This window comes from Labrenzia sp. 011, from assembly GCF_003075075.1.
In the GTDB taxonomy this organism is placed as follows: Bacteria; Pseudomonadota; Alphaproteobacteria; order Rhizobiales; family Stappiaceae; genus Roseibium.
Genome location: NZ_QCYM01000003.1, coordinates 229,909 through 287,579, shown reverse-complemented (window position 1 = coordinate 287,579; position 57,671 = coordinate 229,909). Strand labels below are relative to the sequence as shown.

General features: G+C 59.8%; 50 protein-coding genes, 1 tRNA gene and 1 pseudogene (2 of these 52 only partly in view). 32 read left to right on the top strand and 20 right to left on the bottom strand.

Going from position 1 to position 57,671, the window contains the following annotated elements:
• On the top strand, positions 1–347 hold the final stretch of the coding sequence (gene kdsA / locus DCO57_RS06150) for a 3-deoxy-8-phosphooctulonate synthase (protein ID WP_116697974.1). 502 nt of this gene lie to the left of the window's left edge; only the last 347 of its 849 coding nucleotides appear in the window; its start codon lies beyond the left edge, outside the window; its stop codon occupies positions 345–347.
• Between the two features lie 127 nt (positions 348–474).
• Positions 475–1,749 carry a phosphopyruvate hydratase gene (eno, locus tag DCO57_RS06145; protein ID WP_116697973.1) on the top strand — a complete coding sequence of 425 codons (1,275 nt, stop codon included), beginning with the start codon at positions 475–477 and terminating at the stop codon, positions 1,747–1,749.
• Positions 1,750–1,828: 79 nt separating this feature from the next.
• On the opposite strand, the gene DCO57_RS06140 is transcribed toward eno, so the two are convergent.
• From DCO57_RS06140 to DCO57_RS06125, 4 genes are all read right to left on the bottom strand, one after another.
• Positions 1,829–2,503 carry a DsbA family oxidoreductase gene (locus DCO57_RS06140; protein WP_116697972.1) on the bottom strand — a complete coding sequence of 225 codons (675 nt, stop codon included), beginning with the start codon at positions 2,501–2,503 and terminating at the stop codon, positions 1,829–1,831.
• Between the two features lie 157 nt (positions 2,504–2,660).
• Positions 2,661–3,842, bottom strand: coding sequence for a hypothetical protein (locus DCO57_RS06135; RefSeq protein WP_208977823.1), 1,182 nt, complete (start codon positions 3,840–3,842; stop codon positions 2,661–2,663).
• Between the two features lie 13 nt (positions 3,843–3,855).
• Positions 3,856–5,487: a class I adenylate-forming enzyme family protein gene (locus DCO57_RS06130; protein ID WP_116697971.1), complete on the bottom strand. Its 1,632-nt coding sequence runs from the start codon at positions 5,485–5,487 to the stop codon at positions 3,856–3,858.
• Positions 5,488–5,511: 24 nt separating this feature from the next.
• Entirely contained in the window at positions 5,512–7,284 is a 1,773-nt protein-coding gene (locus DCO57_RS06125) for an extracellular solute-binding protein (protein WP_116697970.1), read from the bottom strand.
• 198 nt (positions 7,285–7,482) lie between these two features.
• Between DCO57_RS06125 and DCO57_RS06120 the strand changes: the two genes are divergently transcribed.
• Positions 7,483–8,259, top strand: a complete 777-nt coding sequence (locus tag DCO57_RS06120) for an invasion associated locus B family protein (RefSeq protein ID WP_208977822.1) — start codon at positions 7,483–7,485, stop codon at positions 8,257–8,259.
• A gap of 460 nt (positions 8,260–8,719) precedes the next feature.
• A complete protein-coding gene (locus DCO57_RS06115) occupies positions 8,720–9,658 on the top strand; it encodes an MliC family protein (RefSeq protein ID WP_116697968.1) in 939 nt (312 codons plus the stop codon).
• Positions 9,659–10,079: 421 nt separating this feature from the next.
• Here DCO57_RS06115 and hspQ read toward each other — a convergent pair whose 3' ends face one another.
• The 3 genes from hspQ to DCO57_RS06100 form a co-directional block, all read right to left on the bottom strand.
• Positions 10,080–10,403: a heat shock protein HspQ gene (hspQ, locus tag DCO57_RS06110; RefSeq protein WP_068411706.1), complete on the bottom strand. Its 324-nt coding sequence runs from the start codon at positions 10,401–10,403 to the stop codon at positions 10,080–10,082.
• Positions 10,404–10,505: 102 nt separating this feature from the next.
• The gene (locus DCO57_RS06105; protein WP_116697967.1) at positions 10,506–11,546 is read right to left on the bottom strand and encodes a CoA ester lyase; all 1,041 of its coding nucleotides are present in this window, start codon (positions 11,544–11,546) and stop codon (positions 10,506–10,508) included.
• Between the two features lie 104 nt (positions 11,547–11,650).
• A complete protein-coding gene (locus DCO57_RS06100) occupies positions 11,651–12,580 on the bottom strand; it encodes a hypothetical protein (RefSeq protein WP_208977821.1) in 930 nt (309 codons plus the stop codon).
• 430 nt (positions 12,581–13,010) lie between these two features.
• Between DCO57_RS06100 and DCO57_RS06090 the strand changes: the two genes are divergently transcribed.
• Positions 13,011–13,964 (top strand): AEC family transporter, encoded by a 954-nt coding sequence (locus DCO57_RS06090; RefSeq protein ID WP_116697964.1) that lies wholly within the window; start codon positions 13,011–13,013, stop codon positions 13,962–13,964.
• 48 nt (positions 13,965–14,012) lie between these two features.
• A complete protein-coding gene (locus DCO57_RS06085; RefSeq protein ID WP_165814654.1) occupies positions 14,013–14,444 on the top strand; it encodes a DUF1801 domain-containing protein in 432 nt (143 codons plus the stop codon).
• Between the two features lie 25 nt (positions 14,445–14,469).
• On the opposite strand, the gene DCO57_RS06080 is transcribed toward DCO57_RS06085, so the two are convergent.
• Positions 14,470–15,687 (bottom strand): UbiH/UbiF family hydroxylase, encoded by a 1,218-nt coding sequence (locus tag DCO57_RS06080; RefSeq protein WP_116697962.1) that lies wholly within the window; start codon positions 15,685–15,687, stop codon positions 14,470–14,472.
• A gap of 201 nt (positions 15,688–15,888) precedes the next feature.
• Here DCO57_RS06080 and DCO57_RS06075 point away from each other — a divergent pair, with 201 nt between their 5' ends.
• The 18 genes from DCO57_RS06075 to DCO57_RS05990 all read left to right on the top strand — a co-directional run bounded on the left by DCO57_RS06075 (position 15,889) and on the right by DCO57_RS05990 (position 37,435).
• Entirely contained in the window at positions 15,889–16,821 is a 933-nt protein-coding gene (locus tag DCO57_RS06075) for a DUF2182 domain-containing protein (RefSeq protein ID WP_116698004.1), read from the top strand.
• 195 nt (positions 16,822–17,016) lie between these two features.
• The gene (locus tag DCO57_RS06070; protein ID WP_116697961.1) at positions 17,017–17,733 is read left to right on the top strand and encodes a CDP-alcohol phosphatidyltransferase family protein; all 717 of its coding nucleotides are present in this window, start codon (positions 17,017–17,019) and stop codon (positions 17,731–17,733) included.
• 96 nt (positions 17,734–17,829) lie between these two features.
• Positions 17,830–18,558, top strand: a complete 729-nt coding sequence (locus DCO57_RS06065; protein WP_116697960.1) for a TerC family protein — start codon at positions 17,830–17,832, stop codon at positions 18,556–18,558.
• 26 nt (positions 18,559–18,584) lie between these two features.
• Complete coding sequence (locus DCO57_RS06060; protein WP_116697959.1) at positions 18,585–19,562, top strand: quinone oxidoreductase; 978 nt, start codon at positions 18,585–18,587, stop codon at positions 19,560–19,562.
• A gap of 15 nt (positions 19,563–19,577) precedes the next feature.
• The gene (locus tag DCO57_RS06055) at positions 19,578–20,528 is read left to right on the top strand and encodes a LysR family transcriptional regulator (RefSeq protein WP_116697958.1); all 951 of its coding nucleotides are present in this window, start codon (positions 19,578–19,580) and stop codon (positions 20,526–20,528) included.
• Between the two features lie 204 nt (positions 20,529–20,732).
• On the top strand, positions 20,733–21,083 hold the full coding sequence (uraH, locus tag DCO57_RS06050) for a hydroxyisourate hydrolase (RefSeq protein WP_116697957.1): 351 nt from the start codon (positions 20,733–20,735) through the stop codon (positions 21,081–21,083).
• A 3-nt stretch (positions 21,084–21,086) separates the two neighbouring features.
• The gene (gene xdhA, locus DCO57_RS06045; protein ID WP_116697956.1) at positions 21,087–22,568 is read left to right on the top strand and encodes a xanthine dehydrogenase small subunit; all 1,482 of its coding nucleotides are present in this window, start codon (positions 21,087–21,089) and stop codon (positions 22,566–22,568) included.
• The gene (gene xdhB / locus DCO57_RS06040; protein ID WP_116697955.1) at positions 22,552–24,891 is read left to right on the top strand and encodes a xanthine dehydrogenase molybdopterin binding subunit; all 2,340 of its coding nucleotides are present in this window, start codon (positions 22,552–22,554) and stop codon (positions 24,889–24,891) included. Before xdhA ends, xdhB begins: the two co-directional genes overlap by 17 nt.
• Complete coding sequence (gene xdhC, locus DCO57_RS06035; RefSeq protein WP_116697954.1) at positions 24,888–25,898, top strand: xanthine dehydrogenase accessory protein XdhC; 1,011 nt, start codon at positions 24,888–24,890, stop codon at positions 25,896–25,898. The genes xdhB and xdhC overlap by 4 nt, the downstream gene beginning before the upstream one ends.
• A 60-nt stretch (positions 25,899–25,958) precedes the next feature.
• Positions 25,959–27,506 (top strand): ABC transporter ATP-binding protein, encoded by a 1,548-nt coding sequence (locus DCO57_RS06030; protein ID WP_116697953.1) that lies wholly within the window; start codon positions 25,959–25,961, stop codon positions 27,504–27,506.
• Positions 27,506–28,594: an ABC transporter permease gene (locus DCO57_RS06025; RefSeq protein ID WP_116697952.1), complete on the top strand. Its 1,089-nt coding sequence runs from the start codon at positions 27,506–27,508 to the stop codon at positions 28,592–28,594. The genes DCO57_RS06030 and DCO57_RS06025 overlap by 1 nt, the downstream gene beginning before the upstream one ends.
• Positions 28,587–29,504: an ABC transporter permease gene (locus DCO57_RS06020; protein WP_116697951.1), complete on the top strand. Its 918-nt coding sequence runs from the start codon at positions 28,587–28,589 to the stop codon at positions 29,502–29,504. Before DCO57_RS06025 ends, DCO57_RS06020 begins: the two co-directional genes overlap by 8 nt.
• 101 nt (positions 29,505–29,605) lie before the next feature.
• Complete coding sequence (locus tag DCO57_RS06015) at positions 29,606–30,670, top strand: BMP family ABC transporter substrate-binding protein (protein WP_116697950.1); 1,065 nt, start codon at positions 29,606–29,608, stop codon at positions 30,668–30,670.
• A 74-nt stretch (positions 30,671–30,744) separates the two neighbouring features.
• Complete coding sequence (locus DCO57_RS06010) at positions 30,745–31,926, top strand: urate hydroxylase PuuD (RefSeq protein WP_116697949.1); 1,182 nt, start codon at positions 30,745–30,747, stop codon at positions 31,924–31,926.
• A gap of 9 nt (positions 31,927–31,935) precedes the next feature.
• Positions 31,936–32,448 (top strand): 2-oxo-4-hydroxy-4-carboxy-5-ureidoimidazoline decarboxylase, encoded by a 513-nt coding sequence (gene uraD, locus DCO57_RS06005; RefSeq protein WP_347876549.1) that lies wholly within the window; start codon positions 31,936–31,938, stop codon positions 32,446–32,448.
• Positions 32,449–32,640: 192 nt separating this feature from the next.
• Positions 32,641–33,081, top strand: coding sequence for a molybdopterin-dependent oxidoreductase (locus tag DCO57_RS06000; RefSeq protein WP_205756092.1), 441 nt, complete (start codon positions 32,641–32,643; stop codon positions 33,079–33,081).
• A 9-nt stretch (positions 33,082–33,090) separates the two neighbouring features.
• A complete protein-coding gene (locus tag DCO57_RS05995) occupies positions 33,091–35,043 on the top strand; it encodes an EAL domain-containing protein (protein ID WP_116697947.1) in 1,953 nt (650 codons plus the stop codon).
• A 472-nt stretch (positions 35,044–35,515) separates the two neighbouring features.
• On the top strand, positions 35,516–37,435 hold the full coding sequence (locus DCO57_RS05990) for a GGDEF domain-containing phosphodiesterase (RefSeq protein ID WP_165814653.1): 1,920 nt from the start codon (positions 35,516–35,518) through the stop codon (positions 37,433–37,435).
• Between the two features lie 87 nt (positions 37,436–37,522).
• On the opposite strand, the gene DCO57_RS05985 is transcribed toward DCO57_RS05990, so the two are convergent.
• The 9 genes from DCO57_RS05985 to DCO57_RS05945 all read right to left on the bottom strand — a co-directional run bounded on the left by DCO57_RS05985 (position 37,523) and on the right by DCO57_RS05945 (position 47,572).
• Entirely contained in the window at positions 37,523–37,708 is a 186-nt protein-coding gene (locus DCO57_RS05985; protein ID WP_133192633.1) for a hypothetical protein, read from the bottom strand.
• Positions 37,709–37,802: 94 nt separating this feature from the next.
• A complete protein-coding gene (locus DCO57_RS05980; protein WP_208977820.1) occupies positions 37,803–38,693 on the bottom strand; it encodes an XdhC/CoxI family protein in 891 nt (296 codons plus the stop codon).
• Between the two features lie 18 nt (positions 38,694–38,711).
• Positions 38,712–39,911, bottom strand: coding sequence for a VWA domain-containing protein (locus DCO57_RS05975; protein ID WP_116697943.1), 1,200 nt, complete (start codon positions 39,909–39,911; stop codon positions 38,712–38,714).
• 4 nt (positions 39,912–39,915) lie between these two features.
• The gene (locus DCO57_RS05970) at positions 39,916–40,797 is read right to left on the bottom strand and encodes a MoxR family ATPase (RefSeq protein ID WP_116698002.1); all 882 of its coding nucleotides are present in this window, start codon (positions 40,795–40,797) and stop codon (positions 39,916–39,918) included.
• Positions 40,798–40,952: 155 nt separating this feature from the next.
• On the bottom strand, positions 40,953–43,373 hold the full coding sequence (locus DCO57_RS05965) for an aerobic carbon-monoxide dehydrogenase large subunit (RefSeq protein WP_116697942.1): 2,421 nt from the start codon (positions 43,371–43,373) through the stop codon (positions 40,953–40,955).
• Entirely contained in the window at positions 43,370–43,879 is a 510-nt protein-coding gene (locus DCO57_RS05960) for a (2Fe-2S)-binding protein (protein WP_116697941.1), read from the bottom strand. Before DCO57_RS05960 ends, DCO57_RS05965 begins: the two co-directional genes overlap by 4 nt.
• 22 nt (positions 43,880–43,901) lie before the next feature.
• Positions 43,902–44,768 (bottom strand): xanthine dehydrogenase family protein subunit M, encoded by an 867-nt coding sequence (locus tag DCO57_RS05955; protein WP_116697940.1) that lies wholly within the window; start codon positions 44,766–44,768, stop codon positions 43,902–43,904.
• 421 nt (positions 44,769–45,189) lie between these two features.
• On the bottom strand, positions 45,190–46,446 hold the full coding sequence (locus DCO57_RS05950) for an MHYT domain-containing protein (protein WP_116697939.1): 1,257 nt from the start codon (positions 46,444–46,446) through the stop codon (positions 45,190–45,192).
• A 259-nt stretch (positions 46,447–46,705) separates the two neighbouring features.
• Positions 46,706–47,572, bottom strand: a complete 867-nt coding sequence (locus DCO57_RS05945) for a universal stress protein (RefSeq protein ID WP_116697938.1) — start codon at positions 47,570–47,572, stop codon at positions 46,706–46,708.
• A 125-nt stretch (positions 47,573–47,697) separates the two neighbouring features.
• Between DCO57_RS05945 and DCO57_RS05940 the strand changes: the two genes are divergently transcribed.
• Entirely contained in the window at positions 47,698–47,853 is a 156-nt protein-coding gene (locus DCO57_RS05940; RefSeq protein WP_208977819.1) for a helix-turn-helix domain-containing protein, read from the top strand.
• Between the two features lie 93 nt (positions 47,854–47,946).
• Complete coding sequence (locus DCO57_RS05935; RefSeq protein WP_244287886.1) at positions 47,947–49,680, top strand: cation:proton antiporter; 1,734 nt, start codon at positions 47,947–47,949, stop codon at positions 49,678–49,680.
• A 204-nt stretch (positions 49,681–49,884) separates the two neighbouring features.
• Here DCO57_RS05935 and DCO57_RS05930 read toward each other — a convergent pair whose 3' ends face one another.
• Together DCO57_RS05930 and DCO57_RS05925 are read right to left on the bottom strand one after the other, a co-directional pair.
• Positions 49,885–51,075 (bottom strand): linear amide C-N hydrolase, encoded by a 1,191-nt coding sequence (locus DCO57_RS05930; RefSeq protein WP_205756091.1) that lies wholly within the window; start codon positions 51,073–51,075, stop codon positions 49,885–49,887.
• Between the two features lie 168 nt (positions 51,076–51,243).
• On the bottom strand, positions 51,244–51,420 hold the full coding sequence (locus DCO57_RS05925) for a transposase (RefSeq protein WP_279629128.1): 177 nt from the start codon (positions 51,418–51,420) through the stop codon (positions 51,244–51,246).
• Positions 51,421–51,481: 61 nt separating this feature from the next.
• Between DCO57_RS05925 and DCO57_RS24130 the strand changes: the two are divergent.
• Positions 51,482–51,679 (top strand): annotated as a pseudogene (locus DCO57_RS24130) (recombinase family protein); the annotation flags it as partial.
• Between the two features lie 703 nt (positions 51,680–52,382).
• Here the strand turns inward: DCO57_RS24130 and DCO57_RS05920 are convergent.
• Positions 52,383–52,472 (bottom strand) — tRNA-Ser (locus tag DCO57_RS05920).
• 745 nt (positions 52,473–53,217) lie between these two features.
• Between DCO57_RS05920 and DCO57_RS05915 the strand changes: the two genes are divergently transcribed.
• The 5 genes from DCO57_RS05915 to DCO57_RS05895 form a co-directional block, all read left to right on the top strand.
• Entirely contained in the window at positions 53,218–54,369 is a 1,152-nt protein-coding gene (locus tag DCO57_RS05915) for a septal ring lytic transglycosylase RlpA family protein (RefSeq protein ID WP_116697937.1), read from the top strand.
• A gap of 181 nt (positions 54,370–54,550) precedes the next feature.
• Entirely contained in the window at positions 54,551–55,696 is a 1,146-nt protein-coding gene (locus tag DCO57_RS05910; protein WP_208977818.1) for a D-alanyl-D-alanine carboxypeptidase family protein, read from the top strand.
• 75 nt (positions 55,697–55,771) lie between these two features.
• A complete protein-coding gene (gene tmk / locus DCO57_RS05905) occupies positions 55,772–56,458 on the top strand; it encodes a dTMP kinase (RefSeq protein ID WP_205756089.1) in 687 nt (228 codons plus the stop codon).
• Positions 56,458–57,519 (top strand): DNA polymerase III subunit delta', encoded by a 1,062-nt coding sequence (locus DCO57_RS05900; RefSeq protein ID WP_116697934.1) that lies wholly within the window; start codon positions 56,458–56,460, stop codon positions 57,517–57,519. Before tmk ends, DCO57_RS05900 begins: the two co-directional genes overlap by 1 nt.
• A gap of 139 nt (positions 57,520–57,658) precedes the next feature.
• Positions 57,659–57,671, top strand: partial view of a TatD family hydrolase gene (locus DCO57_RS05895; protein ID WP_116697933.1) — the 5' portion only. Its footprint extends 794 nt past the window's final position; only the first 13 of its 807 coding nucleotides appear in the window; it begins with the start codon at positions 57,659–57,661; its stop codon lies beyond the right edge, outside the window.

Below are 57,671 nucleotides of genomic sequence, written 5' to 3'. Positions count from 1 at the left end.
CGGAGCGTGGCGCCAGTTTCGGTTACAACACGCTTGTCAGCGACATGCGATCCCTGCCGATCCTGGCTGCGACCGGAGCGCCGGTGGTCTTCGATGCGACTCACTCGGTTCAGCAGCCCGGCGGGCAGGGCGGCTCCACCGGGGGCGACCGGTCCATGGTTCCCGTTCTTGCCCGCGCGGCCGTGGCCGTCGGGGTGGCCGGTCTGTTTATCGAGACCCATCCGGATCCGGACAAGGCACCGTCGGACGGCCCCAACATGGTTCCCCTGAAAGATCTCGAAGCGCTCCTCAGGCGGCTGAAAGCTCTGGATGAGGTCGCGAAGGCTCCGGCCTTTGCCGCCGAATAGTTGACTGAAAGCCGCGCAACGGCGTGGCTTTCTCACGTAGTGCAGCCGTTCCGTCGGCTACCGGAAGCGCCGGACATTCGTCCGGCAAAGTGTCAGTTCAGGTACATGCGACAAGGGAGTTCTTTCCATGACCGCCATAGTTGATGTTGTCGGCCGTCAGATTTTTGACAGCCGTGGTAACCCGACTGTCGAAGTCGACGTCTTCCTCGAGGACGGCTCCTTCGGACGGGCCGCGGTTCCCTCCGGCGCGTCCACCGGTGCGCATGAAGCCGTAGAGCTGCGTGACGGCGGCAGTCGTTTCATGGGCAAGGGCGTGCAGAAAGCCGTCGACGCGGTGAATGGAGAGATCTTCGAGACAATCGGCGGCCTGGAAGCTGAAGACCAGCTGCAGATCGACCGGGCGATGGTCGATCTCGACGGCACCCACAACAAGGCACGCCTTGGCGCCAACGCCATTCTCGGCGTGTCCCTGGCCGTTGCCCGGGCCGCGGCACAAGCCAGCGGCCTGCCGCTGTACCGCTATGTCGGTGGAACCTCCGCCCGCACCCTGCCGGTACCGATGATGAATATCATCAATGGCGGTGCACATGCCGACAACCCGATCGATTTCCAGGAATTCATGATCATGCCGGTCGGCGCAGATACGCTCAGCGAAGCGGTGCGCATGGGAACGGAGATCTTCCACACGCTGAAAAAGGCCCTGAACGCGGCCGGCCACAACACCAACGTCGGCGACGAAGGCGGCTTTGCGCCCAATCTGGACTCCACCGACACTGCCATCGGCTTCGTCATGAAGGCGATCGAGACCGCCGGCTACAAGCCGGGTGAAGACGTCTTCCTTGCGCTTGATGCCGCATCGACGGAATTCTTCAAGGACGGAAAATATGTGCTGGAAGGCGAGGGCAAGTCGCTGGCTCCGGACGAAATGGCCCGCTATCTGGACGACCTTGTCTCCCGCTATCCCATCATCTCAGTCGAGGATGGGCTTGCCGAGGATGACTGGGAAGGCTGGAAAGCCACCACGGACCTGATCGGCAGCAAATGCCAGCTCGTGGGCGACGATCTCTTTGTCACCAACTCCGAGCGCCTGCGCAAGGGTATCGATATGGGCGTTGCCAATTCGATCCTCATCAAGGTCAACCAGATCGGCACGCTGTCCGAAACCCTTGATGCGGTGGAAACCGCCCACAAGGCGGCCTATAGCGCGGTCATGTCTCATCGGTCCGGAGAAACGGAAGATTCCACCATCGCCGACCTTGCCGTGGCGACCAATTGCGGACAGATCAAGACCGGTTCTCTTGCCCGCTCCGACAGACTGGCGAAGTACAATCAGCTGATCCGGATCGAGGAAGAGCTTGGCCCGCAGGCCGTTTATGCTGGAAGGTCCATCCTGAGAGGCTGACGCGCCCGCCAGGACCTAGAACGACAGAAAGCCCGGGGCAGCGTCCCGGGCTTTTTTCTTGGTGTGGCCTTTCGGCAAATCAGTGCGGGGATTGCACTTCCTGGTCGGTACGGGTTTCCTCCGCGTGCAGCAGAGCGGCTACGATCGTCTCGGACTTTTCCGCCCCCGCCAGGACAAAGCGTCCGTCGATGATGAAACAGGGAACACCGGTAATGCCCGCCGCCTGGGCGTTGGCAATCTCTGCCTCTATCTTGTGGAGGTCCGTGTCGGTTTCAAGCAGCTGTTCCACAAGGTCCGACTGCATGCCCGCCTCATCGGAAATCCGGACCAGAGTCTCCGCTCTGGTAAGATCCTCGCCCTTGAGAAAATACGCCTTGAACAACCGCTCGACGACTTCATCCTGTAGATCGTCGGCACGTGACCAGAGGATCAACCGGTGGCAATCAAGCGTGTTCGGTGACAGCTTTATGTCCTCGAAGGCAAAATCGATTCCTTCTTCCAGTCCCGCCGCCTTGATCTGACTGTAGAAACTGTTCGCCTGCTCGATGCCGCCGAACTTGTCGCTGAGATATTGTTTGCGGTCCTTACCGGTCTTCGGCAGGGTGGCATCCAGCTGAAACGGATGCCAGCGGACGGTGACCGCCAATTGCGGAACCGAACGCAGGGCGGTTTCCAGCCGTCTTTTGCCGATGAAACACCACGGGCACATGACGTCCGAGACAATGTCAACAGTCAGAGGAGGAAAATCGGTCATTCATAATCCCGTGTTAGAGCTGGCACCTGACGGCTCGCCCCCGCGACCGGGGACATCCTGTTTCTAACAGAAATACAGGAAAAAACGATCCAACCCAAATTTCGGGGCAAAATCGGGGTGTCGCAGCCTGCCGTTCCAGAGGCTTTGAGGACGGGACCTAAAGTGCCGTATGGGTAAGGATCGCATTGATCCTTTTCTGCAAACGGGCAATTCCTGCCTCGTTCTTGAGAACCGCCACCGGTCCGTAGTCGCGCACCAGACACACAAGGTCCTCATCTCGGCTTGTCGCATCGGCAATGGACAGCAAGGTCGCGTTGATTTCCTCGAGATTCTGCTCGGGATTGATGGTGAGGCCAAAATACTCCGGTTCGAGTCGCATTTCCCAGAGATCCTTCCCGCGGACGGCGAGGGCGTTGCTGCAAGCTTCCAGATAGGCGGTGTAATCCGCAACCCCGAGGCCGCCCTCGTTGATGCGCTGGCGCAGCCACACATGACTTTCCGCCAGTATCCTGTCAGCCAGGCGGCGACGTTTTCCGAAACGGGTGGCGGAGGCCAGGCGGCGAGAAAGGGTTTCCTTGCGGTTTTCGCCGACGAGCACATCCGAAGCGCCGTTGCGGAAGAGCTGCACTAGGTCCTCCTCGCGTTCGCAGACAGCCAGCACCGGCAGTCCGGCAAAGCGCGCATCCCGGCGGATTTGCTGCATGTAGTCGATCGCATCGTCGAACGCGGCATCGACCACAACCGCGTCAAAGGCTCGTTTCGACATGAACTCGACAGCCATGTTGCCGTCAAAAGCTCCGAAAACCTCGACCTTCTGATCGCTCGCATCCTGCCATTCAAGAAACCGGCCGCTCAAGCCGACAACCAGGAGACTGCTGGAGCCCGAATGATGCGGCGCCGTGCCGAAACCGGGAATCCGGCCGAAGATCCTGCGGCGAAGCAGCGCTTCTTCCGAACGCAGCAGGGCGCGCTGGTGAATGCAGATCAGCATCACAAGGATCTCGTCGGGAACGATCCGATCGATAATCGCGGTGGCCTGCAGTCCATCGGGCAGTGTGCTGTCACTGCCGGTGAGCACATAAAAGGGAACGTCGCAGGCCAGATCCCGTATCTGGGTCTGGAGCCAGTCGAAAAAGTCGCCTTCCTGCCCGTCCTGCAGACAGGTCACATCGACGACAATCGCGGCCGGCAGAGCAGTCGGCAGCGGGCTGCGCCGCTCGAACATGCTCAACAGGGCGACATCCAGATCCTCCGGTTCGTCGCCGCGGCTGATCCGCCTGGGTCTCCGCCCCGCATACCAATATGGTCCGCGCCATGAAAGCGAGGTTTCAACATCCATTCCAGATCCCCACCTAGGCCACGGCGGCGGGAAGCCGCTGAGTGCGCATGGTCAATCGCTCACGACAAACGGTTCCATCCTCATTTCGTGGCAAAGATTGTAAAATCAGAACGCGATGAGGGATCCTGGCAAGATCCACGCCTTCCGCATCCAGATAGGCAAAGAAGGCACCGGCATCCGGCACTTGGCCGGGTTCGGGCACCAAGGCCGCATACATTCTTGCGCCGAGGACCGGATCTTCCACGACAAAGGCCGCAGCCTCCTTCACACCCTGATAATCCGCGTAAATGAGGTCGACCGTCTCGAGGTTGCCGGTTCCCAGGGCATATTGTCCGGGAATGCCAAATCCGGAAATTCCGCCGTCAACCAGTTCGACATTGATCCTGGTGTTCAGAAAGCCGGTGCTTTCCCATTGCACCTTTCTCTGGTCGCTGTTGATCGTGTGCCAGCCGACTTCCGGAACCATCGGTCCCTTGACAAGAAGAGTCGGCGTATGACCGTCTGTTTCGTCGGTCACCGCAATTTCCAGAAGGGCTGGCCCGCTTTCACACCCGTTCGGCCCGCTATGCTTTCCCAGCGCCGTCGCTTTCATCCTGGCGGACGGTCCGCGTGCCCTGGCCACCAGGGCGAATTCATCGGCGATATGCAGGTCGACCAGTCTGCGCCGCGCAACGAAAGCCGACGGATGGGGAGCCGCGATGTTCCACGCAGCAAGGATCGTGGTTTTGTTGTCCGTCAGTTTCCTGTCCAGCGTCTGGGCAAGCGGCCCTGGCGTCATGACCACATCGGCACTCACATCATTGGCATGGGCAGCCAGATTGGCCAGAGACGTCGGATGATGCAGATGCAGTGTACCGCCGGTCCGTAGCCAGGGAACGAGTCCGCCCCCCAGGCCGGTCAGACCGCTGAGGGAATAGGGCACCAGAAGGCTGCTTGCCTGGGCAATATGGGCCTCTTCGATGATCATCTGCGAGGCGGCGCTCCAGTGATTGTGGCATCGGCTCACCGGGACATTGTCATCACCGCTCCGGCTCCAGCAAATGGTCGCCGTGTGATCGGCCGGATCCGGACGGTCACTCGGAGAAAATTCCAGATCACCGGCCATTTCCGCCAGCATCGGTCCCAGTTCGATCAAACCGTCCGGAATATCCTTGCCGAGCCCGAAGACGAAACGAAGCGAAAACAGATCTGCAGCCACGTCCCGTGCGGCGATGCCAACCTCCCGGGTCTCAACCCGGTCGGCGGCGATGAACCCCTTCGCGCCGATGGAATTCAGCGCTTCAAGCACATTCTTCTGGCGCCAGTGCAGCGGCAGCGGCGAGATGATCAGATCCGCGCGCAGGGCCGCCAGGATCGCGATCACGGTATCTACCGTGTTGGGCGCCTGAACGCCGATCACATGGTCGGCTGCAAGCCCCACGGTCCTGTAAAAAGCCGCCAGGCGATCAATTTCACGATCCGCTTCGGCATAGGTCAACCGGCGGGGCGCTCCCCCGGTCCAGGCTTCCCTGTCCGGAGCATCCGCCATGGCGAGACGGGACGGGTGTTCCGCCGCTGTCTGCCGGAAGAGTTCGTCGAGCGGCAAATCGGACCAGGCTCCGCTCTCGTGATACTCGTTGGAACGGCTTTCTTCGGTGACTTTCATGTTCTCTTTCGTCCATAGGTCCGATTATTGCGCTGCGGCAGACCACCACGTGTCGTATTCATGTCCGTAGAGGGAGTGCTTGTCGGGCGGCACGACCTTGGTCCAGTGTGCGACCCAGTCGTCGGAAACGTGATACAGCGGCACCGCATAGGCCCCTGAAATGAGCACGCGGTCGAACGCACGGACTGCATCCACGAATTCCTCACGGCTGCGGGCGCCGACGATTGCATCGATGAGTGCGTCGATCGCAGGTTCCTTCGCGCCGACGAAATTGAACGAGCCTTCGGCATCCGCCGCCTTTGACGACCAGCGTCCATATTGCTCCGCCCCGGGCGACAGTGACGCCGTCCATGTGTTGAACACCATGTCGAAATCGCGCTTCGTTCGCCGATCTTCAAACTGCGAGGGGTCGACGCTGCGCACGCGCGCATCGATCCCAAGGAGTTCCAGTGTGCGGATATAGGCAAGGGCGAGTTTTTCCTCATCCTCGTTCTTGGACAGAATTTCAAAGGCCAACGCTTGCCCGGTTTCCTCGTGAACCAGCTTGCGGTCCTTGAGGCTGTATCCGGCCTGTGCAAATGCGGCGAGCGCAGCCCGCAACACCTTCCTGTCCCGTCCGGAACCGTCTGCATCCGCCGGACGCCAGGTGCCCGCCATCACGTCCGGATCCACTGCATCGGGAAACGGCGCCAGAAGCTCCTTCTCGCGTGCACTGGCGGGCCGGCCGATCGAGGAAAGTTCGGAATTGTCCCAGTAACCGGCCGTACGGGTGAACAGGCCGTGGTAGAGGTTACGGTTGACCCATTCGAAATCGAACAGCATTCGCAAGGCCTTGCGCACTTGCCGGTCCTTGAACTGGTCTCTGCGGGTGTTGAAGGCGATGCCCTGCATGGCGGCGGGAACGCCAAGCGGCACTTCCAGTTTCACGACGTTACCGTTCTCGACCGCGGGAAAATCGAACCCGGTCGCCCAACGGGCGGGATCGCGGAATTGCAGCGCCTCGACGAGACCCTTCTTGAAGGCTTCCTGCAACGAGGTTTCGTCGCGGAAATAGTCGATGCGGATTTCATCGAAATTATCGAAGCCGGCCTTCACCGGCAGGTCCCGGGCCCAATAGTCTGGGTTTTTCTCGTAAACGACCGTCCGGCCAGGTTCGATGGTCTTGAACGTATAGGGACCGGACCCGACCGGCGGGTTCAGGGACGACTTGTCGAAGGTCTCCGCATCCGTGTGCTTGCTGGAATAGATCGGCGCCAGAGCAATCAGCAACGGCAGCTCCCTGTTGTCGCCGTTTTCAAACACCAGCTTCAGCCGGTTCGGTCCGGTAACCTGCTTTTCCTTGATTGACGCATACCAGTTGCGATAGGGCGGGCGGCCCTTGTCGCGGATGACATCGAGGGAAAAGATCACGTCCTCGATGGTTACCGGTGATCCATCCGAAAACCGCGCATCCGGATTGAGCTCGAACTCGATCCATTCGCGGCTTTCCGGCATGCGCACCCGTTGCGCCAGCAGACCGTAGAGCGAAAAGGCTTCCGCGTAGGAGCGCACCATCAGGCTCTCAAGGACATTGTTGCCCATTTCCCGTTCGCGCATACCGCGCGCCGAGGTCCATCCCCCCTGGACAATGAAGGAATTCAGGCTGTCAAAGGTTCCCTGCACACCAAGCGTGATCGATCCGCCCTTGGGCGCGGCCGGGTTGACATAGGGAAACGGCTCGTCGGGGCCAAGTGCAGGCGAACCATGCATGGAAATGGCATGGGTCCAGGGAACGTCCTCGTCTGCCGAAGAGGCCATTGCCGGTCCGCAAATCGCCCATGCGCATGCCGCCACCACCGCGAAACCACGGAGGTAACTATTACGAAACAGACGTACGGGAACTGTGAAGAAACGCATGGCCACCGTCCGAGATTCGGTTGATTCTCACCTTTTAGACTATCACAGGGTTCAAAAAGACGCGCCAGCCGCAAGGGACAAACAGCAAGATATTCAGATTTGAATCGCGGATTTCACCTGCGTTGCAAATCGGTCACCCTCTTGCCCAAATTGGATGCGTTACCATGTTTTCACGGTTTCAATGATCCAACGGGCCTTGCGGTTGCTCCCGGAATGCCTCAGAACAACGCGAAGTTTCGCACACGCACGATTGAGGACGTTTCGATGAAGAGTGTTTTAAAAAGAGGATTGTTCGGGTGTGCTGCCGGTGCATTCGTTGCCTTGTCTTCTTTTGCAGGTGCTCCCGCAATCGCCCAGGAAGAAAAGAGCCCTTGGACGAAGGCGTGTAACACCAATCCGAATACGCAGAAGGAAATCTGCTTCATATCGATTGAACTGCGCACCAATACCGGTCAGTTCCTGAGCAACATTGCCATTCAGGAAACCGAAGGCGAAGCGCGCAAGAAGCTTCTGGTGGCTGTTCCGACAGGGGTATTGCTCCAGCCCGGACTGCGCATCCAGATCGATGACGGCAAGCCTGTCCAGGCGAAATACAGCATTTGCGCTCCCAATGCCTGTTATGCCGAACTCGCCATCGACGACAGTTTCATCGCTTCGATGAAGCAGGGCGGCGAAATGCGGGTCGCGCCATTCAACCAGCAGGCCAAGGAGATCGTCTTCAAGATGACCCTGATCGGCTTCACCAGCGTCTATGACGGTGAACCGATGAACCTTGCTGATCTGCAGAAGCGTCAGGAAGAACTTCAGAGCGAGCTGCAGAAGCGCGCGGACGAAGCCCGCCAGAAGCTGATCGACGCTCAGAAGCAGAGCCAGTAACCCCTGAATTGCAGGACGACCCGCGTGTGTTCGTAAAGAACGACGCGGGTCTCCTGACCCATTTTTTCAGAAATTTAAACTGGCCGTCGGGCCCTCTGCAACAAAGGCCGGAACGCAAGTTCCGGCCTTTGTTGCAGAGGGCGTAAAGCCGAATGGCAGGCACCATCCCGCCTTCCGGTCACGTTGCGTCCTTTCCATGACTGCCTCGGGTGAGGGAACGGCTCCCTGATATAGGCGTGTCGATGGCCGAATACCTGCCGACGAACGCCAGCATGACACCCCGGTCCGGACAGGTTTCGATTGAGAATCCGCAATCCGCCAGGTCACACAGGACCTGCCTGTGTATCCGAAACTCAGGAAAAAATTCAACTGAATTGAAAAACAGGCGGTTTAATCTTGGCGCGTGGTGTTCTAACATTTTTTTCTCAAATCCAATAAAACATTACCTGTAGGAAATTTGATGAAACTTCTTTCTGTGTTTTTCGTATTGGCAACTTTCTTTTTGCCGATATATCCGGCCCTTGCTTCCCCGGATGTCGATTTTCCGCAGCCGGGACAGTCCTTCGGTGGCAAGGTCCGAAGCGGTCCCGGCATGCAATACCAGCAGGTTGGCAGCCTTCACGAGCGGGATGACATCCTCATTCTGAACGGCACCGGCGTCATGATGAACGGTTATGAATGGTTCCAGATTCGCTATGGCCGCGGGCAGACCGGCTATCAATGGGGCGGTCTGATCTGCTCTCAGAAGCCCTATCAGACTATTTACAAGGTATGCGCTCACCGGCAGTCCACTTCCAGCAACCAGCAGAAGAAACCCGATCCGGTGCAGCCGAATGCGCAGAGGCAGGTCAACGGATACAATGTCTCCCAGGTCTTTCATTCCGGCGGCAGCTTCTCGCAGTCGGGCGGAAACCAATGGGAGGAACTGAATGACCGCGGCCGGGTTGCCTTCCGTTTTCAGGAACAAAACAGAGACGAATGGTCGGTCTATCTTTTTGATGCCTCCCGTAACGTGTCATTACAGCTGGACCTTCATCGAAGGCAGATCCTCTACGGGGTTGGCAATCAGGCAAAGACACCTTTGTATGCCATTACCAATGCAATCGCAGACGTCTCGTCACAGCAGCGGCAAGGCGGAAGTGCCACGCCCCAGCCGGCCGCGAATGTCATCCATGTGCGCTACACCTGTCCGGAAGGACTTCCGCTTGACGTCATGTATTACAACGAGGGCAACGGTTATCTTCTGTTCGGTTATGACGGACCGGTCGCGACCCGGCTTGACCAGGTTCGTTCAGGCTCCGGAGCACTCTATACCGATGGCCGGTTCAGTATTCATTCCAAAGGCAATACAGTCGCGATCACGACTCCCGGCGGTACAGACGTATGTCATGAGCGGTAAGGGCGATCTGTCCGGGCAAACCGCAAGGATATGCCGTGACACGGGTACGGAAAACATGCCTGGAGAAATGCGGGGCAGGTGACCCATCCTGTACCGACAGGGTGTCGGTCTTTCTGGAAATAGCGAGTTGCGTTCAAGCGAGTCCTCGGTCTTGATTCAGCGCAACACGCCCCGCGGAACCGGCGTGGACACTTGATATCCATTGCCTTCCAGAACTGCGGTCAAACGGGATCGTTCGAAACGAATGCTGGTCCTGATGTTTCAAGGCTCGATTCCGGATGACAGGATTTAGGCGACAGAAAAGACTGCAACGCAGACAGAGCAATAGAGGCAGTCGCGTTGAACTGAAGTCAGGAAATCGCCGCCCCGTGGCTCCGCTTGAACACGACATGCTGTAGCGCAGCGCTCACGCCCGTTTTCTTTAATGAATCTCGACGCTGCGCGGCAGATACGATCCATCGGTCTGTTCTTCAAAGATCTCTTCGACCTGAGGATGGCGCACCGGTTCACCGGTTATGTCCGGCTCCAGATTCTGCTCGCTGACATAGGCGACATATTCTGTCTCCTCGTTTTCGGCGAGGAGATGATAGAAAGGCTGGTCACGGAGAGGGCGCACATCTTCAGGGATCGCGTTCCACCATTCTTCCGTGTTGCTGAAAGTCGGATCGACATCGAAAATCACACCCCGGAAAGGGTAAATCCGGTGCCGGACGACCTGGCCGATTCTGAATTTTGCCGTTCGCATGGTTACTCGTCCGCCTACTGCATGCATTGCCGGGATACCGTGTCAACGGCCTGCTGGCAAGCGTTGCAACATTAAACTTTACACACGGAGCCTTGCGAATTTCTAAAGACCGTAGACCGAGGCAAGCTCGGAGTCCTTGGAAGCAACGAGTTTAGCCAGATCAACAATCACCTTGGCCTGTTTCCACGTGGCATCATCCTGCATCTTCCCGTCGATCATCACCGCACCCGTGCCGTCCGGCATGGCATCCAGTATCTTCGCGGCAAAAGCGACTTCAGCCGGATCCGGAGAAAAGACTTTCTTGGCAATGTCGATCTGGGTCGGATGAAGAGACCAGGCTCCGACGCAGCCCATCAGGAAGGCATTGCGGAACTGGCTTTCGCAGGCGTCCGGATCGGAAAAATCGCCGAAGGGGCCGTAAAAGGGTTTCAAGCCGCAGGACAGACAGGCATCGACCATCTTGCCGACCGTGTAATGCCAGAGATCCTGCTGATATGCCGCGCGCGCGCCGGACCCGTTCACGTCCGACAGCACCGCGTAATCGGGATGCCCGCCGCCGACGCGGGTGGTTTTCATGCCTCGCGAGGCAGCAAGGTCCGCAGGACCCAGGCTCATCCCGTGCATACGGGGACTGGCCATGGCGATCTGCTCGACATTCTTGACCCCCTCGGCGGTCTCGAGAATGGCATGGATCATGATCGGCGTGGAAAGGCCCGCCCTGGCTTCCAGCTGCGCCAGCAACTGATCGAGATAGTGAATGTCCCAGGGGCCCTCAACCTTCGGCAGCATGATGACATCCAGCTTGTCCCCGACGGCCGGCACGATTTCCATCAGGTCATCGAGGAACCACGGACTGTTGAGACAGTTCACCCGGGTCCACAGTCCGGTTTCGCCGAAATCGTTTTCCCTGGCCATCTGAATGAACCCGTCGCGGGCATCGGTCTTGGCGTCGGCGGGGATGGCATCCTCGAGATTGCCGAGAACCACGTCGACCTTGCGGATGAGATCGGGAACCTTCGCGCGCATCTTTTCCACATGCGGCGGGACGAAATGGATCATGCGTTCCAGGGAAACGGGCAGTTCCCGGAACGGGGAGGGCGCTCCGATGGCGAGCGGCTTGTAAAACGCACCTGGTGTTTTCATGAATCCGCGATCCTTCACTAAAGAAAAAACAGGTATAGCGCTTATGCTGCGCCGCAACCATGCGCCGAAAGGCGAAAAGGCCGTCGTTCGCCGGCCCGGTCCCGCTAGCGGCTCACGCTGCCGTTGCCGTTAACGACCGCGGCCCGTCGGGCCTGTTTTTCGGCGGACGTCTTGCCGGGCGGCGCCCACTTCTTGTGGATCCACATCCACTGTTCCGGATATTCCCGGATCCAGCCTTCGAATATGGCATGGATCTGCGTCGTCGTTGCTTCGATATCCGCCTGCCTGTCCTGCGTGACAGGGAAGGATATGGCACGGCCCTCGAGGCGGAAGTGCACGCCCTTCTTGCGAACGACGCGTCCCAGAATGATCGGAACGTTGCAGGCCCTGGCCAGCGAGGCGGGCACCGGCGTGGCATAGGCCATCCGTCCGAAAAACGGCACCCGGATCCCCCTGGTTTCCCTGAGATCCCCCATCATGGCCACGACCCCGCCGCCCTTGAGCGTTCCGAGGATCTTTCGCGCCGTCCGGTGTCCCTTCGACAGCAGTCCGCCCTTGTAGAGATGCAGCCTGAGGTCGCGAAGCGCCTTGTCGGCTTCCGGATTGCGCAGCGCCTGATACACGCCGGTAATGGCAATCCCCTTGCGGACTGCCGGCTGAACCAGCAGTTCCCAGTTGCCGCTGTGCAGGGAAACGAACAGGCAGGGGCGCTCGCCATTGAGGACCTGCGCGGTGACTTCGTCGACATCCACCTCGAACCGCCCGGGCTGATTCAGCAACCGGTCGATGTGAAAGGTTTCGGCGGTCACACGGCCGAGATTCTCCCACATGCCGCGCACGATTGCCTCCCGTTCTCCGGCAGTAAGGGAGGGCATGGCCTCTTCCAGATGACTCAACGCTCTTTTGTGCCGCGCGTTGAATGGCGCCAGCACCCGCCAGAATGCCCCCATCAGGTAGGAGGCGACATCAACGGGAATAAGACGGAACAGCCAGATCGCGACCTTCAGGGCGAGTCCTTCGATCCGATTCTGCAACGCTGTCAGCTTCGGAGCCTTATGGTGTCTTTTTTTCCGGGACATCGGGAACAGGGGCTCTCGTCTTTTCGGCCATTCTACGAAGAAGAAGCTATGTCCAAACAGGACGGCGGTGACGAATGATCGCATGGATCCGCCGGATGCGGGACCACATCCGAACACGGGACAAGTCAGGGAAAGCGCGGCTCATCTTCGAGCATTTCCGAACCTTCCGCTTCCTGGCGGACAACTCTCCGCCGCAGGGGGTTTCATTATCATTTGTGGGTCCGGGACCCGGTCAGGCCGAAACCGCACTTGCGATGCGGCCGCAGACCTGATTGGAATGCGGATCATGCCGATCCGCAGGTTACGCGTCCCTTAGCCAAGCATGGAACAAGAAGCAAGCGTCACAGATCCTCCCACACGGTTACATTTCATCCCTGGAACTTGAATGCTGAACGTCGTCACACTTGCCTTACCTTTTTTCGGGTTGATCCTCCTGGGATTCGGGGCGGGAAAACTCCGGAATCTGCCGGAGTCCGGTCTGGCCTGGATGAATTTCTTTGTGGTTTATCTCGCCCTTCCGGCATTGTTCTTCCGGCTGCTGTCCGAAACGCCCTTCGAGGAACTGGCCAACCTGTCCTTCGTCGGCGCGACGACGTTCACAACCTATATCGTCTTCGCGATTTCCTTCTGCATCGGCGTCGTGGCAACACGGGGCAACATAGGGGAATCCACCATCCTGGGGATCGCCGGTGCCTATTCCAATGTGGGATACATGGGCCCCGGCCTGACGCTTGCGGTTCTCGGAGAACAGGCGACCGTCCCCACAGCGCTGATTCTGGCATTCGACAATGCCCTGATGTTCATTCTCGCTCCCTTGCTCATGGCGCTCGCCGGCACGGAAAACGAAACCTTTGCGGGAACCCTCAAAAAGATCGTCTTCAGGATCTTCACACATCCCTTCATTCTTGCAACCATTGCCGGCGTTCTTGCCGCCGCCATGAAGTTTCAACCGCCGACCGCGATAGATACCATGCTGAGATATCTCAGCAACGCCGCGGCCCCCTGTGCGCTGTTCGCGATGGGCGTGAGCATAGCGCTTCGACCGGTCGGGCGCATTCCGCTCGAACTGCCGCTTGTCCTGTCAATCAAGCTGATCCTGCACCCCATCCTGGTCTTCCTGCTGCTCATGTGGCTTGGCGGCTTCGACCCCAACTGGGTCGCCACCGCGGTCCTCATGGCCTGCCTGCCTCCGGCAACGAACGTCTTCATCATCGCGCAGCAATACGGAACCTATGTCCACCGGGCGTCGAGTTTCGTGCTCATCGGCACGGCGGTTTCCATCGTTACCGTCACGGGCTTCATCTGGGCAATCACGAGCGGTTTCCTGCCGCTCCGGTGAGGACTATGCTCACACGATCGCCGACAGAACGCTTCAGGACGAACGCACATGACTTCCACCAAAGATGTCCTGTCAGTCCTCGACAGCTACCCTGTAGCCTTGAGACAGGCCTTGCTGGACCTGCGGCGGCTGATCCACGACACGGCACGGGAAAACGACGGGATCGGCGTCCTTGAGGAAACCCTGAAATGGGGCCAGCCGAGTTTCCTGACCGTCCGGCCGAAGACCGGAACCACAATCCGCATCGACCGGGACACGTCCCCAAGAGGCGACTATTCACTCTTCGTGTCCTGCCGGTCCTCGCTGGTATCGCAATGGCGGGGGCTCTTTCCTCATCTGACATTCGGCGGAGACCGCAGCGTTCATTTCAGGCTGGAAGATCCCATGCCTGTAAATGAACTGCGCCAGATGATCACGATGGCGCTCACCTACCACTCAGGAAAACGGAAACCGGTGGGACAGGCGCGATTGCCCGAATGACCGGCTGAAGTCACCGGCCGCGCCGTCAGTGTCGGATTGACGACCTGTGGAGCTGCAGTCCGCTTCCCGGCGCCAGACCTTCCCGCATGAGCAATCTGCGAAGCGGGCCGACTTTTCCGGCAAGATACATGCCGGCGCCGCGCACGAGCTGTACGGGCAGGAAACCGGTGAGGAGGGACCGGTTCAGCAGATCCACTGCCTGTGTCCGCGAGCGTATATCGCTCTTGCGGCCTGACTCGTAGGAACGCAGGATTTCGGGACCGCCGATATCCTGCTGTTTCAGGAAGGCCGCCGACAGCACCTTGTCCAGATCGGCAATATCGCGGAGCGAGAGGTTCAGTCCCTGGGCCCCAATGGGCGGAAAGACATGCGCGGCTTCTCCGATCAAAGCCACCCGCTCGGCAATCAGCCGGGTTGCCGAGAGACCCGAAAGCGGAAAGCTCTGCACTTCGGAAGCAAGCTTGAAGCGACCCAGAATGGAATGGGCGCGCCGTTCCAGTTCCGCTTCCAGAAGAGCCTCCTTCATTTCTTTCAGACGTTTGGCTTCATCTTCGGTCTCAACGCAGACCAGCGAGGATTGACGGCCGGGCAGGGGAACGAGCGTGAAGGGACCGCTCGGCGTGTGGAATTCGGTGGATATATTCTGGTGCGGCAGACTGTGATCCAGGTTGAGCACAACGGCTGACTGCGGATAGGACCAATGCTTCACATCGATGCCCGCCGCCTTGCGGATGAATGAATTGCGGCCGTCCGCCGCAACGACAAGCCGCGCCTCCACGCTCCGGCCGTCCGAGATCTGAAGGACCGCGTTTCCTGCAGGATATTCAAGACCCGTCACGGTACCGTCGATGACGGACAGGTTCTCCGCCGACGCGCAGGCTTCTTCAAGAACTGCATTAAGATCCCGGTTCAGGATATTGAAACCGAACTCTTCCAGTCCGATTTCCGAACTGTCGAAAACAACCTCCGGGGCACGGATCAGACGGCCGGTGTCGTCAATCATCCGCATTTTCCGCAGTTGCGCGGCGTTTTCCCGGATCCGGGACCAGACGCCGATGTCCTCAAGCAGCGAGATGGATTTTTGCCACAGCGCGGTGGTTCGCCCGTCCTTCGCTGACGCGGCCGGTGCGACGAGAACGGTGGAAAAGCCGCTTCTTGCAAGCCTCAGGGCAGCGATACGGCCTGAAGGGCCGCCACCGACCACCGCAATATCGAACTTTTTCGTCTGTTTTGTCTTTGCCATGGTTCCAACCGGATCAACGGGTCTTTAGAAACTGAGTGATTGTCTTTTTACAGAGCATTTGCAACGGGACCAAAGCACGCATCTCAAAATGTGTGCCCTCGACGCTCCTCATGGTAATGATGACGAATATCAAACCCTGAATGCGCAAATCAGGCTACCCGATCAACAGTGTTCATCAGGCAAAGCGAAACTTCCACCGACATGACACCTGTATCCGGCCCGCAAAATATCGACCATCCGGCCCGCGGAGACAGCAGTGGCCGCGCCTGGCCGCTGGTTCTTGCGTTTGTTGCCGCCCTGTCGCTCGGTGGATGGGCCTATCTGATCGCGATGATTGCCGACATGGTTCCGGTCATGGATATGACACAGGCCGGACCGGGCATGGGCGTTCTCAACCGGTTCAACCTTTTCAGGGGCCTGCCGGCGGAAACCCGCGCGGCACTCGCTGTCCTCTGCCTTCCCGCGGGAGCCACATTCGGCATGCCGGGGCCGGAAATGACCCTTGCCGACCTCGGCAAGGTTTTCCTGATGTGGGCCATGATGGCCATGGCCATGATGCTGCCGACGGCAGTTCCCATGCTGAAGTCCTATTCGGCCGGCACCTCGGCACGCAGGGGCCTGGGGCTCAGGTCGGCCCTGCCGGTCGTTTTCGCCGCCACGGGATACCTGTCCGTCTGGCTTGCCTATGCCCTCGTGGCGACTCTGGTCCAATGGCTGCTTTTCTCCCTGGGCGCCCTGTCCGAAATGATGGCACCCATAAGCCTGGCCCTGACCACCTCGGTGCTCTTCGTCGCCGGGCTTTACCAGTTCACCCCCGCGAAAAAGGCCTGTCTGCTGCGGTGCTGGTATCCTCACTGGGTTTCCGGCGGCGATCCCGCTGGCGGAACCGTGCTGTCCGGATTCCGGGAAGGAATCTACCAGGGGCGGGCGTGCCTTGGCTGCTGCTGGGCCGTGATGACGGTGATGTTTGCCGTCGGATTGATGAATATCGTCTGGATCGCCCTTCTGGGCGGCGTGATGGCCCTTGAGAAGACCTTTCCCAGCCGGATCTTTCCGGCCGCAATCGGCGTTGCGCTGATCCTTTGGGCAGGCTTCCTTGCCTCAACTGTTCTGCTGGCATCCGCACCCGCATAAGTCAGACCCGCCCGGTTTTTACACGCATTCTCGCCGGAAAATGGGTCGGGACTGTTTTTTCGGTTCACACTGTCATACCATTGCAATAAATAATCATCCCAGCGCCTGTTAGATTGTTGGGCGGGGAAATAAGCAATTCAATCCAGACGCTGTTGAAAGTTGAGCCGCGTCCCGGTTTATAAATAGGGAAACCCCGTGACAGATATTACGCCAGGCAAAGAGGCGCCGGAGCCTGTCCTCTTCCTGATCCATATCCTGACCGCCTCCGGTGCGCCGATAGCACTCGTCGCCCTTCTTGCGGGCGCGCAGGGCAGGTGGTCGGAGATGTTTGCCTGGCTCGGTCTGGCCTTTTTTGTCGACGGGATCGATGGACCGCTCGCCCGCCGGTACAATATCGCCGAACGACTGCCCCGCTGGTCGGGAGCGTCCCTCGATTTTGTCATCGACTACGCGACCTACGTGTTCCTGCCGGCCTTTGCCCTGTCCTGGAGCCTGATGCTTTCCCAGCCGTGGAACTGGATCTGCGGCGGGCTCGTCGTCTTCACCGGCGCGCTCTATTTCGCCGACAACGGCATGAAGACGCCGGACGGGTCCTTCAAGGGATTTCCGGCGGGTTGGAACATGGCGGTTTTCGGCCTGATGGTGCTGTCACCCTCGGAAGGTTTCACGATTGCCTTCGTGCTCCTGTGCTGCGCGCTGACCTTTGCGCCCGTGCGTTTTGTCCACCCGGTCCGCGTCCGACGCTGGCGGGTCGTGACCCTGCCGGTCACGCTGCTGTGGATGGGCCTTGCCGCTTTCGCGATCCTGAACGACATGTCATTGAACGGTCTTTCCGCGCTGATATTTACTGTAGCCAGCCTGTATTTGTTCTCGGTTTCAGCGGTTCAGCAACTGCTCGACCGCGTTGACTGACGCCTTGCCGATCAAGCCGTTTTCACACGCCAGGTCCGGTGAAAGCGGACCAGCGATCGCATTTGACATGCACCAGCACACACATCAGAGGTAGCCATGCTGGCCTGGGTAACGGATCCGCAGATCTGGGCAAGTCTCGTGACCCTGACGGTCATGGAGATCGTGCTCGGAATCGACAATATCGTCTTCATTTCGGTCATCGTCTCGCGTCTTCCGGCAGAAATCGCCCACCGGGCGCGGCGCATCGGGCTGGCGCTGGCGCTGGTGTTCCGCATTGCGCTGCTGTCGGTGCTAACCTGGCTTGTCGGATTGACGGCGCCACTGTTCACCGTCGCCGACCACGCCTTCTCCTGGCGCGATGCGATCCTGATCGCAGGCGGCCTGTTCCTGCTCTTCAAGGCCACCCATGAAATCCACAACGGGATCGAAGGGGCCGGCGACGACGATGCGCCGCGTGACGTCAAGATGAGTTTCGCGGCGGTCATCGCGCAGATCATCGTCATTGATCTCGTCTTTTCCGTCGATTCCATCATCACCGCGATCGGCATGGCCGAGCATATTCAGGTGATGGTCGCCGCCGTCGTTCTCGCCATGATCGTGATGTATGTCGCCTCCGGCCCGGTCGCGACCTTCATCCAGCGGCATCCGACCACCAAGATGCTGGCCCTGTCCTTCCTGCTTCTGATCGGCGTGGCGCTGATCGCCGACGGTCTGGGATTTCACATCCCGCGCGGATATATCTATTTCGCCATGGCCTTTTCGGCGGGCGTTGAAATCATTAATGTTCTTGCCAAACGCAACCACAGCAAGGCAGACAAGAACTAAAGGCAGTCCATGCCGCGGAGGATCAAATGGTTCAGGCAATCCAAGTACACGAAACCGGTGGCCCCGAAGCCATGCGCTGGGAACAGATCGAAGTCGGCGAGCCCGGTCCCGGCGAGGTCCGCATACACCAGACCGCCATCGGCCTGAATTTCATCGACACCTATTTCCGCTCAGGCCTCTATCCCGCTCCGAACGGAATGCCCTTCAGCCCCGGCAATGAAGGCGCCGGTGTGGTGCAGACCGTGGGCGAAGGCGTGACCAGTCTGAAACCGGGCGACAGGGTGGCCTATGCCGGTCCGCTCGGCGCCTATGCGCAGGAGCGCGTCATCGCCGCCGACCGGCTCGTTCTGATCCCGGATGCAATCGACGACAAGACCGCTGCCGGCATGATGCTCAAGGGCATGACCGCCCAGTATCTTCTCAGGCAGACCTTCAAGGTGGGACCGCAGACGACGCTTCTGTTTCACGCCGCTGCCGGCGGCGTGGGCCTGATTGCCGGACAATGGGCGGCCCATCTGGGGGCAACCGTTATCGGGACGGCTGGTTCGGACGAGAAGATCGAACTCGCAAAGGCCCATGGTTACCGGCACATGATCAACTACCGGACGGAAAACTTCGTCGAACGCGTGAAGGAGATCACCGGCGGCAAAGGCTGTGACGTCGTCTATGATTCCGTGGGGAAAGACACCTATCCCGGGTCTCTGGATTGCCTGAAGCCGCGCGGCATGTGGGTCAGTTTCGGCCAGTCTTCCGGTCCGATCACCGATTTCAACCTGGCCATGCTGGCGCAGAAGGGCTCGCTTTACGCGACCCGGCCGACACTCTTTTCCTATATCGCCACCCGCGAAGAGCTGGAGTATACCGCCGGGGAACTGTTCGACGTGGTCGAAAAGGGAATCGTCAAGATCGACGTCAATCAGGAGTACCGGCTTGCGGATGCCAGGCAGGCTCACATGGATCTCGAGGGCCGCAAGACCACCGGCACGACGGTCATGATCCCCTAGGGAAGAGACCAAGCCATGCGTTCCGCCCGGGCCCAGGACCTGTCCCGCAATCTCTACACCCCGGCGATGCGCTATTTCCAGGCCGTCGCCGAGGCCGGTTCCATCCGGGCCGCCTCCCGGGCGCTGAATGTCGCTTCGTCGGCCGTCAACAGGCAGATCCTGTGGCTTGAGGAGGCTCTTGGGCTGCAGCTTTTCGACAGGGTAGGGCGCGGGGTGCGGCTGTCGCAGGCAGGCGAATTGCTGCTTGCCCATATTCGACGCTCCTACTCCGATTTCGAGGGGACTGTGGCCGAACTCGATGCCCTGAAGGGCCTGCGCCGGGGCACGGTTTCAATTGCCTCGGTCGAAAGCGTGGCGGAAAAGCTGCTGCCATCGATCATAGGGAGTTTCCGCAAGAGCTATCCGGGCATTCATGTAAATGTGGCCGTTTCCTCCTCCAGTGAAGCCGCCCGCATGGTCGGTGCGGCCGAGGCGGATGTCGGCTTTACATTCGACCCGCCGGAAACCTCCTCACTGACCGTCGCCTTCCAGCATGATCTCGTGATCGGCGCCCTGATGTCCCCCGGTCACCCGCTCGCCGGGGAAAAGAGCCTAAGCCTGCAGGACTGCCTGAAGTATCCGCTCGCGCTTCCCGCGGAGGGTCTTTCCCTGCGCACCCGCATCGACGTGGTCCGCGCGCGGATTCCCGGAGCGTCCCGCACCTACGTGGAGGCGAATTCGTTGCGCCTGATGCGTGCACTGGCCCGGGAAGAGGACGTGATCGGTTTTCAGACCCGCATCGGCTGCGAGGACGATCTGGCCGCTGGCGCCCTGGTGTTCAAACCCTTGTCGGATGCGCCGCTTCAGGACGACCGACTGTGTGTGGTAACCTCGTCTCTGCGCGCACTGGCTCTGGCTCCGGGCATGTTCTTCGATCATGCCGTGTACGCCTTGAAGGATCATCTTCCGTCCATTGATGCCAAATAGGCATCAATGAGCTCTCAAATGAGCGCTTTGGTTCCGTGGTTTTTTAAGGCACATTTTTTGTGACAGTTTTGCGGCAATCGATCGGCGGACCTCCTGGCGCAATCAATCGGAGGTCGACAGGCCGGGCGGCAGTGAAGTCTTCGGGCGTTCCGTTGGCATGTGGATGGGCGCAGGAAGCATTGGCCGCGCGAGGGAGAAAACCATATGGGGCGTTTGACGACGCACGTTCTTGACACCGCACTCGGCAAACCCGCCGGCGGATTGAAGATCGAACTCTGGTCGCATGGGGCCGTCCCCGCGTTGATCTCGGCGCATGAGACCAACGAAGACGGCAGGGTGGACCGGCCGATTCTCGAGGGCGACGCCTTTGCGACCGGCACATATGAGCTGCGATTCTTTGCGGGAGATTACCTGCGCCGGACCTGCGGGACCTTGCCCGATCCCCTGTTTCTCGACGTAGTTCCGATCCGCTTTGGTATCGCGGAAGCCGACGGGCACTATCATGTGCCGCTTCTGCTTTCCCCTTTCGGCTATTCAACCTACCGGGGGAGCTGAGCCATGCGGGATACCATATGTTTCCTCAAGGGCGGCACTGTCGTCGAACTGGAAAACGTCGGCCCGACCGACACCCTTCTCGATTATCTGCGGCTTCAACGCCGTGAAACCGGCACCAAGGAAGGTTGCGGCGAGGGAGATTGCGGCGCCTGTACCGTGGCACTCGGCCGGCTGATCGATGGGCGGCTGGTCTATCAGCCGGTCAACAGCTGCATTCAGCTGCTGGGCATGATCGATGGGGCCGAACTGGTCACCGTCGAGGATCTGTCGAGCGACGACAGGCTCCATCCCGTTCAAAGCGCCATGATCGCCTGCCACGGGTCCCAGTGCGGCTTCTGCACGCCGGGTTTCATCATGACCCTCTTCACGCTCTACCACGCGGAAGGGGAAAACAAATCCAGAAAAACCGTCACCGAATGGCTGGCAGGCAATCTGTGCCGCTGCACCGGTTACCGCCCGATCGTCGACGCCGCTCTGGACGCCTGCTTCGAGGCCGCCGATGACGCCTTTTCCTGGCGCGCCAACGATACGCGGGAAAAGCTCAGGGCACTGGCGGACGGCAGTGACGTCTTCATCGGCGACAGCGAGCGTTTCTTTGCCTCGCCATCGACGCTGGACGGCCTTGCGGCTCTCTATGGCCAGCATCCCGACGCAACGCTGGTGGCAGGGGCCACGGATGTGGGCCTGTGGATCACCAAGCAGCTCCGCGACCTTCCGAAAATGATCTGGCTCGGACGCATCGAAGGACTCGACCGGGTTGAAAGCAGTCCCTCCGGCGTTCTGATCGGCGCGACCGCCAGTTACCGGGCAAGCGAGGAGGCCATGGGCGATCTGTCCGCGGATCTCGGTGAGCTCTGGAAGCGCATCGGCTCCAAACAGGTCCGGGCGTCCGGAACGGTCGGTGGCAATATCGCCAACGGCTCGCCCATCGGCGACACGCCGCCCGCACTGATCGCTCTCGGGACGACACTGGAACTGCAGACCGCGGAAGGCTCCCGCGCGCTCCCGCTGGAAGACTTCTTCATCGACTACGGCAAGCAGGACCGCAAGCCGGGGGAATTCGTGACCGGCCTGTTCGTGCCACGCCTGTCTGCCAATCAGACGTTCCGCTGCTACAAGATCTCCAAGCGCTTCGACCAGGATATCTCCTCGGTCATGGGCGCGTTCCGCTTCACCCTGGAAGACGGAGTGATCCGCGAGGCACGCATAGCCTATGGGGGCATGGCCGGAACCCCGAAACGGGCCACAGGTGCAGAAACCGCCCTGACCGGGGCGGTTCTGGAGGATCCGTCCACCTGGGGCGAGGGCATGCAGGCCCTGATGAGCGATTACACACCCATGAGCGACATGCGGGCAAGCGCGGAATACCGCATGGAAACGGCACGGGCGCTGCTGGCCAAGGCGCTGATGGAAATCAGCGGAACAGCGCCGGAAGACATTCGCGTTCTGGCGCACAGGGAGGCCGGTCATGACTGTGCCGCTTGAAGATCAGGACCTGGCAGGTCCCCTGAAGCAGGTCCGCAAGGCATTTGCCCATGACAGTGCGGAAAAACACGTGCGCGGGACCGCCGAATATATCGATGACATGGTCGAGCCGGTCGGCACCCTGCATGTGGTCCCGGGCTGGACGAGGGACGCCGTGCGCGGCACGATACTATCCGTGGATCTGGAAGCCGTCAGGACGGCACCGGGCGTGGTTGCGGTCCTGACCGCCGCGGATATTCCGGGGATCAACGACTGTTCCTCCGCCTTCGGCGACGATCCGGTTCTGGCGGAGGAGGAAATCCTCTTTCACGGTCAGGTGGTCTTCGCTGTCGTTGCCACGACCCGGGACGCGGGCCGCAAGGCGGCGCTCAAGGCAAAAATTGAGGTCACGCCGAGCACGCCGATCCTGACGCCGGACGACGCGGTGGATGCCGGCACGACGGTCATGCCCGACTACCAGTTCCGCAGGGGATCGCCGGAAACGGGCATGCCCGCTTCCGAGGCGGTCCTTTCCGGAACCATGCATATCGGCGGGCAGGAGCACTTCTATCTCGAAGGTCAGGTGGCCATGGCGCAGCCACAGGAAGACGGCGGCATGCTCGTCCATTCCTCCACGCAGCATCCCACGGAGGTCCAGCATACCGTCGCCAAGGTTCTCGGCGTGCCCGACGCGGCCGTGACGGCGGAAGTGCGCCGCATGGGCGGTGGATTTGGCGGCAAGGAATCCCAGGCCAATCAATGGGCCGCCCTGGCGGCACTGGCGGCGCGGAAGACCGGCCGGACCTGCAAGATGCGTCTCGACCGCGACGAAGACATGATCATGACCGGAAAGCGGCACGATTTCAAAGTCGACTGGAGGATCGGGCATGACGGCACGGGCAAGATCCGGGCCGTCGACATCCAGTTTCTGGCGCGCTGCGGCTACTCCGCCGACCTGTCCCTCGGCGTCAACGACCGCACAATGTTTCACGCCGATTCCAGCTATTTCTACCCGGATGCGCTGATCCGCTCGCGGCGGCTGCGCACGGACACATGCTCCAACACCGCCTTCCGGGGCTTCGGTGGACCGCAGGGCATGCTGGCAGCGGAACGGATGATCGATGCCATCGCCATCACCCTGGGCAGGGATCCGCTCGAAATCCGCAAGCTGAATTTCTACGACGCCCAGCACAATCTCACGCCTTACGGCATGCCGGTGGAAGAATATGAGGTCATGCACGATCTCATTGAACAGCTGGAAAAGAGCTCCGATTACTGGGCGCGGCGCGAACAGGTGGCCGAGTTCAATGCGACCAACGCCGTCCTCAAGAAAGGTCTGGCCCTCACACCGGTCAAATTCGGCATTTCCTTCACCTTGAAGCAGCTCAATCAGGCCGGTGCGCTGGTGCATCTTTATACCGATGGTTCGATCCATCTGAATCACGGCGGCACGGAGATGGGGCAGGGGCTCAATCAGAAGGTCGCACAGGTCGTTGCCGAGGAATTCGGCGTGATGCTCGACCGGGTCCGCATCACGGCAACAAACACCTCGAAAGTTCCCAATACGGCGCCGACAGCGGCCTCATCGGGCACGGATCTCAACGCCATGGCCGCCCGGAAGGCCGCCCGGGAGATCAAGAACCGGCTGATAGACTTCATCTGCGAGCAGTATCAATGCACAGCTGAAGCGATTCACTTCGGCGACAACAAGGTGCTTGTCGGCGAACAGGCCTTCACCCTGGCGGAAATTGCCAAACAGGCCAATGCCGCGCGCATCCAGTTGTCACACGCCGGCTTCTATGCGACGCCGGGAATTACCTGGGACAGGGAAAGCGTTTCCGGCCGGCCGTTCTTCTATTTCGCCTTTGGCGGCGCCTGCGCCGAGGTCACCATCGACACGATGACCGGAGAGATGAGCGTCGACCGGGTGGATGTCCTTCACGATGTGGGCCATTCCCTCAATCCGGCCATCGATATGGGTCAGATCGAGGGCGGCTTCGTTCAGGGCATGGGCTGGCTGACCACGGAGGAACTGGTCTGGGACGAAAAGGGCCGCCTGCGCACCCATGCCCCGTCCACCTACAAGATCCCGACTGCCGCTGACGTGCCCGAGGATTTCCGGATCGATCTCTATGAAGGCAACGGAAATCCGCAGGCGACAGTCTACCGGTCGAAGGCCGTCGGCGAACCGCCGGTGATGCTTGCAAACTCGGTGTTCTGCGCCATCAATGATGCGGTTGCCAGCCTTAATCCCGGCGAAGTGCCGGCCCTTGACGCACCGGCGACGCCGGAAGCGATCATGAAGGCGGTGCAGGAGATGCGCAGGAGGAAGGCGACGCAGTGAACATCTGGGGGCACATCGCGAACAGTCTGAAGCACGGCAATGCCTGTGCCCTCGTTACCGTTGCCCGGGCCGAAGGCTCGACGCCCCGCGACGCCGGCGCGCGCATGGTCGTCGGACCGCAATCGGCCTTTCACGGCACGATAGGTGGCGGAACCCTGGAATACGAGGCGATCCGGCGCGCAGCCTCAGCTGCCAGATCCGGAAAACCGGCGTTTGTCCTGCAGTCGGTTTCCCTGGGCCCCGATCTCGGCCAGTGCTGCGGAGGGCGCGCGGAAATCGCCATTGAAGTGCTCACACCACACTCTCTGGAAATGGCCGAAATGCTGGCCCGCAGGGAAGCGGAGGGAACGGCGTTTGCCACGGTTGCGACGGTGGAGCCTGACGGCCCGCTGAATCGGCAGATCGTCGAGGCCGTTCCGGACGATATCTTCAGCATGGAAGTCGATCCGGTCTCCAGTCGGCGCCGGCTTTCCGAGCGCTTCGGCGCCATCGTCCGGCCGCTATATCTTTTCGGTGCCGGACATGTCGGCAGAGCGCTTGTCCTTGCGCTGGCGCCATTGCCTTTCGACGTTACCTGGATCGACAGCCGGGCGGAACAGTTTCCCGGCCCGGTTCCCGCAAATGTCCGAAAGATCTGCGTATCCGATCCGGCCGGCGCTCTCGAGCAGGCGCCTGACGGAGCCTTCGTTCTGGCAATGACCCATTCTCATCCGCTTGATGAGGAGATCATGGCACGGGCCTTGCTACAACAAAGGTTCGCCTATTGTGGCGTCATCGGTTCCAGAACCAAGCGCGCCAGGTTCCAGAAGCGTCTGAATTCGAGAGGAATAGACAGCTCACTTATCTCAAGAATGGTCTGTCCCGTAGGAATTTCGGCGATAAAATCGAAGCACCCGGCCGCCATTGCGGCCGGCATAGCCGTCGAACTTCTTGAACGGGATGAGGCCGGTCATCAACAAGCCGCTGCAGGCAAGGGGCTTGCACAAAATATACCACATGGTCAATAAAGCGGCAGACACTCGGGGGACGGCGTGTCAGAAACAATCCTTTCAGAGGTGGGTAACCCTATGGTTCAGCAAACGAGATCCGGAACGGACACGCTGCTGGATGCAAGGGGCCTGACCAAGCGCTTCGGCGACATTCTCGCCAATGACAATGTGGATCTTGTCATCAACAAGGGCGAGATCCATGCCCTTCTGGGCGAGAACGGCGCGGGAAAATCCACGCTGGTCAAGATGTTCTACGGGTCTCTGCAACCGGACGGCGGCGAGATCCTGTGGCAGGGAAAACGGGTCGACATCGGCAACCCGGCGGCGGCGCGCGAACTCGGCATCGGCATGGTCTTCCAGCACTTCTCGCTGTTTGAAGCCCTCAATGTTGTCGAGAACATCGCCCTTGCGCTTCCGAATCCGGGCCGGATGAGCGACCTGGCGGAGCGGATAGAGTCCGTTTCGCGTGACTACGGGCTGCCCCTCAATCCATCCGATATCGTCGCCGACCTTCCGGTCGGCATCCGTCAGCGGATCGAGATCGTCCGCTGCCTGCTCCAGGAACCGCAGCTCATCATCATGGATGAACCCACGTCGGTCCTGACGCCGCAGGAAGCGGACCAGCTGTTTCTGACCCTGCAGCGTCTGGCCAGCGAAGGCTGTGCGGTGCTCTACATCAGTCACCGGCTGGAAGAGGTGAAACGCATTTGCCATCACGCGACCATTCTCCGCCATGGCAAGGTCGTGAGTGAATGCAATCCGGCGAAGGAAACGCCGGCGACGCTTGCCAGCATGATGGTCGGTGCCGATGTCGCTTCCGTCAGCGCCGGCGCCAGGACACCGCAGATCGGCGAAACCCGGCTTGCACTGAGCAATCTTACCGCAAGAGCGGCAACGCCCTTTGCGACCGCTCTCAACGGGATATCGCTCGATCTTCGCGCCGGTGAGGTCGTGTCGATCGCAGGCGTCGCAGGCAACGGGCAGGGGGAACTGTTCGACGCCATTTCGGGAGAAATGCCGGTCGCGCCGCAGATGATCCGGATCGACGGAAAGCCCTGCGGCTCGAAGAGCATAACCTGGCGACGCAGGCAGCTCGCCGCTTTCGTGCCCGAAGAGCGGCTCGGCCATGGTGCCGTGCCGGGCCTGAAACTGTCCCAGAACATCGTACTGACCCGACACGCCACAGGCGACGGGCTCACCAGTGGCGGCTTCGTGTCGACCGCCCGGGCAAACGGCATGGAAAAGCACATCAAGAAGGAATTCGATGTGCGCATGTCCCACGACGATCCGGAAGCTCGGTCTCTTTCAGGCGGTAATCTCCAGAAATTCGTGGTGGGCAGGGAACTGGACCGCCAGCCCGGCGTGCTGGTGGTCAACCAGCCCACCTGGGGGGTCGACGCGGGAGCGGCCGCCCTGATCCGCCAGGCCCTGATCGATCTTGCCAGATCCGGGTCCGCAGTTCTGGTGATCAGCCAGGATCTTGACGAGATTTTCGAGATTTCCGACCGCATCGCGGTGATATCCAGAGGGTACCTGTCCGAGGCAGAACCGGCTGAAGACATGAACCGGGAGCGTGTCGGCCTTCTCATGGCGGGCGGCGCCGAAGCGCAAGGAGAGGTGGCCTGATGCGCCTGGAACTGGTCAAGAGAAAAGAACGCAGCCGGACGATGGCATTGCTTTCGCCCCTGATCGCGATCGCCCTGACCGCCCTGGCCGCGGCGATCATCTTCGCGGTATCCGGTCACAATCCGCTTGTCGGGCTTTACAAGTTCTTCATCGAGCCCCTCACGCAGCAATGGTCCCTGCAGGCAACAATTGCCAAGGCAACGCCTCTGGTGCTTATCGGTTGCGGACTGGCCGTCTGTTACCTTTCAAACAACTGGAACATTGGCGCGGAAGGCCAGTTCATCGTCGGAGCCCTGTTCGGATCGGCTCTGCCCGTGATGTTTCCCGAATTTCAAAGCACTGCGACCCTGCCGCTCATGCTGGTGTTCGGTGCACTGGGCGGAGCCCTGTGGGCTCTTTTGCCGGCGGTTCTCAAGAACTGGTTCAACACAAACGAGATCCTGACCAGCCTGATGCTCGTCTACGTGGCAAGTCTGATTCTCGACTATCTCGTCCGCGGTCCCTGGCGCGATCCCGGCGGCTACAATTTCCCCGAATCCAGGCTGTTTTCCGATGCGGCCATCATCCCGAACGTCTTCGGCGGCACCATGAGTCTGGCGACGCCGATCACCATCGTGATTGCACTCGTTCTGGCCGTTGTCCTGGCCAGAACCCTCAAGGGTTTCGAAATCAGGGTCATGGGGGAAAGCCCGCGTGCCGGAAGCTTCGCCGGGTTCTCGGCCAAACGCCTGACACTGTTCTCCTTTGCCCTGGCCGGCGGTCTCGCCGGACTGGCCGGAACGATGGAAGTCTCCGGTGGCCTCAACCAGCTTCTTCCCACCATTTCACCGGGCTACGGGTTCACGGCGATCATCGTCGCCTTCCTGGGGCGCCTCAATCCGATCGGCATTATCGTGGCCGGCTTCGTGCTGGCGCTGTCCTATATCGGCGGCGAGGCCGTGCAATCGGCCATGGGGGTCTCCAACAAGATCGCCAGCGTGATCCAGGGGCTGCTCCTGTTCTTCGTGCTCGCCTGCGACACGCTGATCCTCTATCGCATCCGGCTGGCCTCTCATCAGGCGCCTTCAGGGGAGACCGCCCATGTTTGAAGCTGTTCTTCTTACCGTCATAACCGCTGCCACACCGCTCCTGATCGCGGCGGTCGGCGAACTGGTCGTCGAACGCTCAGGCGTATTGAACCTCGGCGTCGAAGGCATGATGATCATGGGCGCCGTCGTCGGATTCGCGGTCGCCAATCAGACCGGCTCCGGTACGCTCGGCGTCTTCGCGGCCGTGGGGGCGGGCATGGCCATGGCGGCATTGTTCGGCTTTCTTGTCCTCATCCTGGTCGCCAATCAGGTTGCCACCGGTCTGGCACTGACCATTCTCGGGACCGGGTTCTCCGGCCTCATCGGCGAGGCATTCATCGGTGTGCCGGGACTGAAAATCCCGAGTCTCTACATTCCGGGCCTGTCGGACATTCCGTTCATCGGGCCAGTCCTCTTCCAGCAGGATGCGATCGTCTACGTGGGCTTTCTCCTGGTGGCCGTCGTTGCCTACACCCTGTTCCGCACCCGTCTCGGGCTGGTGCTGCGCGCGGTAGGCGACAATCACAACTCTGCACATGCGCTCGGCTATTCGGTGATCAGGGTCCGGTTTCTGGCGGTGCTTTTCGGCGGTGCCTGCGCCGGTCTCGCCGGATCCTACATGTCGCTCGCCTATACGCCGCAGTGGGTCGAGAACATGACCGCGGGCAGGGGCTGGATCGCCCTGGCTCTGGTGGTGTTTTCGTCGTGGCTGCCGCTGCGCGTGGTCGCGGGCGCCTATCTGTTCGGAGCCGTAAGCGTTCTCAACCTGCACGCACAGGCCCATGAACAGGTGAACATCCCGTCGCAACTGCTGTCCAGCCTGCCGTATCTTGCGACGATCCTGGTCCTCGTACTCATTTCGGCAAATCGCAGACTGACGCTGGTCAACACACCGGCCTGTCTCGGCAAGCCGTTTGTTCCAGACCGGTAAACCTCCCGGGGACCGGTCAGGCCCGTCTCCCGCTGCGATCCGGGAAACGGGCTCATCACACGATCGCAACAGAAAGATCAATCCAGAGGGGAATGAAACAGATGAAATCTCTTTTGAAAGCAACCGTAGCCGCCTTCGCCTTCGTGGCCGCGGGCTCAGCGGCGAATGCAGCCGATGTGAAGGCCTGCTATATCTACGTCGGACCGATCGGCGATTTCGGCTGGTCCTACCAGCACGATCAGGGGCGTCTGGCCGTCGAGGAATATTTCGGCGACAAGGTCGAAACCGCCTACCTGGAAAGCGTTCCGGAAGGTCCTGATGCGGAACGGGCCATCGAGCGCTTCGCCCGCGAAGGCTGTAACATCATCTTCACGACCTCTTTCGGCTACATGAACCAGACCCTCAAGGTCGCCAAGAAGTTCCCGGATGTGAAATTCGAGCACGCAACCGGTTACAAGACAGCCGACAATGTCGCGACCTACAATTCCAAGTTCCATCAGGGCCGTTACATCATCGGCCAGATTGCCGCGAAACAGTCCAAAACCGGCGTCGCAGGTTACATCGCATCCTTCCCGATTCCGGAAGTGGTTGCCGGCATCAACGCCTTCCTGCTCGGCGCGCAGTCCGTCAATCCCGACTTCAAGCTGAAGGTCGTATGGGTCAACACCTGGTTCGATCCGGGCAAGGAAGCTGACGCGGCCAAAGCCCTCATCGACCAGGGGGCCGACATCATCACCCAGCACACGGATTCCACGGCTCCGCTTCAGGTCGCCCAGGAACGCGGCGTTCATGGCTTCGGTCAGGCATCCGACATGATCAACTTCGCCAAGGACGCCCAATATACCGCGATCATCGATGAATGGGGTCCGTACTACATCGAGCGCATTCAGGAAGTCATGGACGGGACCTGGAAATCCGAGAGCACCTGGGACGGTCTTGCGGAAGGTCACGTCGTGATGGCGCCCTACACCAACCTGCCGGACGATGTGGTCGAGATGGCGATTGGTACCGAAGAGAAGATCAAGGGCGGTTGGGAACCTTTCACCGGCCCCATCACCAAGCAGGACGGATCCGTCGCAGCGGAAGAGGGCGTTACCCTTGATGACGGCGCGATCCTCGGCATGAACTGGTACGTGCAGGGCGTCGACGACAAGCTGCCGCAATAACGCCAAGCTGGCCGGCCCGGGAGATTGATCCCGGGCCGGCACATCAGACACTCTGCAAAACGGACGCGCGACTCATGACCCTTGCCTTTGCAATGGACTGGCTGAACCTGCTCATCAGATGGGCCCATTTGATCGTGGGTATCGGCTGGATAGGCACGTCCTTCTACTTCATCGCGCTGGACCTTTCCCTGCGCAAGAGGGAAGGGATGAAGGAGGGCGTTCTCGGCACTGCCTGGGAGGTCCATGGCGGCGGTTTCTACCACGTGGAAAAATACACGGTCGCACCGAAGGAACTTCCGGATGATCTGATCTGGTACAAATGGGAAGCCTACCTGACTTGGGTGACCGGTTTCGCGCTTCTTGTCGTCCAGTACTACTTCAACGCGACCGCCTATCTGATCGACCCGGCCGTATTGAAGCTCACGCCGGGAGAAGCGGTTCTCGTGTCCGTCTTCACTCTGGTCGCCGGCTGGTTCATCTACGACAAGCTGTGCAAATCCCCGATCGGCAAAAACACGCTGCTGCTGGCGCTTTGCGTCTTCGCCCTTATCCTGGGTGCATCCTACATGTTCACCCATGTCTTTTCCGGGCGCGGCGCCCTGATTCATGTGGGGGCCTTCATCGGCACCATCATGGCCGTGAATGTCTTCGGAGTGATCATTCCGAACCAGAAGAAAATCGCAGCCAGCCTGATGGCCGGAGAAACACCGGATCCCGCACTCGGCGCAACGGGCAAGCAGCGTTCCGTACACAACAACTATCTGACCCTTCCTGTGCTGCTGATGATGGTGTCGAACCACTATCCCATGCTGACGGGCCATCCCCATGCCTGGCTCCTGGTCGCGCTGGTTCTGATCATCGGCGGTATGGTGCGCCACTTCTTCAACCGGCACGACGCGGGGGATGACCTTGGCAGATTCTGGTGGTCGCTTCCGGTCGCCGCCGTCGCGACGGTCGCCGCCATTGTCATGACCGCCCCGCGTGACTTTTCCGGCGGTGAACAGGTCAGCGACGCGACCGTTCTGCAGATTGCGCAGACCCACTGCGCTGTTTGCCACTCGGCAAGACCGGCACATGAGGGATTTGAGGAAGCGCCCAAGGAAATAGAACTCGATACGGTTGAAAACCTGCACCGCTACGCGGATCTCATCATGGCCCAGGCCGTGCAATCGGATGCCATGCCCCTTGGCAATGAAACGGGAATGACCAACGAAGACCGGGCCACCCTGGGGGCCTGGCTCAGCCAGCGGAAATAGGTGCCAGGCGTGTTTACCCTCGATCAGATCAATGACATGGACCGGTCGGGCTTCGTGACCGCCTTCGGCGATGTCGCCGAACATTCTCCCTGGGTCGCCGAAGGGGCCTTCAAGGAAGCCCCTTTTTCCGACAGCGAAGCCGTCATCGGGGCCTTTGAGCGGGCCATGGGCGCCGCCACCGAGGACCGGAAACTGTCCCTGGTCCGTGCCCATCCGGACCTGGCAGGAAAGGCAGCTCTCGCCGGTGCCGTCGCGGAGGAGTCAAGACGGGAGCAGGCGGGGGCGGGATTGAATACACTTTCGCCGGAGGAATTCGCCCGTTTCACGGATCTCAACAACCGCTACAAGAGCAAATTCGGTTTTCCATTCATATTCGCGGTAAAGGGTGCGACCAAGGAGATGATCCTGGCGGCCTTCGAAGACCGGATCGAGAATTCCGCCTCGGTCGAATTGGAAACGGCCCTGACCCAGATTGCCCGTATTTTCCGGTTTCGCCTGGAAGAAATAATAATCGACAAATAATGACAAAGGAATTTCTTGCAGAGCAATAGATTAACTCTCATTTCGAAAGCTGATTTATAAAGACGTAATTAGGACGATTTCCAATTTGCGAATTTTGTAACCCAGAGTAAAGTGCAGAAACCCAATTGACCGGGAGGTTCGATGGTGCTCCGAAACTTTACCGCCCTTTTGTTTTTTCTAATGCCATTCTGCATGATGTCTGCGGCAACCTCTCAGGACATCGACAAGGTCGCCCTGACCATCTCCGGGAATATCGAAGCCGCCGCACCGGCAGAGTTTTCGATCAGGGCTCTGGAAGCACTGCCTCGCACCACGATCGTGACCGCGACGCCCTGGCATGACGGCAAGGTCACCTTTGAGGGCGTTCTGTTGAGCGACCTGATGGCTCAGGTGGGCGGCAAGGGTACGCGCGCGGAATTCTTCGCTCTCAACGACTATCGGGCCGTTATTCCGGTGGCTGACTTCAAAGCCAGCAAGCCGATACTCGCCTACAAGGTGAATGGAGACTACATCTCCATACGCAAGAAAGGGCCCCTGTTTGTCATTTACCCCTATGACCAATATCCGGAAATGAAAACAGAGATCTTCTACTCCCGCTCGGTCTGGCAGGTCAGATCAATCGTGATCGAATAAGGCTGAGAGATGAAGCGCAACCACCTCTGGCACTGGATTGTGCTGTGCTTGTTCCTGGTCGCGCTTTTCTTGTTCTGGACCTATTTCTACGCGTCTGACGACCTGCGACACGAGCAGGAGAGATCGCTGGAGTACGACACGGTGTGGTCTGCCACCAACGGTCGTCATGAATTTTACAGATATTCCTCCAGCATCTCCAGATACCTCCAGTCCGGCAAACAGGAGGACCTTGAAGACGCCCTGTTGAGATTTGAGATTTTTCTGGGCCGGATGGACACCTGGAGAACCGGCAACTTCAAGACATTCCTCATGAACTCCCCGCAATTGCATCCGGTTTACCAGGGGCTCGCTGCCGACCTGGCAGATATCAAGCCATACATGCAGTCGCTTTCCTCACCGCAACCTGATGCCATGCACGCCATTCTGGACAACATGTCGGCGAAGATCGAAGTGATTGCCGGACAATCCTACCAGTCCAGCATTCAGCAGTTCCACGAGGACAGACTGACTTTCCAGGCAAAGTTGATGACGGAGAAACGGATCGGCATGGGTCTTCTGATCCTGGCCGCCATTCTGCTCGCGGTCGTCATGCGCCAGAACCGTGTCCTGACCCATGCGAACAACACGATAGCCGGGGACGCCAGACAACTGAGTTTCCTGGCCAGACACGACGCCCTGACAACGCTTCCCAACCGCACCTTGCTGACCGATTACATGGACAAGGCTGCGAAACACCTGACCTCCGACGAAATTCTGCTCGCGGTCGCTCTCGATCTCGATGGTTTCAAGGCCATCAACGACACGCTCGGCCATGCCGGAGGCGATGCGCTTCTTGTCGCCCTGTCGGCACGATTGACCGACTTCGTCACGGCGCTTCCCGGCAAAAATCTCGCCGCCCGCGTTGGCGGTGACGAATTCGTTCTCGTTGTTCGGGCACCGAAGGACGAGATAGACGTCGAAGAAACGATCCGCGCACTCGCAAGCAAGTTCACCACCCAGCTTGATACGGCCATCGGCAGCATGCTCGTCGGCGCGTCCATCGGCTGCGCCGTGGCCACCAGCCGGGAAGAAACCGGTTACGTCATCCTCAATGCGGATGTCGCCCTGATGGAGGCAAAGGAAGCAGGCCGGGGCACGGCGATGCACTTCGCCGAATCCATGCGAACCCGACTGGAACGCCGGCTACAGATCGAACGACAGCTTCCCGACGCCTTGCAAAACGGCATGATTCAGCCGCACTATCAACCGCAGGTCAACATCGCCACGGGCGAACCGGTTGGCATGGAGGCGCTTGCGCGCTGGTCCCACAGCGACATCGGCCCGCTGTCGCCGGCCGAATTCATCCCGATCGCAGAGGCCAGCGGCGATGTGATCGAACTGGGCAGGATCATGCTGCGATCCGCCTGCCGTGACATCCAGCTTCTGCCGGACCACATCCATGTTTCCGTAAACCTGTCGATGATCCAACTGATGAACGACGATGTCGTGAAACTCGTCGGCGCGACCTTGCGCGAGACCGGCCTGTCACCAGACAGACTGAAACTGGAGGTCACCGAAAGCGTCTTCATGCAGAACGTCGACCTCGTCTCCGGTGTGCTTGCAAGGCTCCAGGACCTCGGCGTATCCATTTCCCTCGATGATTTCGGGACGGGTTATTCCGCACTGAACTATCTGAACAAGTTCAAATGGAATGAGCTGAAAATCGACAGGTCCTTTGTCACGGCCTGCGATACCTCTCCAAAGGCGCTCAGCGTCGTCAAAGTCATCAAGTCGCTGGCCGACAAGATGGACGCGGAGCTGCTGATTGAAGGTCTGGAGACCCGCAAGCAGGTCGACACCTTCAGGGACCTTGGCTGTCTTTACGGACAAGGCTTTTTCTACAGCAAGCCGAAGCCCATTGCCGAACTCCAGCAGTTCTTCCGCGAGGCAGAGCCCTTCCGCAATACCGTCGTTCAAAATTGAGTTTCAGGATGACCGGGTCTTCAACCGGATGCAATCCGGGTCTGAAACCCGGGTAAATTCAGGGCGTTGCAAAAAGGGCCCGAAAAAGAGCACCCGCATTCTCAATGATATTGCACCGTTCCGGTTTCAGAAGCTTTTAACCGTTCCAGGGTTTAATGGCGTCGGAATAAAAACCTAGGGTTACATTTTTCCGCGCCCGTCGTGAAAAGCATTGGCAACCGGACCGCATGTTTCGTGCAAGGTGCGTGTTGCATACTTGAATTTCGGGTGTGTTTCGCCGGGTTGGCTCGCAAGGATTGTTTTCCGGGAGCCGGACCCAAAGATGACAAACCGGGGGGCTCCGGTTCATCTGACGAAATGACTATGGCCGGATCGGACAATCGAAAGGACCCCTGAATGTGGGGCCAGGCAATCTGTGAGTGGGACGGATCAGCCGATGCGATCTGACAGACAATTCCGATCAGTTTTTCCCGTGCTTTGCTGCCTTGTGTTGGTGCTGCTGGCCGTCAACGGCCGGTATGTCCATCAGGCCGACATCCGGGTCCGTGAAGCAAGCCTGTTTGAAACCGCTCTGCTGGCACAAATTGTACATTTCAGCACATCGGACCTGGAAAAATACGTCGCTCGTTCCGGCGTGCTGAAAACGGAAGCCGACAGGCTGGCCGCGGAACAGGCCTTTCAGAACCTGAGCGAGACCCTCAAGACATGGAGACAGGGCGACATACGCGCACTCTCCGGCATCTCCGGCCAGACCGGTTCGCAACTGGACAGTATCCAGCAAGACAGCCGGGAACTCGCACCGCTGCTGAACGATCTCCACAATACGGCCTCGGTCACCAGGGCTCTTGTCCTGCTGCAGGACATGGAGCGTATCCTTGATCAGATCAAGGAAGCAGTAGCTGGGGAGGCGGCAGAACAGACCGCAACCGCGAAACAGGACCTCATCTTCCACCAGAAAATACACACCGCATTGATCTTCGCGCTGATCCTGGCCGGTCTGGGGTGGGTGTTCACCCTGAAAAAAAGAAACTCGGCTCTGAAAAAGGCCCGCGGAGCAACCCTGGAGCAACTGGCGCGTCTGACCGGCAGGCTGGATTGTGACCGGGTAACCGGCCTGGGCAACTACCGGGTATTCACGGACCGGGTAACTCAGGCCAGCAACGCATTGACTGCCGGCCAGACCCTGAGTGTCTTCTGTGTCGATCTGGAAACTGCCTTGCTGACGAGCGGCAACTTCGACCTGCGTGGAGAAAATGCGGTTCTTGCGTCCACGGCCGAGATGCTGCGCAATTCGATCGAGCTCCTGGAGGGAACCACCTGCCTGGCGCGCTCACGGGGCAAGGGCTTCCTGATCATGACGGTGACCGACGACGCTCCTGGCCTCAGTGCGCAGGAGATAGCGCATCGCATCCTGGCCCTCTTTCTGCGGCCTCTTTCGACAGGGAAGGGCACTTTCCTCATCACCCCGGCGATCGGATATGCCGAGACCCGGACGTCCGAGCAGGATCCGGCCGAACTGATCTGCAACGGTGAACTTGCTGCCGCGGATGCCGTGGCCAACGGATCTCGGCATGCCGTGACATTCCAGCCGGCGATGCGGACAGAAGTTGCCCGTCGGGCGACAGTGGAAAACGCTCTGGCGCAAGCCATCGAAACAAATGAGTGCCTTCCCTACTTCCAGCCCCAATTCAACCTGAAAACCGGCCGCATTCATGGGGTCGAGGCACTGGCACGCTGGTACCATAGCGACCTGGGCTGGATTTCACCTTCGGAATTCATTCCCATTGCCGAGAAAACCGGCGATATCGTTTCCCTCGGATGGAAAATCCTGGAAACATCCTGTGCGGAGGTACAGCTTCTGCCAAACGCCCTGACGCTTTCGGTCAACCTGTCGGTCGCGCAGTTTCACAATGACGACATTGTCGCCATGCTGGAGGACTGCCTGCAACGGACCGGACTTCCGGCAACCCGGCTGAAGCTTGAAATCACGGGGACGGGCGACCTTCAGCACATTCAGGACGTCCTGACGGAGCTGCGCGCACTGGGCGTGCGCATTTCCCTCGACAACTTCGGTTTCGGAAACTCCCCGTTGTGCTGTCTGACCGATTTTCAGTGGGATGAAATCAAGATTGACCGGTCATTCTCCGGCAGGGCAGTCAGCGATCCGAAGTCGCGCCACATTCTGAAGCTGGTTCTCGACGTCGCCGAGACGCTGGGATCGGAAGTCCTTGTCGAGGGTATTGAGACCGTCGAACAGCGCGATGTTCTGGTAGACCTCGGCTGCGTCAACGGCCAAGGTTATCTCTTTGGCGGCCCAATGGCGATCGACGATGTCACGACCCTGTTTTTCCCCCAGCACAGCCAACACTGCCGCGCGGAAACCTCGGCCTGACACGATCTCCCTGAAAAGGATCCGGCCGGAAATCGGATCGGATCCACACCCGTTCATCAGACTCGCGACGCGGGCAATTGGCGAAAATCAGGTTGCGAAAGAACAGATCTGCAGCAGTGGCGCCAGATGTTGGTCCGTCAGGCCAAGGCAGCAAGAATGGGCCACCAGCAGAAAAGCCGTCAGCGCGGAGCCTGTAGCCAGGGCCAGAACAAGAGACGGATCGCGGACAATGGTCTGCAAGACATTCTCCGGGCTCATTTCCAACTGTGTCATCATCATCTCCTCCTGTTAGGCCGCGACGCCGATATTCGCATCTTCAGTTGCCGTTTCCAATTGTCATCGACAGGACCATCGGATTTGCATGCGCTCATCCGGAACTGTCCGCATCGAGCGTCGGGTGGGAAATCCGCCGCTGGTTCTGCCGGCGCAGCATCATGAGTTCGGCCAGTATCGAAAGAGCGATCTCCTCCGGTGTGATCGCACCGAGATCGAGACCTGCCGGCCCCTTGATACGGTCCAGTTCGACCGGGGCAATTCCCTTGTCTGCGAGCTTTTCCAGAAGTGTCTTGAGTTTCCGCCGGCTACCGACAAACCCAAGATGGCGCGCAGGCACCTTGATCGCTTCTTCCAGTGCAGCCAGATCGCCGCGCCCCTGTGTCGACACGACGATATAGGTCTCCGCATTGCTCTGTATATCACTGCAGAATCCCGTGTTCCTGTCGATGCCGGACGGAAACACGGCCAGATCTTCGGCAGGTGCACAGACGGTGAAATCGAAACCGACGGACCGTGCCTGTTGCGCGAGTGCGACGGCAACCGGGCTGGCTCCGAAAACCACGAGCCTGGGGCGCGGCAACACTGGCTCGATGAAAATGTCCATCGTTCCCTGACTTGGGCACATGTTCCGGGAAAACTGGACGCCCTCACGCTCTTCGCCCGGTTCGACACCGCGTTCCGCGAGCAGCTCAGGAGGCTGGATGGAAATCAGTCTCGTTTCCCCGTCTTCAAAGGCAGCCTTAGCGGCTTTGAGGACGGCGGCGCGGACGCAGCCGCCCCCGATCCAGCCCGCCACAATCGATCCTTCCCGGTCGACGATCGCCTTGGCCCCGGCCTTGGCCGCCGTTACCGAGATGGTGCGCACGACCGTCGCCAGAACGAAAGGTTCGTTGCCGCTCTGAAGCCGGCTCATCAGGGGGGCGACGTCGCTCGCGACCTCGGGCTCCGCTTCCGCGAGTGTCAGGGGAATGGTGTGTTTCATCGGCGTGTCACCCATGGGTCAAAGCTTTGCCAGATAAGGTTCAAGTGCGGCCAGACTCGCCAGATTATGGGCGGGAGCGAAAAGATCGATATGCGGCAAGGCTGCCTGCATGCCAGCGGTGGCAGGCGTATAGCCTTCCCAGCCGATCATGGGATTGAGCCAGACGATGCGCCGGCATCTGCGCCGCAACCGGGCCAGTTCCTCGCCCAGGAATTCCGGCCTGCCCGTATCGTAACCGTCGGACAGGATCATCACGCAGGTACGCGAATGAATGACCCGCGCCGCGTGCTGGCGATTGAAGGTTGCCAGGGCCTCTCCGATCCGCGTTCCGCCTCCCACACCCTGGGCCATCAGTCCCATGCGGTCGAGCGCACGGCCGGCGTCACGTTCCGACAGGGCCGAGGACACATGCACGAGACGGGTATGAAAGAGAAACGCTTCCGCCTCGCGGAAGTTGTCCAGGATGCCATGCACGAAGCGCGTGAAAACGCCGGTGTAGTTGTTCATGGAGCCGGATGCGTCAAGCAGGATGACAAGCCGGAGCTGGCGCGTGCGCGGCCCCTTCCGGATCAGCTCGATCGGGGTGCCTCCATGGGCGACGGAATGGCGGATTGTCCTCCGGAGATCGAGCCGCGGCCCTTTCCGTTTCTGCCTGTCCCGGCGGGTCAGCCGCACGCGCATGGATTTCGCCAGTCGTTCGGCAAGGTCATGCGCCTTTTCCAGCGCCTCGGGATCGTGAATGGAGCGAATGTCCACCTGGCCCAGGTTTTCGGCCAGGCTCGCCCCCTCCCGGCGGCCGGAAGGTGTTTCGTCCGAGTCCTCGTCGTCTTCGCCCGGCTGGCGCTCCACGTCACCGGCAATGGTCTCCTGACGGTTGCCCTGTGCATCAATCAGTTCGCGAAGAGTTTTCATGCCCTTGCGTGTGCTGGTTCCGCTGACCTTCACCCCCGAGCGGACGCCTTTCCCGGCCCAGAAGGCGTCGAAAATCTCGTCGAACCTCTGCCAGTCCGACAGGCGGCCGCAAAAAAGCGCCCGATAGGCCGCCTTCAGGCTGGCCGGTCGGGCCATCAGGGGCGTTTGCAGGAGACGGAGCGCATCGCGGGTTTCCCCAAGCCCGACCCTGAAACCGCTGTCGCGCAATGTATGCACAAACCCGGCCATCCTGTGCCGCAGCACAGCCCCGATGTCCTCTTCGGTTTCAAGGGGGAGGGCGGTCATCGCGTCATGCCACCTTTCCCAGCAGCCTGTCGGTCACCTCGGGCGACACACGCACGCGGTCCTCGCGGGTCTTCAGGACACACGCCAGCGTATCGAAGACAAGGTCACGGCTGTCATGCAGGTTTCTTGCCCCCAGCCCCAGAAGCGCGGCCGCCCAGTCGATGGTTTCGGCAACACCCGGCACTTTCGCGAGGTCTTCCTTGCGCAGCATTCCCATAAGTTCCGATATCTGCAAGGCAAGCGCTGTATCGAGCCCGTCAACACGCGACAGCAGAATACGTGCCTCCCGATCCGGCGTCGGATAGTCGACATAATGATAGAGGCAGCGCCGGCGCAGAGCATCGGACAGTTCGCGCGTCCCGTTCGACGTAAGCACCACGCGCGGAATGGAGACCGCCGACACCGTTCCCAGTTCCGGGATCGACACCTGGTAGTCCGACAGGATTTCCAGAAGGAAAGCCTCGAACTCCTCGTCCGCACGGTCGATCTCGTCGATCAGAAGCACCGGAGCCCGGTCCTGCCGGATGGCGGCCAGGAGGGGACGCTCCAGAAGATACTTTTCGGAAAAGACCGCTTCTTCAACGGTTTCGGCATCCGCTCCGGAGCCTTCGCGCGCCTTGATGGCAAGCAGCTGGCGCTGGTAATTCCACTCATAGATGGCATCGGAGCGATCCAGCCCCTCGTAACACTGGAGACGAATGAGGTCCGTGCTTTCGAGCCGGGCAAGCGCCTTGGCAACCTCGGTCTTGCCGACGCCAGCTTCTCCCTCGAGCAGCAGCGGACGGTCGAGCATCTCCGTCAGCAGCAGGGCCGTGGCCAAGCCGTCATCGGCGACATAGCCGGCTGCCGCGAGGCCTTCTGCAATTTGATCCCTGGTTTTCGTCATGCGATCAATGTCTGCCACATTCTCTGAAAGGGAGCAGGCCTTGCCTGCAACGATCCGCCGGATCTCGGAAAAGCGGCAAAAATCCGCCGCCGATACGCACTGATCCGCCCACCGGAGGGCAGTCGCGGACGGCGCCCGCGACCACATTTTCCGTTTTAGCCGTGCACGCCAAGATCCTTGGCGACCTGCCAGAGCCGCCAGGCGTCATGCGGCATCTGGATATGGGTGCTGCCCAGGAACTGGAACGCATCGTTGACCGCATTGGAGAAGGCAGGAACACCGCCCACATTCGGGCTTTCGCCCACCCCCTTCGCGCCGATCGGATGATGCGGGCTCGGCGTGACCGTATAATCGGTTTCCCAATGCGGGGTTTCGACCGCCGTCGGCAGGAAGAAATCCATGAAGGACGCGCCCAGCACATTGCCGATCTCGTCGTAGCGGATTTCCTGTCCCATCGCGATGGCAAAGGCCTCGGTCAGACCGCCATGCACCTGTCCCTCGATGATCATCGGGTTGATGCGCGTGCCGCAATCGTCCAGCGCGTAGAAGCGCCGTGTCTTCGCGACGCCGGTATCGACATCGATGTCCATGACGCAGAAATAGGCGCCGAAGGGATAGGTCATGTTGGGCGGATCGTAATAGCTCACCGCTTCGAGACCCGGCTCCATTCCCGGAGGCGGAGCATGATAGGCAGCCCAGGCGATTTCCTTCATGGACTTGCGCGCCTGCGGATTGCCCTTCACCTGGAAGCCGTCCACGTCCCAGTCCAGGTCGTATTCGGATACTTCCAGCATGTGCGCGGCAATCATCTGGGCCTTGTTGCGGATCTTGCGCGCCGCCAGCGCGATGGCGGCACCGGCGACCGGCGTCGAACGCGACCCGTAGGTGCCCAGACCGTAGGGAGCCGTGTCCGTATTGCCTTCCTCCACCATGATATCGGCAGCGGGAATGCCGATCTCCGTGGCGATGATCTGCGCCCAGGTGGTTTCATGCCCCTGGCCTTGGGATTTCGTGCCCATGCGCGAGATCACCGAGCCGGTCGGATGAACGCGGATTTCCGCACTGTCGAACATGGCCACGCCGAGAATATCGCAGTTCTTGGAGGGGCCTGCACCGACGATCTCGGTGAAGAAGGATATGCCGATCCCCATGATCTCGCGGGTTTCCCCGCGTTTGAAGGCTTCCTGTTTCGCCTTCTGTTCGGCGCGCAGCTCGCGATAGCCGATCGTATCCATCACCTTCTGCATGGCAGTGTGATAGTCGCCGCTGTCATATTCCCAGCCGAGCGCCGACTGATAGGGGAACTGTTCCGGCTTGACGAAATTCTTCATGCGCAGATCCGCAGGATCCATGCCGAGTTTCTGCGCCAGGATGTCCATCGCCCGTTCGATGCAATAGGCCGCTTCCGTGACCCGGAAGGAACACCGATAGGCCACCCCGCCGGGCGCCTTGTTGGTATAGACACCATCGACCTCAAGATGCGCCACAGGAAAATCGTAGGATCCGGTGACAATGTTGAAGAAACCCGCCGGCCACTTGGACGGGTCGGCGCAGGCATCGAACCCGCCGTGATCGGCAAGAACGTGAACCTTGAGGCCGGTCACGGTACCGTCGCTCTTCGCCGCGATTTCCGCCGTCATGTGATAGTCGCGGGCAAACGACGTGGTGGAAAGGTTTTCCATCCGGTCCTCGACCCATTTGACCGGAACCCCGGTGACGATGGACGCCACGATGGAACAGATGTAGCCCGGATAGGCACCGACCTTGTTGCCGAACCCGCCGCCGATATCCGGTGCGACCACATGGATCTTGTGTTCCGGAATTGTAGACAGGAGGGAAGCCACCGTGCGGATGACATGGGGTGCCTGGAAGGTTCCCCAGATGGTCAGTTCGCCCTTCACCTTGTCCATGGAGGCAATGCACTGGCAGGTCTCCAGCGGCGAGGGGTGCGTGCGATGATAGGAAATCTTTTCCTTGATCGTCACATCCGCTTCGTCAAAGGCCCTGGCGGTCTCGTCCTTGTCGCCGACTTCCCAGGTGAAGATGTGGTTGTGATGCTTGCGCGGCCCGTGCGCTCCTTCAGTCTTGCCTTCCAGATCGGGCCGCAGAACCGGCGCGTCCGGATCCATGGACTTGAAGGGATCGACGATGACGGGCAGCTCTTCATATTCGACTTCGACAAGCTGGATGGCATCGTCGGCGATGTAGCGGTTCTCCGCGACCACGAACGCCACTTCCTGGTTCTGGTACAGCACCTTGCCGTCCGCCAGAACCATCTGCACGTCGCCGGCCAGCGTCGGCATCCAGGCAAGATTGACGCCCTTGAGGTCCTCGGCCGTCAGAACGGCGATCACGCCCGGCAGCTTGAGGGCTTCGGTCGCATCGATCTTCGTGACCTTGGCGTGCGCATAGGGCGAGCGCACGAAATCGCCGAAGACCATGCCCGGCAGTTTCACATCGTCCACATACTGGCCCTTGCCCTGGGTGAACCGAACGTCTTCTACTCGTTTGCGCTTGCAGCCCATGCCTTCAAGGGCGGCCTCGCGCTGCTCGCGTGTCGGGGTCAGGTCGTTCATTCCGCAGCCTCCTGAAAATCAGTGCCGTTCAGCTTGGCTGCGGCATACTGGATGGCCTTGACTATGTTCTGGTAGCCCGTGCAGCGGCACAGGTTGCCCGAGATGCCCATGCGGATTTCGTCTTCCGTCGGGTTCGGGTTTTCCTTCAGCAGGGTATGGGCCCGCATGATCATGCCCGGCGTGCAGAAACCGCATTGCAGCCCATGCATCTGGCGGAATCCTTCCTGCAGCGCCGACAAGGTGCCGTCCGGATTGGCCATGCCCTCGATGGTCGTCAGCTCCGCGCCGTTGGCCTGGACAGCGAACAGCGTGCAGGTCTTCACCGACATGCCGTTCATCTCGACCGTACAGGCACCGCAATGGGTGGTTTCGCAGCCGATATGCGGTCCGGTCAGATTCAGGTCTTCCCGGAGAAAATGGATCAGAAGCGTGCGCGCCTCCACGAAGCGCTGCACTTTCTTGCCGTTGACGGTCATGGTGACCGGGAACTGTTCAGTATCGCTCATGTAACTCTCCCTCAGCCCGGTTTCAGCCCTTGGCCCGCTCAGCCGCGCGCGCAAGAGCGCGTTGCACCATGACACCGGCCATTTTCGTCCGGTATTCCGCCGGACCGCGACCGTCCGAGGCCGGCTCGGTAATGGCTTCTGCTGCTGCGACCGCGCGTTTGACCGTCTCCGCATCCAGTGTCGAACCGGTCAGAATGTCTCCCGCTTCAACGGCGAACAGCGGCGTGTCCGCGACATTCGTCAAGGCGATTGCACAAAAGGAAACGCTTCCGCCGCTCATCGTCAGAACGACGGCCGCCGCCGCTGTGGCATAGTCGCCGACCTTGCGTTTCAGTTTTTCGTAGGCATACCCGTGTCCGGCCGGCAGCACCGGGATCCTGATCGCCGTCAGGATTTCCTCGGGCGCCAGCTTGGTGAAATAGGCTGCTTCATAGAAATCCCGGGCGGAAACCTCCCGGTCACCCTCCGGGCCTGTCAGCACATAGGAAGCATTCAGGCACTGCATCAGAGCCGGCATGTCGTTGCCCGGGTCGCCGTTGGCAACGTTGCCGCCGAGCGTGCCCACATAGCGGATCTGCGGATCCGCGATCAGCTGGGACGTTTCCCGGATGATCGGCAGCTTCGACCCGAGCAGATCCGAAGCGATCAACTCGTGCTGGGTCGTCATGGCACCGATAGAAATCATGTCGCCGTCTTCGGAAATGCCCTTCAGGTCTGCAATGCCCCCAAGATCGACGAGGTGCTCGGGCGCCGCCATGCGAAGCTTCATCATCGGAATAAGGCTGTGTCCGCCCGACAGCGGACGCGCTTCCTCTCCATGATTGGCCAGGATGGCGACGGCCTCAGCCACCGACGATGGCCGATGATAGATGAATTCACCAGGGATCACGTCTCTCTCCTCCCTCGTTCGGCCCCCGCGTCGGGACCACAGGCCGAAGGGGCGGCGCGCCGGGGTGGGCGCCTGTCTCCGGCAATCGAAGATATGCCACCGGTATCGCGGTGGTTTGTCGCATACCGTAAAGAGTGCGGAGGAGTGCGCTGCACACTCAACCACGCTTACACAGACAGACGGTTCGTTTACACGGAAGACGGGATTTTCAGCACGAATTGCGTCAATATTCCTGACGCAATTCACGAGCCCAACCGAGGTAAAAACAGAAATGGATATGTTTTTCAGACATATAAAGTGCACCCGCCCGGCCAGAAGGCGATACTACTTTCAAGTGTAGGCACTTTATGGGATTTGCACGAATGGCAACCTGCGGGCCGGCTGATGGGTGGAAACACCTGCGCGCACCGGAGACAGATGGCTATTGGGCTGCTGCCGGGAACTCGCCGGTGGACGTGCCTTCCTTCAACGCCACGAGGCGCGCCTTGACCCGACTCCATCTCGATCTGCTGACGGGGACCATTTGGGCATCCTGTCCGGCCAGCACCAGCACGCCACGTTCTCCGGTCCTCTTGAAACCGACCACGTGTTTCAGATTGACGATGTGGCTGCGATGCACGCGGTTGAAGGTCTTGGGGTCAAGCTGCTGCTCGACTTCGCTGATGGACAGGGGGCAGAAGAATTCGCGGTTTCCGTCATACAGTCTGGTGTAATGCGCATCGGCATGGATGGAATAGATTTCCGGAACGCCGATCTGGGTCTTCTGGCCGTCCTTTTCGATCGGCAGCGTCCGTTTCGCCGAGAGCGGGGAGGGGCGGACAGCACCGGCGGCGGCCTGAAGCCCTGCGGGCTGTTTTCCCGACCGCTCGGGGCCCGTTCTGACTGTACGACTTTCCGCCTCTGTCGGGCTGTCCGGTTCGGACTGTTCTTCACGCTCCTCCGAAGGGACGTCCACCGATTTCACGTCCTGATTCGCTTGGGCGGGAACGAGCGCCAGCAAAAAGAGCCCGGAGACGAGAAAGGCCACACAGGAAACGATAATGGCCAGCATGCCGGCGCTGAGAGCCGGTGCCAGGAAACCGCCGGCGGTCTGGACCGGTTCGAAGGTCAGGCCGGCCATCGCCGTATAATGCATCGCGGCAATAGCCAGCGCCAGCACCGCCGCGCTGACGACGATCGGCGGACGCCGGCCCAGACCGAACAGAAGCCAGATGGCAAGTCCTGCCGCATTGAAGGCAATCAGGAAACTGGCGAGAATGTAAAGCGGGTCGTGCCTCATGTGCAGCGACTCGTGCAGCGCATACATGCCGAGATAGTGCATGGTGCAAATGCCGCTTCCCATGACGAAGGCGGCAAGCCCAAGACGCAGGGGCGTGAGGGAGGCGTTGCTTGCGGCGAACACCGCAATGCCGACCACCAGCACGCAGACAAGGAACGACAAAAGAGTCGGCAGAATCAGAAAATCGACAGCCATGGGCAACTGGGCCGCAAGCATTCCGACAAAATGCATGGACCAGATCGCCAGCGCCAGCGTCAAGGCGGCGCCCGCCAGCAGCAGCCGGCGGCGCGGCGCAGCCGCCTGTCTGACCTGAATCGCGAGATTGAGCCCGACAAAGCTACCCTGAAAGGCCATCAAGAGAGATAGCGCCACGAGCCAGGGCTCGTGCGTCACTGACATGCTGACACTCTCCTCTCAAAATGCCACCGTACCGCGAAGCGGCTGAACACACTCTTCAAATGATAGGCGAAACTCTCGGGAGCGGCAAATGTCCAGTGACGAAATCCCCGGACAACGCGACTAGGTCACCCGCTTGCGAAACAGCCAGCCGGCAGCCGTCAAACCTCCTCCCGACTGCACCGTCATACTTTCCCTTGCGTCCATCTGGACAATCCCGCCACCTTCACTGCTGACTTTTGCCGAAAAGGGGAAATTTCGATCAGTCGGTCCGGGCAAGCGGCGGGATGGCGAGCACATCGATGGAGGAACTGCGCAGTACCTGTTCCGTGATGCTTCCGATGAAAAGCTGGGACAATTTACTGCGTCCGTGGGTCGCAAGCACCACAAGATCGGCCTCTTCCTTTTCTGCCACGCTGACTATTTCGTGGGCGAGCGTCGACTCCTCGCGGTGGAGTATGGTGTTGCCGCTTTCAATCCCCGCCGCAGAGAGAAAGGCCGCAAGACGCCGTGCGGCATCTGCCCGCCTTTCCGAAAGATAACTCTCGCGCTCATCCCCGGACATCCTGTCAATCTTTTCGAGGCGCAATGCCGGCGCATCGAAAACGTGGAGAACCGAGGTCCGCGCGTGTGCGCCAATCCCTAGCGCAGCAAATCTTTTCAGTGAATCGGCCGATCCCTCTGAAAGATCCGTCGTCTGCAGGATATGTCTGTATGTTCCCGCCGGCGGTGCATTTACCATGAGAACCGGGCAATGCACCGAACGAATCGTTCGCTCCGCCGTGGTGCCGACGAACACATCCCTGAGCACATGCCGGCGATGCGGCCCGATAACCAGAAGGTCCGGAGCGATCTCCGCAACCGCCTGAACGATCCCGGCAAATGGAGAGGCCAGAACAACGCGCGTATGGCACTCCACCGCATCGACATCGCGAAGGGTGGCCGCCGTCTGCCGCAGCAGCGTCTCGGCTTCGCCGCGCTCGGTTTCGGTGATCCTCAGTGGCTGATCGTCATCGATAACGTGGACAAGCGCGATAGTGGCAGCGAACTGGCGCGCAAGAAGGATCGCGCGTCTCAGTGCCCGGTCCGAGCGTTCGGAGAAATCGGTGGCCACCATGATTTTCTTCATCGAATCCGGTCCTCGGCGGGTGGGGAGGGGACGATCGGCGCCACTTTGCCCCAGTTCTGTCTGACGCATCCGAACCCTATTATATTATGGTATCCGACACCAAATTTCACGAAAAGGCGTTTACGATGCCCCGTGAGCACAATCAGACTGTCAGGGAAGTCGCCGGTCTTGCGAAGGTCGGCGAAGCGACCGTTCGCCGCTGGATCCGGGAGGGACAGCTCCGTGCAATCCATATCGGCAAACAGGGCGGATCGGTTCGCGAGACATCGACGCTTTCCTGAAGCCCACGCAACGCAACCCGGCGGGCCGGTCTGCTCTGGAGACACCCCGAGCCCCGACCCCGCCGGCTTGAAGAAAACGAAGGACCACAAGACTTGATCGCGACGATCGTTCAAACCCCGTTTGCGGAAATTGCCGCGCTTCTGATGATAGCCGCAATCGTCGGCTTCGTCGGAATCATCCTGCGGCAACCGCTGATAGTCAGTTTCATCGCGGTCGGTCTGATTGCGGGCCCGTCTGCACTGGATCTTGTGAAATCGGACGCACAGATCAGCCTTCTTTCGGAACTCGGCATCGCGGTGCTCCTGTTCCTCGTCGGCATCAAGCTCGATGTGAAACTCATCCGTTCGCTCGGCCCCGTCTCGCTCCTGACCGGCATCGGCCAGGTTGGGTTCACGTCCGTTTTCGGCTATCTGATCGGACTGGCGCTGGGGCTTGGACAGGTCACAAGCCTCTATGTCGCCGTAGCGCTGACATTCTCCTCGACGATCATCATCGTGAAACTGCTGTCGGACAAGCGGGAGATCGACAGCCTGCACGGCCAGATCGCCCTCGGTTTCCTGATCGTGCAGGACCTGGTCGTGGTTCTGGCCATGATCGTGCTGTCGGCCATCGGGATCAGCGCGGCGGGCGGGCACGATGGCGGCGCCGGTGGCGGCTCTGTGCCCATGGTGCTGGCTTCCGGGATCGCGATGGTCGCCCTGGTCATCGTGTTCGTGCGCTATTTCGCCAACCCGCTGACGGAACGCCTCGCGCGCGCGCCGGAGCTTCTGGTGATCTTCGCGATCGCGCAGGCGGCGATGTTCGCCGCGATAAGTGACTTCGTCGGGCTGGGCAAGGAAGTGGGCGGCCTGCTGGCCGGCATTTCCCTCGCCTCGACGGCCTATCGCGAGACCATTGCGGCACGGCTGGCGCCCTTGCGCGACTTCCTGCTGCTGTTCTTCTTCATCGCGCTCGGCTCGGCGCTCGACCTGTCGCTGCTCGGCGCACATATGGGCGGCGCCATCATCTTCTCGCTCTTCGTGCTCATCGGCAACCCATTGATCGTGCTGGCGATCATGGGGGCCATGGGGTACCGCAAACGCACCGGCTTCCTCGCCGGGCTGACCGTGGCCCAGATCAGCGAATTCTCCCTGATTTTCGTGGCCATGGGCGTTTCGCTCGGCCATGTACAGGAGGACGCCCTTGGTCTGGTCACCATGGTCGGTCTGGTGACGATCGCGGCCTCGACCTACATGATCACCTATTCGCACCAGCTCTACGCACTGTTCGAACCGCTGCTGGGCATGTTCGAGCGCAAGGACACCCCGCGCGAGCCCTCCGAAACCGATGCCGTTCACGGGGACGTCTACAAGGTGATCGTTTTCGGTCTGGGGCGCTTCGGCACGGCCATCGGCCTCCGGCTGCGCAAGCGCGGCATCAGGGTCCTGGGGGTCGATTTCAACCCGCTCGCCGTGCGGCGCTGGCGTGAACTGGGGCTTGAAACCAAGTTCGGAGACGCCACCGATCCGGAGTTCTTGGCCGAACTGCCTCAAGCCCATGCCGAATGGATCGTCTCGACGATTCCCATCCACCCCACCGGTCTCAGCCACGAAGATGCGCGCACCACGCTGATCCAGCTGTCGCGCATGTCCGGTTTCCGGGGACGCATCGCGGTTTCCTCGCACCACCCCAACGACACCGAGGATCTTCTCGCTTCGGGTGCCGATCTCGTGCTCGAACCCTTCCAGGACGCCGCCGACCGCGCTGTCGATATCCTGTGTGGCGGCAAGGAGGAGGAGCGCACGGACATTCCCGCGATCAAGACGGAAGAGCAGCAGATGTCCTGAGCGACGCGCGTGCCCGGCAAATGGCCGGATCATGAAGTGGCGGAAAATCTGGAAAATCAATGAAATCAAGGGAAAATGGCGGACCTTCCGGGAGAAAGTTCGAACGTTTTAGATAGAGAAACGGCCAATAAGAAAGTATGCCATCGTGCACCAATTGGGGGCACGATGGCACATCATACTGCTTTAAAATTTCGCCCTGAAAATCTACTGTACTTTGCTGTCGATCAGCTTCTGTGTCAAATCGTAGTCTGTGACTTCGTCAAGTGTTTTCAATGGCATAATCAATGGTACCGTCTGCTTGAACAGCTTCTTGGTGTCAAACTTCGAGTAGTTGATGCCTTCATATGTACGTATGAAATAATAACCGCGATCCAAATCAGCAAGCGTCGTCCATGACGTATACTCGGTGGACGTGGAATTGGGATCGGCACCAAGCCCTGAGGAGAGGGCAGATCCTTCACCGGCATTAGAAACCGAGATGTTTTTAGGCCGATCAAAGTTGTTCATGATATGACCGGTGGTCTTTACAGCCAGATCCGGATCATCAACTTTCTGAGCGTAGGTTGAGTAATAAGCTGCTTTTACAAACCGACCGACCGAAGTGTCCGAAGAGGGCAGGCCTTGAGTGGCAATACCGGAATCTGGCTGGGCGACTTTGAAGCCATTGAAGGAACCGCTTTCCTTGTCGACATTGGACAGGAAGGAATAGTTCGACAAATTGGTAAGATGCCACTGAAATTCAGGGCCATTTGTCATCACCCCAACGGGGTTGTCATGGACCGCGCCTTTGCCATCCGTGAATTCGAGCACAATTGACGCACCTGTTTTATCATGAGCCACAAAGTGGAAAGGTGGCAAAGCCCCCTTCAAGACTTTGACGGGTTCCATAACCACGGGTTGTTTGACAATTGCTGACTTCACTTCGGCAACGGTCTCAAACTGCGCGAGCATCCAGGTACCCAGGTCCATCACATCAAGAATGGACTTTGTCATCTCAACTTGTTTTTGAGGGCCTTCAGCGCTTGGATAAGCGAGCAGACTGAACGTAAGCCCTGCGTCATTTATACCTTCGACAACCTTCATGTCGCCCAGTTTTGGTTTTTCCTTTCCATCTGGGGCGACATCAGGAACCGTGATACTCAAAATGGCGTGGCTGCTTTCGTATTTCAGAGGCGGGTGCCCTTCACCGGCGTTTGAAGAAAAGGATGTGCCTTTGGGAAAATGGACGACATGGTAAGGCAGCTCCATTTGGAGTTCCATCGTCCGCCCGTAGTATACTTTCCCTTTGCTGTCCGTGTACAGCAATGAGGTGCAGGCCGCAGCGGTATTCGCCCACAGTAACGACATACTGATAGCAATTGCGCCTGCTTTCGCTAAAATACGCTTAGTATTCATTATCGTCTCTTCCTAAATTTTTTACATCACCCGCGTGATCTGATTCACAGATCAAAAAATCGACCAATTTGAAGATCCCGTCAATCTCAAAAATCAATATAAGTATTTGATATATATGGGAAATATTTCCAAATGTTTCTCGTGCTGGTGTCGTATTTTTATCCACAGTTAAGGTGAGGCTCGTATTGTGGAAAGCGCGAGCTGTTTGGAGGGGAAGGGGCAGCCAACGCGCAGCACATGCAGCATACCATTCAGATAACGGCGGTTATCCTGAGCTGGACAGGACTTTCGGCCCCGCTCTGACGGAAGCAACGCTTCGATCAATTCCCATTCCGCGTCTGTCAAATCACCACGTGCCGAGGCTGCCTCCTAAAAGACAGTCTTGAATCACGGATTCAAATGATTTGTGAATCCACTTTGTCAACACGACCTAGAGCCGCACCCGATCTTTAGCCGTGACGCAAAGGGAGAAATTCACCCGCAGCGCATCAAGAACTTTCTGAGCAACAAAATCTATGCTGGCTACTACGACTACAAGCCTTGGGGGAAAGGCAAGCATGAGGCTTTGATCTCATGGGAAGACTTCCAGCGTATTCGGTCTCGCTTGAATGAAAACGCCTATGTGGCAGCCCGCACGGATGCAGCGGAGGAGTTTCCGCTCAGGAGCTTTGTGCCATGTGCATGCTGTAACAAGCCGCTGACTGCCTACCATGCCAAAGGCCGTAACAAGCATTACCCGTATCATGAGTGTTTAAACAAGCAGTGCGACCAACGCCGCAAATCCATTCGCAAGGATGTGCTTGAACGCGAGTTTGAAACCCTGATCAGGCAAATGCGCCCGTCTGCCGGACTTATATCCATGCTCCCCGCTATGCTCCGTGACACCTGGAACCATCGCAATCAGAGCTTTGAAGAAAAGTGGAAAGAGCAGAAGAAGGCCCTGACGGGCATCAACGCGACAGTGGGCAAGCTGACAGACCGCCTCATTGAAACCACCAGCCCCTCAGCCATTCAAGCCTATGACACCAAGCTGGAGAAGCTGGAAGCGGAAAAAGCGCTTATCTCCGAAAACCTGGCCAAGAAGCCCGATCTTAATCAGGACTTCGATAAAAGTTTTCGAACCGCTATGACATTCCAAGCAAACCCTTGGAATATATGGGCTTCACCACGCCCGGAACATCGCAAGCCCCTCTTAAAACTGGTCTTCGCAGCCCCATTGCCATATGTCCGGAATCAGGGTTTTCGAACCGCGAAAACCACCAGCCCGTTCAAGGTGTTAACCGCTTTGAATGACGATGAAAAAGAAATGGCGGTGAGGGTGGGATTCGAACCCACGGTACGCTCTCACGCACGGCGGTTTTCAAGACCGCTGCCTTAAACCACTCGGCCACCTCACCGCAGGCAACCGCATTCTGCTGAATGCCTGCTGCAGGGTCACCGTTTCCTTCGTCTTCAAACGAAAGTCAAGAGCGCGCATCAACCGTCACGGCACGGAGGACGGAAATCGTGTGGAAGGACGGTGCCGGTGGACCATGGCCGCACCTCCGGTTTGTTCCGGTCCGGGGCGCAATCAGGGGCAGGGCGTGCGCGGCGGGACCGGAACAAAACCAAAGGGCAGGGGCCGCCGGTCCGGTGTCGTGGGCAGGGTTTTGAACCGGCGGCCAAATGCTGGAGGTGGGATCCAGCAATGCTGTGACTGGGCAGTCATCAGCAACAGGGTCAACCTATGCGGAACGGTTCGGTAGCGGATGTGATGTAGGTCACATCCGGACTCATTGCCGATTTTCGATCCACTGTGCCCTGGGCGCAACAGGCGCGACAAACTGGCCGCGCGGCCCGAATCTTTCCGGATTTCAGATATTTAGATGAAATTTTTAGCGGCTGGATACGTCAAATGCAGCACAAAGCTGGGAGTTGTCGCAAAGAAGCCGGGTTGCGGCCTCGACGGCCGATTCACTTTGAAGTAATAAACTTGCTGTTTAACAGGGCAGCGTGCGGGATTCACAGCGGGGGCAGTGTGTCTTGCGGGGACTGATCGAAAGATCTGAAGAACGCCTGTAAACCGACGCGGACCGAACCGCGCCCGGGGATGTATCGCGTTAGCCGCGGGGCTGCCAGCGCGTAAGTGAGTAGGACGGCAGGATGCATGGGATAGGCGGGCAGTCACGGCTGGCAAAGGGCCAGGTGGCGGCAACATCTTCAGGGGAAGCAGTGCGAAATTTCCGGAACGACGGCGGCCTCTGGAAACAGATTCGCACCAGTCTGATTGTCATCGCGGCCGTGTCGGCGGTTGCCGCCTGCGCCAGCGCACCCCAGGAAAAAGCCAAGTTCAGCCCGAAGAAATATGGCGTCAAGGGCAGCCCTAAAGTGGTTGCCGCCGGCAAGCCCGTTCCCAAGGGCGGCGGACGTTATGTCGTGGGCAAGAAATACAAGATTGCCGGCAAGTGGTACTATCCCAAGACCGATCCAAACTACAAGAAAACCGGGCTCGCCTCCTGGTACGGACCGACATTCCACGGCCGCAAGACTGCCAATGGCGAGGTTTTCGACCGCAACGCCATCACCGCAGCACATACGACGATGCCGCTTCCGTCCTATGCCCGCGTGACCAATCTTGAAAACGGCCGCTCCATGGTCGTGCGCGTCAACGACCGCGGTCCGTTCCACGGCAACCGCGTCATCGATCTTTCCGAACGTGCTGCCACGATGCTCGGCACCAAGACGGCCGGTGTCGGCAAGGTTAAGGTCGAATATGTCGGCAAGGCACCGCTGCACGGTCAGGACGAATCCTTCCTGTTGGCTTCCTATCGCGGACCGGGAGCTGTCGAACCGGGAACGTCGCGTCCGGGCACCATGCTCGCCCAGGCCGAGCCGCAAGCCATCCAGGCCGCTCCTCAGGTCGTCTTCGGCAGCGTCCCGGCACCCGCAACCCGTCCCTATCTTGCCACCCCGTCCTCCGTCACGGCCTATCAGGCGCAAAAGCCGGCGGGCATGACCGTTGCCTTCGATCCGGCAATCGCCTTCGAAGCCGGCAGCCCGACCATCAAGGTGGCATCGAACAACCGGTTTGAGCCGCTCGGAACCGCCTACACGGCAGAACCGGCTCCTGCGGAAGGAACGCTCGGCGTCCTGCGCGTTCCGGCTCCCGGCACGCCTGCCGGCCTCGTCGACGGAAGCGCCATTTCCTCCTTTTCCGCGAACAAGCGCATTTCCGATGCCCATGCACTGCTGTTTGCCGACACTGCGTCCGGCTTGTCGATGCGCCAGCTCGCAGCCAGGGCTTCAACGCAGTAAAGGCACAATTTCCGGGTCTGCCCGCCTTCTATAGGGCCAGAAGGATTTGCGGAACTCGGGGCAGGCAGCCTTGACTCTGGATGAACTGTCAACGGGTAGAAGAACTCAGATGCAGTCAGCAGGATCCGGATCCCTTGTCAAAAAAGCTCGGCGCCTGTCTCTCGGGTCACTTTTCCGGAGCTTGGCTATTGCCGGGTTCACGGTAATTTCCGCAGCTCAGTCTCTTCCCGTACATGCGGCGGAGGCCATTGCAACCAAGGCGCCGAAAGCCTTTCTCTACGAGCCCGCCTCCGGAACGATTCTCTACGCAAAGGCCCCGGACGAGCCCTTCGCCCCCGGATCCCTCGTCAAGGTCATGACCGCCGCGACCGTATTCAAGGCCTTGAAGGACGGGGACCTGAAGCCGGACCAGCTCTGCAGGGTAAGTGAACACGCCTGGCGCACCGGCGGCGCGCCTTCGCGCCGCTCCACCATGTTCGCGGCGATCAAGTCGGAAATTGCCGTGGAGGATCTTCTCAGGGGTTTGCTGGTCCACAACGCCAATGACGCCGCCATCGTCCTGGCCGAATGTCTCGACGGTTCCGAGGACGCCTTTGCCGAAAGAATGACGAAGCTGGCACGGTCCATCGGCATGGCCAACAGTCGTTTTGCCAATTCCACCGGCTATGAGGACAAGCCCTCGCGCACAACCGTCCGAGACCAGGCCCGCCTCGCGGAATACATTCTGGAAACCCATCCGGATCGTTATCCGCTTTTTGCCCTGCCGGAATTCACCTGGAACAAGATTTTCCAGCGCAACAAGAATCCGCTTCTTGGTGAAATCCGCAATCTCGACGGTCTCGGCGGCGGCTCCGATCCGACCGACGGTTTCTCAGGTCTCGGCTCGGTGGAACGGGATGGCCGGCGGGTGATCGCCGCCGTCGCCGGGCTGACCTCGGACAAGCACCGGCTGCAGACCCTGCAGGAGGTCATCGAGGGCGCCTGGGAATATTTCACCGTCCAGACCCTCTTTTCCGCCGGTGACGTGGTCGCCGACGGCAGGATCTTCGGCGGAACGAAAAGCACGGTGCCACTCGTTTCCCGGAAGGACATTGACGTTCTCCTCGCCCGCGGCGGAACGCTGGATTACCGCATTCGTGTCGTCTACGAAGGACCGCTCCTCGCACCGCTGGCGAAGGACGTACCGGCCGGCGAACTGCATGTCATCGGTAAGGACGGCATCGTCTACAGGGCGCCGCTGGTGACGGGAGAAGCTGTTGCCGAGGGCACCCTGTTCAGTCGCGCCGTGGACGGCTTGCAGGAACTGCTCTTCGGATGGATCGGATAGATATCAACATCCGCCCGAAGACCTGATATGAGTCAGCCGGACCAATGCCGAACAGCCTATGGAGCGAAGAACAGGGTGCCTGGACATTTCATAACTTTTGAAGGCGGTGAGGGGGCCGGAAAGACGACCCAGATCGCTCGCCTGAAAGTGTTTCTGGAAAGCCTCGGCAATTCGGTTCTGGTGACCAGGGAACCCGGCGGTTCGCCGGGCGCCGAAAAGATCCGGGCACTTCTGCTGTCTGGCGAGGCAAGGGATCTCGGCCCCCGAGGCGAGGCCATGCTCTTTGCCGCGGCCCGGGCCGACCATGTGGATCACACCATCAAGCCCGCTCTTGCGCGTGGCGACTGGGTACTCTGCGACCGCTACACGGATTCCACCCGCGTCTATCAAGGCGAGGCGGGAGTGGATACGGATTATCTGAAATTGCTGGAAACGGCTGCCGTCGCAGGCGTCCGGCCGGATCTGACCATCCTCATCGACGTTCCGGCAAAGGTCGGACTGCAGAGAGTGGCACGGCGCTCGCAAAGCGACGACAGCGGTGGACCGGACCGTTTCGAGGACGAAGCGCTGACCGTCCACGAACGCCGCAGGAAACTGTTCATCGACCTTGCCCGTGAAGAGGCCTACCGCTTCGCTGTCGTGGATGGCACGAAGGATCCGGAATATGTGGCCACGGCCATTCGCAAGGCCGTGAGCGAACGCTTCTCCGATGACCTGACGCCTGCGGGCACGGCGACCGCCGCGCACGAGGGAGCCGTCTGATGGCGCGCGGACAAGACACCTCAGTCCGTCCCGAAGTCGACGTCCTGCCCGGCTTTCCTCCGCCCCACGAAAGAACCCGGCTGATCGGGCACGAAGCCACCGAACAGGCCCTGCTGGATGCCTATCGCTCGGTGCGGCTTCACCATGCATGGATACTCGGCGGCCCAAAGGGCATCGGCAAGGCGACGCTTGCCTTCCGCTTCGCGCGCTTTGTCATTTCCCATCCAGACCGGTTTGGAGCGGACGTGGCCGCAGCACGGGACCTGTCGGTTCCCGAGGATCATCCGGTCGCCCGTCAACTGGCGGCAGGAGGGCACCCCAACATCCTGCATCTGCGCCGCCCCTGGGACGACAAGTCCAAGCGGTTCAAGTCCGATCTGCCCGTCGACGAAATCCGGCGCACGGTCTCCTTTTTCGGGACCACCGCCTCCGCCAAGGCCTGGCGCATCTGTATTGTCGACGCGGCCGATGACCTGAACATCAGTTCGGCAAACGCACTGCTGAAAATCCTTGAGGAACCGCCGGAACGCTGCCTGTTTCTGGTTCTCAGCCATGCGCCCGGGCGTCTTCTGCCGACGATCCGCTCCAGATGCCGCCGTCTGGACCTTGCACCTCTGGGCAGCAACGAGATTGCCGAAGGATTGCGCGAACTTGCGGCAGACAGCATTCCGGCCGACGACGACCTGCGCGAAATCGCGCAGACCGCGGACGGCAGCCTGCGCGCGGCAATCTCACTCCTGTCGGGAGACGGGCTTGCCATTGCAAAGAACCTGAAGAAACTTGCCGAAAGCGGAGCACAGCCCGATCTGGCCGCGGTCCACGCTCTTGCCGATCTCGTTGCCGCGCGCGGCCAGTCAGACAACTGGGAAAGTTTCCAGCATATCATCCGTATCTGGCTGCATGAGCGCATGCGGCGCGACCTTGGAAACGGCGTGCGCAGCGTCTATCCGCTTGTGGAACTGTGGGACCGGACCAATCAGGCCATCCGCGATGCGGATGCGCTCAATCTCGACAGGAAACAGGTGGTTCTGGACTTCTTCTTCGCGCTGCGCGCCGCCTGACCTTCGCCACGGCAAGGGAAAGAACGCACGACGGAAATTTTCACCGAGCTTCTTGGGATTTCACCCGTTTCCGGCTATCAAGACCTGCTGATGCACAAATCTCGAACGCCCCGTAAACTAGACCATTTCTGGACCCTTCATGCTCGTTGACA

Excerpts from the sequence above, each read along its gene's own strand:
- eno (WP_116697973.1), top strand. The coding sequence starts at position 475 with ATGACCGCCATAGTTGATGTTGTCGGCCGTCAGATTTTTGACAGCCGT.
- DCO57_RS06140 (WP_116697972.1), bottom strand. The coding sequence starts at position 2,503 with ATGACCGATTTTCCTCCTCTGACTGTTGACATTGTCTCGGACGTCATG.
- DCO57_RS06135 (WP_208977823.1), bottom strand. The coding sequence starts at position 3,842 with ATGGATGTTGAAACCTCGCTTTCATGGCGCGGACCATATTGGTATGCG.
- DCO57_RS06130 (WP_116697971.1), bottom strand. The coding sequence starts at position 5,487 with ATGAAAGTCACCGAAGAAAGCCGTTCCAACGAGTATCACGAGAGCGGA.
- DCO57_RS06125 (WP_116697970.1), bottom strand. The coding sequence starts at position 7,284 with ATGGCCTCTTCGGCAGACGAGGACGTTCCCTGGACCCATGCCATTTCC.
- DCO57_RS06115 (WP_116697968.1), top strand. The coding sequence starts at position 8,720 with ATGAAACTTCTTTCTGTGTTTTTCGTATTGGCAACTTTCTTTTTGCCG.
- hspQ (WP_068411706.1), bottom strand. The coding sequence starts at position 10,403 with ATGCGAACGGCAAAATTCAGAATCGGCCAGGTCGTCCGGCACCGGATT.
- DCO57_RS06105 (WP_116697967.1), bottom strand. The coding sequence starts at position 11,546 with ATGAAAACACCAGGTGCGTTTTACAAGCCGCTCGCCATCGGAGCGCCC.
- DCO57_RS06090 (WP_116697964.1), top strand. The coding sequence starts at position 13,011 with ATGCTGAACGTCGTCACACTTGCCTTACCTTTTTTCGGGTTGATCCTC.
- DCO57_RS06085 (WP_165814654.1), top strand. The coding sequence starts at position 14,013 with ATGACTTCCACCAAAGATGTCCTGTCAGTCCTCGACAGCTACCCTGTA.
- DCO57_RS06080 (WP_116697962.1), bottom strand. The coding sequence starts at position 15,687 with ATGGCAAAGACAAAACAGACGAAAAAGTTCGATATTGCGGTGGTCGGT.
- DCO57_RS06075 (WP_116698004.1), top strand. The coding sequence starts at position 15,889 with ATGACACCTGTATCCGGCCCGCAAAATATCGACCATCCGGCCCGCGGA.
- DCO57_RS06065 (WP_116697960.1), top strand. The coding sequence starts at position 17,830 with ATGCTGGCCTGGGTAACGGATCCGCAGATCTGGGCAAGTCTCGTGACC.
- DCO57_RS06060 (WP_116697959.1), top strand. The coding sequence starts at position 18,585 with ATGGTTCAGGCAATCCAAGTACACGAAACCGGTGGCCCCGAAGCCATG.
- DCO57_RS06055 (WP_116697958.1), top strand. The coding sequence starts at position 19,578 with ATGCGTTCCGCCCGGGCCCAGGACCTGTCCCGCAATCTCTACACCCCG.
- uraH (WP_116697957.1), top strand. The coding sequence starts at position 20,733 with ATGGGGCGTTTGACGACGCACGTTCTTGACACCGCACTCGGCAAACCC.
- xdhA (WP_116697956.1), top strand. The coding sequence starts at position 21,087 with ATGCGGGATACCATATGTTTCCTCAAGGGCGGCACTGTCGTCGAACTG.
- xdhB (WP_116697955.1), top strand. The coding sequence starts at position 22,552 with ATGACTGTGCCGCTTGAAGATCAGGACCTGGCAGGTCCCCTGAAGCAG.
- DCO57_RS06030 (WP_116697953.1), top strand. The coding sequence starts at position 25,959 with ATGGTTCAGCAAACGAGATCCGGAACGGACACGCTGCTGGATGCAAGG.
- DCO57_RS06025 (WP_116697952.1), top strand. The coding sequence starts at position 27,506 with ATGCGCCTGGAACTGGTCAAGAGAAAAGAACGCAGCCGGACGATGGCA.
- DCO57_RS06020 (WP_116697951.1), top strand. The coding sequence starts at position 28,587 with ATGTTTGAAGCTGTTCTTCTTACCGTCATAACCGCTGCCACACCGCTC.
- DCO57_RS06015 (WP_116697950.1), top strand. The coding sequence starts at position 29,606 with ATGAAATCTCTTTTGAAAGCAACCGTAGCCGCCTTCGCCTTCGTGGCC.
- DCO57_RS06010 (WP_116697949.1), top strand. The coding sequence starts at position 30,745 with ATGACCCTTGCCTTTGCAATGGACTGGCTGAACCTGCTCATCAGATGG.
- DCO57_RS06000 (WP_205756092.1), top strand. The coding sequence starts at position 32,641 with ATGATGTCTGCGGCAACCTCTCAGGACATCGACAAGGTCGCCCTGACC.
- DCO57_RS05995 (WP_116697947.1), top strand. The coding sequence starts at position 33,091 with ATGAAGCGCAACCACCTCTGGCACTGGATTGTGCTGTGCTTGTTCCTG.
- DCO57_RS05985 (WP_133192633.1), bottom strand. The coding sequence starts at position 37,708 with ATGACACAGTTGGAAATGAGCCCGGAGAATGTCTTGCAGACCATTGTC.
- DCO57_RS05980 (WP_208977820.1), bottom strand. The coding sequence starts at position 38,693 with ATGAAACACACCATTCCCCTGACACTCGCGGAAGCGGAGCCCGAGGTC.
- DCO57_RS05975 (WP_116697943.1), bottom strand. The coding sequence starts at position 39,911 with ATGACCGCCCTCCCCCTTGAAACCGAAGAGGACATCGGGGCTGTGCTG.
- DCO57_RS05970 (WP_116698002.1), bottom strand. The coding sequence starts at position 40,797 with ATGACGAAAACCAGGGATCAAATTGCAGAAGGCCTCGCGGCAGCCGGC.
- DCO57_RS05965 (WP_116697942.1), bottom strand. The coding sequence starts at position 43,373 with ATGAACGACCTGACCCCGACACGCGAGCAGCGCGAGGCCGCCCTTGAA.
- DCO57_RS05960 (WP_116697941.1), bottom strand. The coding sequence starts at position 43,879 with ATGAGCGATACTGAACAGTTCCCGGTCACCATGACCGTCAACGGCAAG.
- DCO57_RS05950 (WP_116697939.1), bottom strand. The coding sequence starts at position 46,446 with ATGTCAGTGACGCACGAGCCCTGGCTCGTGGCGCTATCTCTCTTGATG.
- DCO57_RS05945 (WP_116697938.1), bottom strand. The coding sequence starts at position 47,572 with ATGAAGAAAATCATGGTGGCCACCGATTTCTCCGAACGCTCGGACCGG.
- DCO57_RS05940 (WP_208977819.1), top strand. The coding sequence starts at position 47,698 with ATGCCCCGTGAGCACAATCAGACTGTCAGGGAAGTCGCCGGTCTTGCG.
- DCO57_RS05930 (WP_205756091.1), bottom strand. The coding sequence starts at position 51,075 with ATGAATACTAAGCGTATTTTAGCGAAAGCAGGCGCAATTGCTATCAGT.
- DCO57_RS05915 (WP_116697937.1), top strand. The coding sequence starts at position 53,218 with ATGCATGGGATAGGCGGGCAGTCACGGCTGGCAAAGGGCCAGGTGGCG.
- DCO57_RS05900 (WP_116697934.1), top strand. The coding sequence starts at position 56,458 with ATGGCGCGCGGACAAGACACCTCAGTCCGTCCCGAAGTCGACGTCCTG.